Origin of the sequence: Calorimonas adulescens (assembly GCF_008274215.1) — a bacterium.
Classification (GTDB): Bacteria; Bacillota; Thermoanaerobacteria; order Thermoanaerobacterales; family UBA4877; genus Calorimonas; species Calorimonas adulescens.
On sequence record NZ_VTPS01000002.1, the window covers coordinates 57,672 to 115,342 of the forward strand.

Below are 57,671 nucleotides of genomic sequence, written 5' to 3' on the forward strand. Positions count from 1 at the left end.
TTCTTGAAGGTACTGGTTTTTCTGTTTTTCTACTGTATTTATCTGCCCCTTCGTCTCCTTAATCTTTTTGTCCAGTGTCTGCTTTTGTTTCATGTAATCATTTAAGGTATCAGCATTTACTGTACCTGCAAAAAGAGAAAATGCTATCATTGGTATAATCACAAAAGAGACAATTTTTTTAAACCTCATTTGTTTTCCCCCCTATCAAGCCTTCAAAAACCTATGGATTGAAAGAGTGCTGCCCAAAATCCCTATAATCAAACCTATTGAAAACAACATTCCGACGACATTTTTTATGACCATGGACACAGGCAAAAGCCCAAATACAAACAGGCTGCTGGTTAAATACTCCACTGTATAGCCGTAACTCACCCTCAAGATGACAATGGCAATAGCAGTGCCCAAAAAGCCAAGGACTGCCCCTTCAATTATAAACGGCCAGCGTATAAACCAGTCAGTTGCACCCACATACCTCATTATGACTATCTCCCTGCGTCTGGCATACACAGCTATCCTTATGGTGTTGTATATTATCACCACTGCAACAATAATAAGTACCACGATCAGGACAAGACTGACCATACGTATCACATAGGTCACGTTCAATATCTTTTCAACTATGTCCTTGCCGTATCTTACCTGATCAACCCCATCCATACCTTTGACTTTAGCCACCACATCCTCTATCACCTGAGGTGACTCTGTCTTAATGATAAACGAACTCGGCATAGGGTTGTCCCCTTCAAGGCCAGCCAAGAGGTCGCTCCTATCTCCAAGCTGCTTCTTAAAATTCTCAAGTGCCTGCTCCTTTGACTCGTATTTTATATCTTGCACGCCGTCTATGGCTTTTATCTTATCCTCCAAGATTTTTGTATCCTCTTCTTTTAAATCATTCTTGAGGAACACCCTTATCTCCAGCTGTGATTCTATCTGTGAGGCAATACTGTCCACATTCAGGATCATGGCACTGAATATTCCCAGCATGAACAGTGCGGCTATAACTGAGGATATTGAAGCCACAGTCATAACCCTGTTTTTCCACAGATTTGAAAAGCCCTCTTTTATATAATATCCCAAATTATTTAGCGACATCGCCGTAAACACCCCTTGTCTGGTCTCTGACTATGTTGCCCATATTGAGAGAGATAACCCTTTTTTTCATGTTTGTAACTATCTCTTTAGCATGGGTAGCGACAAGGACGGTGGTCCCTCTCCTGTTTATTTCGTTTATAAGTTCCATAATTCCCCATGCCGTGTCCGGGTCAAGGTTACCTGTAGGCTCATCAGCTATGAGGATAGTTGGGTTATTGACAAGGGCTCTGGCAATAGCAGCCCTTTGCTGCTCACCGCCGGACAGCTCTCTGGGATATCTGTAAGCCTTATCTGAAAGGCCCACAAGGGACAGTACCATGGGTACCTGTTTTCTTATAAGGCTCCACGGAGTGCCGGTGACTATCATTGCAAAAGCAACGTTGTCATATATTGTCTTGTCAGGTAAGAGCTTATAGTCCTGAAAGACAACCCCCAGTTTTCTCCTGTAGTAAGGAATATCCTTTGGTTTCATACGGGTAACGTTGTACCCGTTTACTAAAATCTCGCCACTGGAAGGCTCTTCCTCTTTTAATATAAGCTTCAGTATGGTCGATTTTCCGGCACCACTGGGGCCAACCAGAAAAACAAACTCTCCCTTGTCTATAAAAAAATTTATATCACTCAAGGCAATGACATTGCCGGCATATCTTTTGGATACACTATTAAATTCAATCATCAGCAGACCTCCAGAAACTCATAGTTACACGTATATACTTATTTCTTCTTTTTTTATCAAATTCCTGCTAAAATTAATAAAAAAAATGGAGGGAAATGTTGGAAGTAAATCTGTGGATAAATTTGTGTAAATTGTTAATAACTGTAATTAAATAGTAAGTGCCTATTTAACAGAATAAAATAATGATACACTGTTGGAAACCGGGATGCTACATTTTTCTTCTCTATTGCTTTCAAATCCATTATTGTAATAATGGTAGATTTTTATCAAAAATTATTGTACAACATGTCAATATACATTTTTATTATTACCGCTTATAATCATTTGTAGGAAAATCAATTAAATTCTTTATAAGGAGTGAATCTAATGGCTGACGTGGTATTCAAAAATATAAGCAAGGTGTATCCGGGTGGAGTCAAGGCCGTAGACAACTTCAACCTTGAGATTAAGGATAAGGAATTTGTCGTCCTTGTGGGCCCATCTGGATGTGGTAAATCTACAACTCTCCGTATGGTGGCTGGATTAGAGGAAATAAGTTCCGGCGAACTGTATATAGATGGAAAGCTGGTTAATGATGTACCCCCAAAGGACAGGGATATTGCCATGGTCTTTCAAAACTATGCCCTGTATCCTCACATGAATGTCTATGAAAACATGGCATTTGGGCTTAAACTTAGAAAGACTCCCAGGGATGAAATAGACAGGAGGGTTAAAGAGGCTGCAAAAATACTTGATATAGAAGGGTTGCTTAACAGAAAGCCAAAGGCCCTTTCAGGCGGCCAGAGGCAGAGGGTGGCACTGGGCAGGGCTATAGTGAGAAATCCAAAGGTATTCCTTATGGATGAGCCTCTATCCAATTTAGATGCAAAACTCAGGGTCCAGATGCGCACGGAGTTATCCAAGCTGCATGACAGACTTCAGACTACATTCATTTATGTAACCCATGACCAGACTGAGGCTATGACCATGGGCAACAGGATAGTCGTCATGAAGGACGGGGTAATACAGCAGGTGGCTTCACCTCAGGAGATATACAACAGGCCGCAGAACATTTTTGTGGCAGGATTCATTGGCAGCCCTGAAATGAACTTCATAGACGGACGCATAAGCGCCCAGGGTGGTAAATACTTCTTAAACTTTAAGGATATTAGTTTGAGTCTGCCTGATGGCATCGCAAAAAGTATCAATCCCAATTATATTGGCAGAGATGTGGTTATAGGGATAAGACCTGAAGATATCCATGATGAGGAGATGTTCTTGGATACATTCCCCGAGTATACCTTTGAAGCCACAGTAGACGTTGTGGAGCTTCTGGGGTCAGAGACATACCTCTATCTGCAATATAATGGAATGTCCCTAACTGCCAGGGTTGACCCAAGAACATCTATAAGAAACGGAGACAAAATAAAGATTGGCTTTGACATGAACAAGGTACACCTTTTTGATAAGGAAAGTACAAGGCGCATAATGGATTAGCAAATAAAGATCAGGAAAGTGGTATACTATATATGGTGATGAGTAATGAACAGCCAGTTAAGCAACTTTTTCCAGGAGGTTTCCCTAAACCTGTTAGACCGTAAAATAAGATATGATGACCGTCCATTTGAGGGTTCCACCGAGATCCGCTTGGGATTTGACAGATGTTTTGTGGATTCTGGTACCGATTCTCCTTCTGGTATAGAGGCTTTAGCCCTGTTAAAGGGACTGTATGAAGAAAGGTTAAAGGAAGGAATCGAGAGGTTCATCGCTGGACTGGAAAGCGACATAGAATTCCCACTTCCCCTGTCAGTTATTTCAATACAGAGCAGTAATTATAAAGATATACAGGACCTGCTGTATACCCTCTTTGAATCTGTTTTTAGCTATCCCATGAACGGCATACTGAATGTATTCCTTCCCATAAATGACATGGAGAGCCTTGAGGAGTCTGTCCTCGCCCTCCATGACAGTATAGCAGAAGAACTGTATCTTAAGGCAAGCATGGGTACAGGTATACTTTGTACATCTCGTGAGGAACTAAGGCGCAGTTATCAAACATCACGCATTGCAATGAAGTTATGCGATGTGTTAAAAAAGGATGTGATATTTTACCACAGGCAATGGCTTGATAGACTTGTTTTATACATGCCTGTTGATGATAAAAAAGAGTTCATTAGGGAAAACATTAAAGGTATAGATATATTAAAAGACGAAGAGACACTAAAGACGATAAATGCTTTTTTAAGCTGCAACCTCAGCCTGTCAGAAGCTTCAAGGTTGCTTTATATACACAGAAACACCCTTTCATATCGTCTGGATAAAATACAGTATGAGACTGGGCTGGACATAAGAAACTTTGAGGACGCTATAAAAATGAAACTGTGCCTGACTATGCTAAGAAGCATGTTATAAAAGTAGCTTTTATACAATAGGCGCACTTATTGGCATGTCAACAACATCCTGCACCCTATACCTGTCTGAGATGCCATTATATTTACAAAATTAAATAGGGATATCCTCCTGGACAGAGTGATGCACTGAGAAAGAGGCGTATCCCTTGATGTTATATGGTATACCGGTTAACGATAATACCAAGGGCCAAATCGGTCTACCCGTTATAATGTGCCATTATATTATTTTACATTTACTACCATATCCTTATTCTTTTCAAAAATAAGCCTTAACCCCTCCATGGTAAGGAGACTGTTTACCTCATCTATTTCCTCAGATTCATCAGATATCAGCCTGGCCAGGCCGCCCGTGGCTACCACAAAGGCATCCTTACCCAACTCCTTCTTCATCCTTTTTACCATATAGTCCACGAGGCCCACGTACCCATAAATGATACCAGCCTGCATACCTGCTACTGTATTTCTTGCAATAACACGGTCCGGCTTCTCAAGCTCTATCTTTGGCAGTTTGGCAGTCCTCTGGAAGAGGGCATCGGCAGATATAACAACACCTGGTGCTATAGCACCACCCAGGTATTCGGCACTCTCCGATACAGCACAGAACGTGGTTGCTGTCCCGAAATCAATGATTATTACAGGGCCACCATAAATTTCATATGCAGCAACAGCATTTACTATCCTGTCTGCGCCAACCTCCTTAGGGTTATCATATTTAATATTAAGTCCTGTCTTTATGCCAGGACCTATAAATATGGGCTGAACCCTGATATATTTTATGCACATACTGAACAGGGCATGATTAACCGGTGGCACCACAGAAGATATAATTACAGAATCTATTTGATTAATGGCTATATTAGACCAGCCCAGCATCTCCCTTGCCAAAAGACCATATTCATCAGAAGACTTATCCCTATCGGTTGAAAACCTCCAGGAATGAAGCAATTTATCTTTGTCAAAGACACCCATTACAATGTTCGTATTGCCTACGTCAAAGGCCAGAAGCATAAAATCATCCTTTCTTAGTGAGCTCATTGTATGATGGTAGCCCTACTATGCTATCAGCAGATTTGACTGCATTGATAATGGCCTTTTCTACAACCTCTGCTGCAGCTTCACAAAGGGTCATAATGTCATACTCTATATTACCAGTAGACATGGCAAAAATGCAATCCCCATCATAAATTGTATGTACTGGTTTTATAACCCTTGAATAACCATCATGGGCTACCTGAGCCATTTTGTTTGCCTGCTCCTTGGTAAGTCTTGCATTGGTAGCTACTACTGATAAGGTAGTATTTTTGCCCCATGGCTTTTCCTCAGGCACATTTTTCTTGAGATACTCGTAAGTATTCAAAAAACCTCCATTTTCATCTCTGCACCCTGCAATAATACTGCCGTTCTCATATATATCTCCCAAAGCATTTACAACGCTTATTGCGCCTATAATAACCCCATTAGCAAGTTCTATGGAGTAACTTCCAATGCCGCTCTTCGTGGCCCAATTTATTCCACGGATCTTACCAACACTGGCACCTGTCCCGGCACCCACAGAACCCTGTTCAACCTTGCAGTCCGCCGAATTTCTGGCAGCCATATACCCCATCTTTTTATCTGGCCTTACTCCAGGATCACCGACATCAAGGTCATATATCACAGCTGCCGGTACAATGGGTACCTTAGCAGTACCTGTATTAAAACCAATGCCCTTTTCCTCAAGATACTGCATAACGCCACCCGCCGCATCAAGCCCAAACGCACTACCTCCTGTAAGAAGTACAGCATGTATCCTGTCCACCAGGTTGGTTGGATGAAGGAGGTCTGTCTCACGGGTACCTGGTGATGAACCCCTTACATCTACCCCACCTATTGCGCCGTTTTCTGCTATAACTACCGTACATCCTGTAAACGCTTTATAATCACTGTAATGCCCTACTTTAATCCCCGGAACATCTGTTATTGTACCATTCATTATCTTATCCCCTCCCCAAAAAACTAATAATATTATACCACATATTAACATTCAGGGTATCTTTTTTATAATTCAGTGCTTCTGCAAGGCCTATTTAGATTATACTGAATGTCAAAATGATATCAAAACTGTTTATACGATACGTTTAATTAATAATTAATATGCTTGCACAGTGAAAACCTCCACATTCAGGTAGGAAAAAACTATAAATATCTACTTCACAAAATCCCTCTTAAATAGTAATATTTAAGATATAAAACTATATGGGGGAGATCTGATGATAAAGGTAAATGCAAAGGGGCACCTTGAAATAGGCGGCATTGACGCTGTGGACCTTGCAGAGGAATTTGGTACCCCTCTTTACTGCATAGATGAGGATATATTGAGAAAAAACATAGAGGAATATAAGGATGGATTTAAACAGATTGATATTGACATAGCCTATGCCGGCAAGGCATTCCTTACACTGGCTATGTGTCAGATCATAATGGAAGAAGGACTCAGTCTGGACGTGGTGTCCGGTGGAGAACTTTATACAGCCATCAAAGCCGGGTTCAACCTTAAAAAGGTATATTTCCACGGAAATAATAAGAGCGTATCCGAGCTCACGATGGCCGTGGAAAATGGTGTTGGAAGAATAGTAGTTGATAACTTCCATGAGCTTGGTCTGCTCGAAGATATACTTGAAAAACACAACACAAAACAGGACATATTATTAAGGCTCTCACCAGGAATAGAGGCTCATACCCATTCATACATAAGTACTGGCCAGCTTGACTCAAAATTCGGATTTGGCATCAATGACGGAAGTGCTATAAAGGCCATTAAAACTGCGCTGATGTCTAAAAGACTGAATTTGACCGGCATACACGCCCATATAGGCTCACAGATATTTGCATTGGAGTCATACAGTGAAGAGGTCAATGTGTTATGTAGTTTTCTTAGGATGGTAAAAGCTGAAACCGGTTGGAGTGCCAAGGAATTGGACATAGGCGGAGGACTTGGCATTAAATACAACGGTCAGGATGAGCCGCCTGCCATCAGTGAATATGCCCAGGTCATTATTGACAGCTTTAAAAGATCAGTGGATGAATTCCAGATAAAAATACCAAGGCTTATCATTGAACCGGGACGTTCAATAATAGGAAACGCAGGATATACACTTTATACGGTCGGTTCCATAAAGGATATCCCTGGAATAAGAAAATATGTATCTGTGGATGGCGGGATGGCAGACAATCCCAGGACCGCTCTGTATGGCGCTAAATACCACGCAGTGCTGGCAAACAAGGCTGATAGAGAAGCTGTTGAAATGGTATCTATAGCTGGTAAGTGTTGCGAATCAGGTGATATGCTTATCTGGGATATCAACCTGCCTGAGATAGAACCTGGAGATATACTGGCTGTGTTTTCTACAGGTGCATACAACTATTCCATGTCCAGTAACTATAACAGGCTGCCCAGGCCTGCTGTAGTTCTGGTGAGGGATGGTAATGCCAAGATAATTGTGAAGCGGGAGACATATGAGGACATAATAAGGAATGACATAATGATATAGAAGGAGGCATTGCGCCTCCTTCTATATCATTCCTTTATATCAAGCTTAAGGTCCTCAGGGTTTGTGCTCTTGCCTACAAACCGCACAACGAGATATGTTACAACTGCGCCCAATAGCAATGCAATCCAGACATTTAACCCAAGTCCGACTGGTATATAGCCAAACACGGCCGATATAAGAGCTACCGAAACAGCATATGGCATTTGCGTAGTCACATGGTCCATATGGTCACAGGCAGAAGCCATGGAAGAGAGTATGGTGGTGTCAGATATTGGCGAGCAATGATCACCAAATACCGCACCTGCCATAACCGATCCTAGAGTTGGGAGAAGTGGTGCCCCAAGGCCATGAGCCAAAGGTAGAGCAAGAGGCATGGATATAGCCATTGTGCCCCACGAGGTACCGGTTGAAAATGATATCAGGCATGAGATAAGAAAGACCAGGAATGGAACAAGCCCAGGCGACAGGTTCCCTGATAGCGCACTGATAAGATAATCAGCCGTCTTAATATCCTTGGTAACAGCACCTAAAGACCATGCCAGAGTCAAAATAATTGCTGTAATCAAGAGGGACTTTGCACCTTCAACGAAGGTATCAAAGGCTTCTCCAATTGTAAATATCCCTTGAAATAAGCCCATAATTATAGCTATACCCGTAGCCGACACAGCTGCCCATAGAAGAGCAATGCTGGCATCAGCATTTCCCAATGCCTCTCTTATTCCCTCGGCTGTCAACGGTAATCCTGCACCACCACCGCTGTACCAAAGACCCCAAAACCCAACAACAACCAATGTCAGAATAGGAATAACCGCATTATATATACGTGGCTTCACCTTAAAGTCACCGGTCTCTTCCACATTCATCATCGGTTTGGCATTTTCAGAAATAACCCTGCCGGTGGTCCTTGCCCTGACTTCTGCTCTATACATAGGCCCAAAATCCCTCATTAGATATGCTACTAAAAATACAAATAAGAGCATGAAAAGTCCATAAAATCTATACGGGATGCTGGACAAAAATGTGAGATAGGCATTAGCTTTAATTCCTAAAGAATTGAAGCTATCATTAATGAGGCCCACCTCATAACCTATCCATGTGGAAATAAAGGCAACATCTGAAACCGGAGCTGCTGTAGCATCTACCAAAAAAGCAAGTTTTTCCCTTGAAACCCGCATCTTATCATTTAACGGCCTCATCGTTGGCCCAACAACAAGAGAATTGGCATAATCATCAAAGAAGACCAGGATACCCACCAATTCTGTTACTATTTGAGAACCTCTTGCATTTCCAGCCAGTTTGCTCAGGGCATCAGCTACCGCCTTCATTCCTCCCATTTTTTCTATGATGGCCACCATACCACCTATGGTTAATGTGAATACAAGTATCCCCGCATGCCACGGGTCTGCCACCGCCTTTATTATATATGTATCCAGCGAGTGAAGGAAACCTTGAAACGGGTTCCAGCCATTTAACATAGTAACCCCTACAAACAGGCCGAGGAACAGGGATACTATTACCTGCCTTGTGATAAATGCAAGTATGATGGCAAGCAGTGGTGGCAAAAGAGATAGTATGCCAAAATTAACCTCTGCTGCTTCTTCTCCTTGAGCAAAAACTGGTGTAGCAACCGTAACAAAAATCAGAATTGTAGGCAACAAGAATATTTTTTTCTCCAAAAACTTTCCCTCCTTAATTATCTAAATAAAAAATATACATTAAAATAAATTCTACAAGAAATACAAAATCCCTGCCTGTTGAAGTAAATTTTAATATTTTTAAAAACCCTCCACCATCTGATGGAGGGTTTGACTTATCCTACCATGCTTTATTCTTCTGTAGCTTCATTCTCTACCGGTACTTCTGAAGCCTTGGTATAAATTACACTTAATACAACACCGTCAGGGTCGTCTTTTACCTCTATACCATCCGGCAGCTTTATGTCCTTAACAAACACTGTATCTCCTATATTCATATTCGATACGTCTATATTGATTTCAGATGGAAGATCCTGAGGAAGGCCAACCAATTCAAGCTCCCTTAACTGATGTTGTATAATGCCTCCCTTGCTTTCTACTAAACCCTCTCCTGTAACTACTATTGGCACCTTCTTTTCTATTTCTTCATTCAAAGATACCTGTTGAAAGTCAATATGCAACACCTTTCCAGTTACCGGGTCTTCCTGTATCTCTTTGATTATAGTAGAAAATGTTGAACCGTCAACTGTTACATTATATATTGCCCCCTTACCGTGACGCTTTAGAAGGTTTGTTATATCCTTTTCATTCACACTTATGGGTGTATTGCTCACATTCTTGCCATAGAGTACCGCTGGTATTTTACCTTCTTTTTTGAGTTTTTGATTTTGATTTTTCCCGGGTTTTCTTACATATACGTTGATATCAACCGCCATATACATCCTCCTCCCTGTGTTTTTTATATAATTATAACACTTTATGCAGGATTTCTACAAATTTAGTGTTGAATAATCTGCTGGGTGTCATACGCAAATTAAAATTTTTTAATAAAAAATTTCTAATTTCTTAAGAAGGATTTTTATAGACTTTATCGAATAAGTATAGAACAAAATAAAAATATCGTTTATATGTTTACGTGGAAGGATATCTAGGGTTCCGGCATAAAATGCGACTGTGACCAAGCGATATCATAATACACCGAAGGTATAAAAGACCATCGGAAGGTTCCGCCCTAAGTGGGGCTTGTTTTTTTATACTTAAAGGGGGTGATTGCCAAAATCGACATTAACATTATCAAAAGGAGTTTATTTATGAATATTACAAAACAAAATGGAGGTATGTGTATGAGTAAAAGGTTTTATTTGATGCTTACAATGGTTTTGGTTGTCACCCTTTTCGTTAGTGCCTGCGGAAACAGTCAGACGCAAAACTCACAGCCGGCACAGCAGAGCAGCAGTCAAGGAACTGGAAGCAAAGAATCTTTAAAGCTTGGTATGGTTGGTCCATTAACAGGGAATACAGCAACTTATGGCACCAGTGTAAAAAATGGCGTAGAGATAGCAGTGGATGAGTTTAATAACAATGGCGGATATAACGGACAGAATGTAGAGCTGGTTGCAGAAGACAGCCGTGGAGACCAGACGGAAGCCAGCAATGCTACCAGGAAACTCATAGAGCAGGATAAGGTATTTGCCATAGTGGGTGCAGTCTTAAGCAGCGAGACATTGACAGCCGCACCGATAGCCAATGATGCCGGCATACCAATGATAAGTCCATCAGCCACAGCACCCGGTGTACCTGAGGTGGGACCATATATTTTTAGAAACTGTATAGCTGACAACGTGCAGGCAGTACAGATGGCTGAATATGCGGCAAAAGAGCTCGGATTGAAGAGGTTTGCGGTAATGTATACAAACAATGATTACGGCCTGGCCCTCAAGAATGCCTTCACAGATACAGCCAAAACCCTGGGCGAGGTGGTTGGAGTAGAGGCCTATATGGATGGAGACAATGATTTTAGAGCACAGCTCTCCAAACTAAAACAACAAAACCCGGATGCCCTCTATATAGGCGGTTATTATACAGAAGCTGCCAAGATAGCCCAGCAGGCCAAACAGCAGGGACTAGACAATGTTGTGTTACTTGGCGGTGACGGTTTTTATTCACCACAGCTTGTTGAACTGGGTGGAGATGCAGTAGAGGGTGCAGTGTTTACCGCTGGTTTCTTCTCTGGAGACCCTGCAGAGCCTGTGCAGAAATTTGTATCAGCATATAAGGCCAAGTTTAACGCCGAACCTGATATGTTTGCTGCCCAAGCATATGATGCGGCTAATATTGTGTTAAATGCCTTGAAAAAGGCTGGCCCAGATTCAAAAGCTATTAGAGAAGAAATGGCTGCTACAAAAGATTTCCCAGGCATTACCGGTGTCACATCCTTTGATGAACAGGGCGACGCCGTAAAACAGGTCCTGATATTGAAGGTCGTGGATGGCAAATTTACGAAGTTAAGATAAACTTGTAATTATATTATATGGACAGGGATATCTATCTCTGTCCATAAAATCATTTTTTATTCTACTATATAAAGTCTGTATGAACATGATAGAGGCATCCATGTGACTAAAAAATACCATATACTCTCTCCAGGGTCACGTTTGATGCTGCATATCATGTTCAAACTGGTTTTTGTACTATAATTATTTTTAAGAGGTGGTTAAATGTTTTTCGACCAGTTGATAAATAGCCTTACATTGGGCAGTACTTACGCATTAATAGCCCTTGGATATACCATGGTATATGGAATACTCCAGTTAATAAATTTTGCCCATGGCGAGATCTACATGATAGGCGCATTTATTGGACTAATTATGGTTAGTTATTTTCACCTTCCATTTTATGTGGCATTAATCATAGCCATGGCCGGTTCTGCCATCCTGGGTGTCTGTGTAGAAAAGATAGCCTATAAACCGCTCAGGGAGTCTCCCAGGCTTGCACTCCTGATAAGTGCTATAGGAATGTCCATATTTCTTCAAAACTCGGCACTTATTATAGCCGGGCCTGCGGCCAGGCCATTCTCTCAAAATATAAACTACGGCAGCTTTACTATAGGTGGTATGCATATATCAACACTTCAAATCACTATAATAGCTGTTTCCGTCATTATGATGATTGGTCTTCATTTCTTCATAATGAAGACCAAGATGGGAAAAGCCATGAGAGCAACATCATATGACCAGGCTGCAGCAAGGCTTATGGGAATAGACATAGATAATGTAATCTCAGCCACCTTTGCACTCGGGTCTGCTCTTGGAGCAGCTGCTGGTGTACTGATTGGACTGTACTTTAATTCTGTTGACCCAACGATGGGAGCAATGCCAGGTCTCAAAGGGTTTATTGCGGCTGTTGTCGGTGGCATAGGCAACATACCCGGAGCAATGCTTGGTGGGTTGCTTCTTGGTGCGGCAGAGGTGTTTGGCACTATATATATATCATCATACAAGGATGCCATTGCATTTACTTTACTAATTGCAATACTTCTTTTGAAACCTTCTGGCCTTATGGGCAGTACATTGAGAGAAAAGGTATAAAGGAGGCTAATGATGAGCGGTTATTATTCTCAGATTTTCATTATAATGGGCATAAACATACTCCTGGCCATGGGTTTGAACCTTATAACAGGTTATACAGGCCAGCTCTCGCTTGGTCACGCTACATTTATGGGGATAGGCGCCTATACCTCTGCACTGCTTACAAAGGCTGGTGCACCATTTTATGCCTCTCTCCTGGCTGGAATCCTTATGGCTTCATTTTTTGGCCTGGCCATAGGCATACCGACCCTGAGACTGCGCGGAGATTATCTTGCTATTGCAACACTTGGATTTGGAGAAATAGTAAGGACATTTTTAAACAACCTGAGTATAACGGGTGGCCCTAACGGCATAAGGGCAATACCGTTGAAAACCAACCTGACAATGGTCATCATCCTTACAGTTCTGTGTTTCTATCTGCTATACAGGCTACAGTCCTCAAGGCTTGGGAAGGTCATGAGAGCGGTGGGTCAGGATGAGATTGCCTCTGAGGCTACAGGTATAAACTCCTCATACTATAAAATCATGGCATTTGTCATAGGGGCTGGCTTGGCAGGCCTGGCGGGCGGACTTTATGCCAATTATTTCAGGTATATAAACCCGGCAAACTTCACATTCAATAAATCCATCGAGATACTGTGCATGGTCGTGCTGGGAGGTCTTGGCAACCCGTTCGGTCCCATTGTGGGCGGTGTAATCATCAGCGCTTTACCTGAGATCTTAAGAAACATTTCTCCTGTGGTCTCTCAGTACAGGATGGTGCTTTATGGGTTGACACTGATTGTGATGATGATAATAAGACCGCAGGGCATACTGGGTGGAAGCGGATTGTTTAGCAGTCCAAGGCGTGAGGGACACTTTAAACTCTTCAGGTTAGCCAAGGAGGTTATAAGAAATGCGGATTCTTAAGGGCAGCAAACTTACCATGAGGTTTGGAGGGCTCAAGGCTGTAAACAATGTTGACTTTAACCTCACTAATGGTGAAATTTTAAGCCTTATAGGGCCCAACGGTGCTGGAAAGACCACACTTTTTAATCTTTTGACCGGCATCTATACCCCAACCGAGGGAAGCATATACATGGATGAAAAAAACATAACCGGTTTAAAACCCTATGATATCGCCTCAATCGGTATAACCAGGACATTTCAGAACATCAGGCTATTCGCCGATATGAGCGTGGAGGACAACATCATGATGGGTCTTCATACAAAAGTTGGTGCCCCACTTATAGGAAGCATCATACCAACGCCCTCATCCATAAGGGCCAACAAATTTGCAAAAGAGAGGCTGGACTGGGTTTTAAACTATTTGGGACTATACAGTCTGCGGAAGGAAAAGGCAAAAAACCTTCCCTATGGTCTTCAGAGGAAACTGGAGATAGGCCGTGCTATAGCCCCTGAACCAGAGGTACTCCTTTTAGACGAACCTGCTGCAGGAATGAATCCTCAGGAAACCAACGAACTTATGGGATTGATTTATGATCTCAGGGATAAAGGGATTACAATCCTGTTGATAGAACACGATATGAAGCTGGTCATGGGCATATCTGACAGGGTAATGGTATTAAATTATGGTGAGAAAATAGCCGACGGTAAACCTGAGGAGGTAAAACAAAACCCTGATGTCATAAAGGCTTACCTGGGCTAAAATTAATAGGGTACGCCTCCATTCGGCGTCACAAGCCTTAAGGTCGGCTCACCTGGCGTTTTGCCAAATGCCCCTGGTCCACTTGTTGCAAATCCAATAGTATCATGAACCCTTCTAAGGCCATATTTGATGCTGCATGTCGCACTCTAAGGTCTAAATTTGTTAAAAACATATTCATCTCGTAATATATTTTAGTTGTTCTAAGAAGGGTTTTATCTTTTTTTGTCAAAATATATAACGAGGTGAATTTCATGATAAAGGTTGGAATAATAACCATAAGCGACAAGGGGTCAAAGGGAGAAAGGGTTGATGAGAGTGGTCCTGCTATAATGGAAATGATTTCATCTATTAACGGTGAGGTCTCAGACTATACAATAGTACCGGATGATGTAGATAAGATACAGGCTGAGATTATACGTATGGTGGATGAGAAACATCTGGACCTGGTACTTACAACCGGAGGAACTGGTTTATCTCCAAGGGATGTCACACCGGAGGCCACAAGGGGTGTAATAGAAAAAGAGATACCCGGCCTTACCGAGGCTATGAGGATGAAGACCATGGAGAAGACACCCGCTGCAATATTGTCAAGGGCTGTGGCTGGCACAAGAAAAGGGTCTATTATTGTAAACCTGCCTGGAAGTGTAAGGGCTGTAAGAGAAAATCTTGAAATTATATTGCCTGTGCTCCCTCACGGTTTAGAGATACTGCAGGGCAGGATGGGGGATCATATGAAATGAGTACAGAGATCTTCTCTCTTGATATAGGTACCAGGACCGTCAAGGCTGTTGTTGCTGAAATAGATAATAAAAAACTATGCGTCAAGGCATCTGCAGTAAGGGAACACAGGAGCAGAAGCATGTTTGATGGCCAGGTGCATGATATAGAAATGGTATCTGAAGTGGTAAAAGAGGTAAAACATGACCTTGAAAAGTCCATCGGCTATGAGCTGAGTAGTGCAGCCATAGCTGCTGCCGGGCGTTCCCTCATAACCATCAAGACACGCATAGACATGGACATAGATGATGATACGGAAATTGATAAGGAGTTTGTAAATACTCTGGAACTGAACTGCATCAAAAAAGCAGAGAATGAGGTTAAACATGCCACTGGAAATCAGGATTTGTACTGTGTTGGCTACAGCACAATTGCTTACTACCTGAATGACAGCTTTATCACCAATCTTGCAGGGCACAGGGGTAAAAAGGCAGGTGTAGAGGTTATAGCCACATTTTTACCCAAGATGGTGGTGGACAGTCTATTTACTGTAGTGGAAAAATCAGGCCTTGGAGTAAGCTTTATCACCTTAGAGCCAATAGCAGCCATTAATATGGCCATACCATCTGAGCTCAGGCTTTTAAACCTGGGCCTTGTAGACATTGGAGCAGGGACATCGGACATTGCGATAACTAAGGATGGCAGTGTATTTGCATATGGAATGGTCCCCATGGCAGGAGATGAGGTCACAGAGGCTATTGAAAAACACTATCTTATTGATTTTAATACTGCTGAAAATATTAAACTCAGCCTGGGCAGCAGGAAGTCTGTAAGTTTTAAGGATATCCTTGGCAATAAAATAAAGGTAAGCAGAGATGAAGTATATGAGGTAATAAAGCCTGTAATCAGTAACCTTGCACACGAGATTGCCAAGGTAATAATTGAGTACAACAAGAAGGCACCCTCTGCCCTGTTCTTGGTTGGTGGAAGCAGCCAGCTGCCGTTTATAAAAGAACTGCTGGCAGATGAGCTCAAGATGCCTTCCCAGAGAATAACCGTCAAAAAGAGGACTGACCTTTCCAATGTCATATTTGATGGAAAAATACTGTCCGGACCTGATGCCATAACTCCTCTTGGTATAGCCATAACAGCGGCAACAGGTCTAAGACATAATTTCCTGAGGATTACAGTGAATGACAGAGATATTAAATTGCTAAATACAAAGATTTTTAAGGTGAAGGATGCTGTAATAGAGGCAGGTATAGGGCCTGAAGAGCTCTTTGGTGCACGCCCTAAGGGACTACAATTTTATTTCAATGATGAGCTTATTATTTTGCGTGGTGAGCCGGCCAGGCCAGGCCAGATAATACTTAACGGAAATCCCGCCTCACTGGAAAGTGTAATAGGCGACGGTGATGAAATAAATATAATACCGGCCAGGCCAGGCAAAGAACCTGTGATTACCGTAGGTGAATTTGCCAACATGAAAAATCTCCCCAGAGATGGGAAGATTTTAATTAACGGTGCTGAAGTCCCTCTTGATAGAATTATACGGGAGGGTGACCGCATCATATACAAACCTAAAGAAGAAGATAGCATAAAAGTAATCATAAACGGTCAAACCGTAAAGATCCCGGGAGATAAAGGACTGATATTTGTCGATATATTCAAGTACTATCCTTTTGACCTGAACAACCCTAAGGGCAATAAAATTGTACTGAAGCTTAACAGGATGGATGCAAGCTACACCGACGCCATAAGGGATGGAGATAATATTGAAATATACTGGGAATGAATTTATGCCTTCGATCTATCATGCTTGAATTCATCATAGACTCAGCATTTTCTCCTCCAAAGCATCTGCATCTATTGTCATCCCTGCCACTCCAGAATCCATTGCAGCTTTAGCCACGCTGGCTGCCACATGGGCACCTACCCTCTTATCAAAAGCCTTTGGAAGGATATTTTCGCTGCTCAAATTTTCGCCTACCAGTTCTGCTATAGCATTGGCCGCTGCGATCTTCATCTCCTCATTTATCTCCCTTGCCTTCACCTCAAGGGCACCCCTGAATATGCCCGGAAACGCCAGGACATTATTCACCTGATTTGGAAAGTCAGACCTTCCTGTGCCGACGACTTTTGCACCTCCTGCTTTTGCCTCATCAGGCCATATCTCCGGTACAGGATTTGCCATGGCAAGTACTATAGCATCCCTGTTCATTGTGGCTACCATGTCTCTCGTAGCAATCTCAGGACCTGAGACACCTATAAACACATCAGCGCCTTTCATAGCATCAGCTAAGCTTCCTTTTATTCCAGCCTTATTTGTAAGAGCTGCTATCTCTTTCTTACTCCAGTCGTTCCCTTCTCTGCCCTGGTATATTGTACCTTTCCTATCACATATTATTACATCCCTTACTCCAGAGTTCAAAAGAAGTCTGGCGGTAGCAACACCAGCAGCTCCGGCACCGCTTATGACCACAGTGACATCCTTCATCTCTTTGCCAACCACTTTTAGTGCGTTCATCATTGCAGCTAAGATTACCACAGCAGTGCCATGCTGGTCATCATGAAATACAGGTATACTAAGCTCCTGTTTTAATCTCCTTTCTACCTCAAAACACCTGGGGGCAGATATATCCTCTAAGTTTATGCCGCCAAAGGTAGGTGATATGTTCTTTACAGTAGCCACAATCTCATCTACATCCTGTGTGGCTAAGCATATGGGAAATGCATCTACCCCACCGAAGGTCTTAAAAAGTACGCATTTCCCCTCCATTACAGGCATGCCGGCCAGGCCGCCAATATTTCCAAGCCCTAAGACAGCAGAACCATCTGTTACTACAGCCACCATATGCCCCTTTGCTGTATATTCATATGCAAGATCGGGGTCTTTATGTATATCCTTGCATGGTTCAGCTACACCGGGAGTGTAGGTCAGGCTTAAATCCTTAGAGTTCTCTACCGGCACCTTGCTGATAACCTCAATTTTCCCCCTGTTTTCTTTATGTAGTTTTAATGCCTCTTCTCTCAAATCCATTTTTAATCCCCCTTTTATTCTTAATAACAAACGCAACAGATATAGAAAGGCACAAAATAATAATGAGAAAGGTGAGAAGCATTATTCTGTTTTGCAGGCTGAGTCTTTTCATACATTCACATGCCCCACCATCTATACAAAATCTCTCAAGAGTTTTTCTGCATCCTTGGGATTCAGTTCTCTGTCCACCAGCGGCGGCCCGTTCTTTATAAAGTCAAACCTATCCTCATAGGGTTCTTTCTCAACCTTGTAGAGGATTCCTATTGGTATTTTATCTCCAAACTCCATAGCCTTTTTCATGGCTTCCTTTCTATTGGTATAGTCATAGTCGTCAGGCAAGTGATAAACCCTCTGTTTGTACCATGCAAAGGTATTGACCTTGTTCCATACAACACATGGCTGGAATATATCCACCAGGGCATAGCCTTTATACATGATGGCCTCTTTCATAAGGTTTACCAAATGGGGTATGTCGCCTGAAAATCCCCTTGCCACAAATCCAGCACCCATGGTAAGAGCCAATGCTACAGGATTTAAGGGTTCTGCCTTGACACCGTCAAACTGCAGGGTGGTATGCTGACCCATGGCAGTAGTCGGAGAGGCCTGGCCCTTTGTAAGGCCGTATATCTGGTTGTCATGAACAAAATGGGCTATATCAATATTATACCTTATGGTATGGATGAAGTGGTTTCCACCCTCTCCATATGAGTCGCCATCACCAGACTCTACTATAACCTTGAGGTCCTTATTGGCCAGCTTTATGCCAATCGCAGGAGGCAAAGCTCTTCCGTGAAGGCCGTTAAAACCGTTCACCTTGATATAGTGAGGCATTTTGGCGGCCTGGCCTATACCGGAGGAGATCACCACCTGATGAGGTTCCAAACCAAGCTCTTCCAGAGCCTGCTTCAAAGCAGTCCTTATCATATAGTTACCGCATCCCGGACACCATGCAGGTTTATCATACAGCTTATATTCATACTTTGTCATAGCACTTCCTCCTTTAACCTGTTATAAATCTCGACCCCACTGAAGGCACGGCCGTCATACTTCAAAATTTTGTGGCTGCACCTTATGAGGGCTTTCTCCTTTATAAGGCTGTCCAGCTGACCTGTAGCATTCTGTTCAATATCTATCAACTTCTGCACCTTTGGATAGAGTTCCATCAGTCTCTTTGTAGGCAAAGGCCATATATCACCATAAACCAATGCCCCAATTGATACACCTTCACCATTCAGTCTCTCTACAGCTTCTCTCACCGCACCATAGGTTGAACCCCAGCATACAATAAGGTTCTCTGGGTTTTCCTTGCCTATAAACCATGGTTCTTCTATCTCCTGCCTTAATCCCTCCAGTTTTCTCATCCTCTTATCTACCATGGCCACCCTCATCTCGGCGCTCTCTGTTATATGCCCCCATTCGTCATGCTCATCACTGTCTACCAAGACTACCTGCCCCTCTACCTTCCCAGGCAGTATTCTTGGAGATACACCGCTCTCAGTTATCTTAAACCGTTTATACTCCTCTCCTTCCACAGCTTCTGGACCTGATATATATCTTTCAATCTTTACCTTACCAAAATCATAAGGCTTGATAGTAACCGTATAATCAGAAAGATATTCATCACTCATTAATAAAACAGGTATTTGATACTTTTCGGCAATATTAAAGGCTCTCGCTGTCTGATAAAATGCATCCTCAGGGTCTCTTAATGCAATGACCATCCTTGGAAACTCACCATGGCCTGCGTGAATCAAAAATCTCAGGTCAGCCTGTTCTGTCCTTGTAGGAAAGCCTGTAGCAGGAGCCGGCCTTTGAACATCTATAACCACCACCGGAGTTTCTATCATCCCGGCCAAGCTGAGTGCCTCAACCATTAGAGCAAACCCACCGCCAGATGACCCGGTCATTGCCCTCACACCGGCATATGAGGCACCAAGTGCCATATTTAATGCAGCCACCTCATCCTCCACCTGCTGGACCATTATGCCCATCTCATCTGACTTTGAAGCCATAAACGTCAGCACCCCTGAGGATGGGGTCATAGGATAACCGCAATAAAATTTGCACCCCGCAGCAATTGCACCCATGGCTACTGCCTGGTTTCCATTAATTATGATATTTTTATCCTCCCTTGTTTCCAGTTTATGTCTTACCCCTATCATTTCGTATCCTGCTCTTACTGCCTGAATGTTGGTTTCTGCAATCTTCCCTGAAAACTCATCCCTAATTACTCCTTCGGCAATATCAAGCGGCAACCCAAATATCTTAAGAATAGCTCCCAGACCAGCCGTTGTATAGACGCGCATGTCCTGAACCTTCTTCGATGTTTCTACTAAAGGAAGATGCATAACTTCTTTTACCTTTGCTATGTCGTTGTCGCATATTATGATACCATCCTGCTTTAATCTCGAATTATGCAGGTTGATAGTCTCCTCATTTAAAGCAAATATGATATCCAGATCTGGACTATGCGTATATAAAGGCTTATCTGAAAATCTTACTTGATTAAAGTTGTGTCCACCCCTTATCCTGGACATATAGTCCTTATATGTAAATACATAAAAGCCGCACCGCTTTAACGTCTTCTCCAGGAGGTTACCTATGGTATCCATGCCCTGGCCGGCTTCACCACCTATAAGGATATTGTATTCCATTGTCATGCCTCCTCGCAAAATATTTTCCTTTGAAAGTAATTCTTCATTTATTATATCATATAAGGCAAAGTTTATGAAAGATTCACATGGTAAAGCTATCCATACCTCTCTTTAAATAAAGGTCTTGCCTACCACCCATTTTTTCAAAGGATTCTATCAGCTGAAGACAGAGGTTGTTAACCTCAACCAAGTCAATGCTGCAGGTCGCAACCACACCGTCTATTCTCTGTCTACTCAGTATACGGTAGAGTGGAATTAGCATAAGGTAAAACCAGTACCTTAGCATTTTCTCCATACTCTGCCAGTGCTCTGTCCAATGCTTCCTGTGCTGATCTGGCAGGTATAAAGAATATGTCTTTTACCAGTTTGTCATCCATAGATGATATAAGGTATACCTTTACCCTCTCCAGCACCATACATATCACGGCGGCCTTGTGCGCGCCAAGCCTAAATTCTTTCTGTATCCATTCCACAGGTTCATGGGGTGTCTTAGCCTTTAACATCCATTCAGCAAATGTATTTTCTCCCAAACCCTCTCTGCACTCCGCAATCAGGATTACACTTCCACCATCTTTTACAGCATAGCTGGCATTCTCCAGTCCCTTTTGCGCCTGATAGAGGTTTATATCTTTGGGATAACCACCACAGGATGCTATGATTATATCTACTTTTTCTTCTATTTCTCTCTTGTACATCCTGTCAATGTATTTTGTCCCTTCTCTATGGGCCTTTACGGGATCACCAGCTACTACCTTTACAATCTCTTTATGACTGTTTAAAACAGCATTTACTATAAAAGATACACCTGCTATTTTACCCGCCTCTTCTATATCCTCCCTCATGGGATTGCCATCTGCTCTACCTGGCATTGTACCTGGCTTTATCATCATGACATGGTTGGTCTCTATTGTTTTCTTGCTGCACACACCGGGGAGTAGTGATTTATTTCCTCCGCTGTATCCTGCCTTATAGTGAAACTCCAGATTGGCTGTACCTATTATAAGGTCAGCCTCAGCTACGGGTCTAAATACCTCCACGGGGGTCCCCCTGGATGTTGTACCCATATAAACGCAGTCATTTATATCATGGTCTATGCATCTGACCCGGTTATGTACCTCTTCTCCAACAAGCCTTTTCTTTTCATCCTCAGTGTGCTTCCTATGATATCCAAGTCCAAATACTATGGTTATCTTCTCATCACTCACACCTGCCTCATTCAGCTCATCCAGCACAGGTGGTATCAGTATATGGGATGGGGACGGCCTTGTGATGTCACTGGCAAGTATTACTACATTCTTCGTGCCTCTTGCAAGTTCTTTTAAGGGCACCGAGCCAATAGGATTATCAAGGGCATTTCTCACCTCTCTCAGTGGGTCTCTAACCCCTTCCATGTCCTCAGGATTTAAAATGCCAACCAGATTTTTATCCGGTATGTTTAACTCAGTGAGACCATCACTATATTTCAGGTTTATGACAGTCACAACATATCACCTCGCCATATTGGTTACTGCCATTATCACACCAGGCATATACGTCATTATTATAAAATCTAAAATATGGATTGCTATAAACGGTAAGCAAAAACCATGTCACACGAATAAAATCATATCTCCCCTTAGTATAAAGGACATCCATAAAATTATACATGGATGCCCTTTATTGTTAAATAAACGTCCAATGAACGTTTATTTAACAATCTGTAGTATCGTTTTCTTTTAGTATTTTCCACAAAGCTGCTCTGCTAATAGCTAATTTTCAAATTCGCCTTTTAAAATACAGCCACTCTTGATGAGTCCATTTTCTACAGTCTCATGTATCCTTTCGGGCAGTTTATCTTCTTCTATCATTTTTAATATTCCTGCCGTCATATGGTATGGGCATATATTCTACAGAGGGCCTCCTCTGGGGAGGCTATGGGTAGAGTTCCATAAGTTGATAAACCTCTAAAGGCATGTTGTGATTTACGTTTAAACCCATGTTCTTTAAATCTTTACAGGTTATCGGATAGTCGTGGGGCCATCTGCCCTCAGTCAATATCTTTGCAATTTCCAATGCTCTATCTTCTTCCATATTGTTAGCTCTGAGTATCTCATAGACACAATCCATCACCTGTGCTTTCGCCTTGTTGGCCATATCTGCCAATATGAGAGTTTCATCGTCAATATACCTTTTATCTTTTAGCTCCAGTACCTTCAATATCGATGCCGCAGGATAATTGCCAATCTGCGGGTCTACAGGCCCCAGCACTGCATTTTCGTCCATAATTATCTCATCTGCTGCAGGGGCAATAAGTGTACCTCATCACTCTGCTTAAAGACCGGGATAAGGGTATAGATAAAAATTAGAAGCCATATCAAATCCCAGAAATACAAGATACACACTCCCTTCATTTTCATATCCATTCATTCTCAAAATATCGACTTTTATGTTACCTTAATGAGATTATACCATATTCTATCATATATTATTGATTTTGTAACCAACTCCATACTTTATCTGTCTCATGTTATTATAATATTAATCGGAAATAAGTAATCTGGAGTTTTAAAAAGACTAAACAAAGAGGGGAACCTGGAATATTCTCACAAGCAATGGAAATACCAAAAAGTGTAAATGTACTTCTCACTTAAAAAGCGGTAGATTACCTAAAGAAATCTTTTTTGGAACTTTTACCCTGAACATATAAGAAGTTATAGGTCTGAGACAGCAACAATTAACAATTTACCTTTTTGGATAACTAAAGCAGTGTTACAGGATCTGAAAAGAAATGGTCTGAAGTTTAAAAGAACATATATACCTTATTAGAAATCAATTAAAAAATGACGTTATTTGCATATAAATGTAGACTTTTTCTATTATAATAATATATAATTTATTTATATGATTCATTATGGAGGTCCAATATGAGGCGTAGATTTTACCGTATTATACATCTTTTTTTATATATCATATGGAAACTGCAACTGGCTCAATGGAAAGGATGGTTTAAAGACAATGCCTACAGTGACAACCTCTTGGCCTTGTTGAAGAATCTATCCAAAAGATATAAGGATACCGCTATTGATATGGGTGGCCTGTTGATAAAGTTGGGCCAATTTTTCAGTGCACGTATAGATATACTGCCTGATGAGGTCATACAGGAACTGGCACAGCTTCAAGACAGGGTTCCACCAGTTGATTATAAATCCATAAAGACGATTATAGAAAATGAGTTTGAGAAGCCAATAGATGAGGTTTATATATATTTTTCCAAAGAAACCATAGGCTCTGCATCACTGGCGCAGGTACACATGGCAAAACTATCTGATGGAAAAGATGTAGCGGTAAAGGTATTGCGTCCCGGCATAGAAGATATTATAAGTACCGACCTCAAAGCTTTGCGCAGGGTTATTGATATAATGAAGCATATAAAATGGATATCCAGAGATATAGACTTAGACGGGCTCTACATGGAGTTTTATCAGACCTTGAAGAATGAGATGGACTATAAGGCAGAATTAAGCAATGCTGAGACAATCAAGAATAACCTCAAGGGATTTACAGATTTCTATATACCAAGATATTATCATGAATACTGCACCAGACGTGTCTTAACAATGGAATTTATTGATGGTATAAAGATTACTGATGAGGAAGGTCTGGCACATATAGGTGCTGACAAGAAAAAAATAACCAGAATTCTCATAGATTCATTTTTTCACCAAATTATAGAGGATGGTTTTTTTCATGCCGACCCACATCCTGGAAATATATTCGCTTTAAAGGATGGAAGGGTTGCACTCATAGATTTCGGCATGGTTGGCAGTATAACACCAAAAAACATGAGGAATATACGCAGAATGGTCCTGTCCATCGTGTTCCGTGAGGTTGAGCAGCTCGTCGATGCCTTGGATGAAATGGGCTTCATAAAGCCCAATGCAGATGAAAAGAGGCTTACAGCTTCACTGGAATACATGATTGACAAGTTCTGGTCCAGGACCACCCTCTCAGATTTGGATGAGGAATTTCTCCGTGGCATGGCTCAGGAGAGCCAGCAACTTATCTTTGAGCAGCCGATACAGTTGCCATCAGACTTTGCATTCCTTGGAAAGACATTCATAACCCTGTTTGGCATATGTGCAGCTCTCGACAAGGACTTAGATTATGGCAAGCTTACCAAAGAGTTTGCCCAAAGGATAATAAAGAGCGAGGTCACACGCCTGCCTAGTGAATTGATCCGCATAAGCAGGAAATTTATTACAGACATTATAGAACTGCCAAACATCGTAGATAGCGGTCTCGCCATGATAAAAGATGGGAATTTCCGTGTAATTTCAAAGATACCCGATATGGAAAGACTCATAGAGTTAGAAAAAGATAGGTCAACCAGACTCATGTTTTCCATATACACCTGTGGTATGGGCATACTGTCAACCTATCTTTTCCTCTCTGATTATAAGGCAATAGGTATTTTAGGATTTGTCACTACTGTGATATTATTTATTCGGTCATTAACATAAGGTCCCAGACTATATCGCCGGGACCTTAAGAATCTCATATAAATCTTTTTCATCCATCAGTACCTTTCTTACCCGACCTATATCCTCAGGCAATATTAAACCTATTTTCCCTCCCACATTTTTTTTATCATGGGACATTAATGATACCAGTTCTTTATCGAGATGGTATTGTGCCTTTAGCCCGCATCTGTCTATGAGTTCTATTATGCAGTGTAGTTTTTTGCTTTGTAATATGCCAAGCCTGTATGAGACTAAAGACTCATAGTAGATGCCAGCTGCCACCGCAGTGCCATGGCTTATATCATAGTGTGTCTCTAAGGCATGTCCTATAGTATGGCCCAGGTTTAAATGTGTCCTGATCCCTCTATCAGTCTTGTCCTGATTCACTATATCAACCTTTATTTTGATGCACTTTTCTATCATGTCCTTTATAACCTCATAATCCATTGACAGCACGTCATTGAGATTATTGTCCAACCACTCATAAAGACTACGGCTCAGTACTGCATACTTGATAACCTCTCCCATGGATGATTTTATCTCACTGGTTGGCAATGTTTTTAAAAATTCTGTGTCCATGTATACAATAAATGGGTCATAAAATGTCCCTACCTGGTTTTTTATCCCTTTATAGTCTATTGCTGTCTTACCACCTATTGAGCTGTCAATCATTGCCAGCAGTGTTGTAGGTATATTTATAAAACCTATACCCCTTTTGAATGTAGAGGCAGCAAACCCTGCAGCATCTCCGGTGGAACCGCCCCCAACAGCAATAATGAAGTCTCCTCTATCCAGTTCTTTTTCAATACATGCATCATATATCCGGAGTATGGTAGACATGTCTTTGGCCTTCTCCCCCGGCCCTACAATCACTTTTTCTCCTGAAATGTATCTACTGTAAAGAGCATCGACCATTTCGTCTATTACATACAAATATTTTTTTCTTTTATCCAGCAGCAGGCATACATTAAAACTATTGTCAATGTATACGTCATACCCTGCCCTCAAGTCCAATTTTTTCATCAATACACTCTCCTAATCTACCCATCGCTTCTAAAAATTTTAAAACCTCTTTGTGTTCACCAACCGTGACCCTTATCCATGTACCATATCCATCCACTGTTATTGGTTTTATGATTACCCCATTTTTCGCTAGGACTTCGAAGGCTTCGTAACTTTCCAGTCTGGCATTTACAAGAACAAAGTTGGTCTCGCTCGGTACATATTCAAATCCAAGCACATCCAATCCCTCGTACATCAATTTTTTATTGCTTCGGTTTTCTTTTATAACCATTTCTCTAAATTCTTCATCATCCAGAGCTGCACAAGCTGCAACATATGCCAGACAGTTTTCATTAAAAATGAGTTTATACTTCTCTAAAGTTTGTATCATCTCTGGAGAAGCAATGGCATACCCTGCACGAAGTCCGGCCAGGCCATAAACCTTGGAAAAAGTACGTACAACAATTACATTATTGCCTTCTTTTAAATATTTAAGTCCGCTAACATAGTTACTATCGTCCACAAAATCAATGTACGCCTCATCAAAAATGACACATATGTCATTGTCAATTTTATCAAAAAAATAATCAAGTTCATCTCTTTTTATTACGGTCCCGGTGGGGTTGTTGGGGTTACATATATAGATAGCCTTTGTCTTTTCAGTCACAGACCTTAGGATGGCATCTATATCAAACCTGTGTTCCTTTAGTATGGGTTTTATCACCTTAGCTCCAACATTTTCCGATGAAGCGATAAATGTCTCAAAGGTGGGCACTTCCGTTATAACCTCATCGCCACATCTTAATACAGACCTTGCTATAAGGTCTAAAATCTCATCGGCCCCATTCCCCAGAATTATATCTTCGCAATCTATTTCATTTAAGACAGAAAGCTTTTCCTTCAACTCCCTGCCTATTGGGTCAGGATAGAGGTTGCAATTATATGCAGCTCTGGTTATTGCATCTATTGCTTTAGGTGATGGCCCGAAGGGATTTTCGTTGAAAGACAGCTTGACAACACTGTCCAAGCCGTATAACCTCTTCAGTTCTTCTTTCGTAAGTTCAAACTTCTGCAAATGATCTCACCCCTTATAAAAAGCTTTCGATAATTATACACCAAAAATGCATATTATCGCAAGCTGTGAAAAGCCGGGCATTACCCGGCACACAAAATTAAAATTCAATAGTCTTCAATATATTTCCTCTGCTGTCCAGGAATCTAATTTCTTTGACTTCCCCGGCAGGTTTTATAACCTTTATATCGTAAGGATAGGTTATAACCTGAGTAACCATATCTCCAGCCTTTGGAGAGCGTTCCGTAACAAATACGCTTATGCTTCCATCTTCCGCGCTCCTGGCACCATAGATGCTAATACTATAACCTCCTGTAGGTTTTTCACCTGCAGCAGCCAGCAGATAATATGTGTCTCCATCTTTAAATGCTTTATACCCACCTTCTTCTTTAATGTCTTCCAGTTCATTTATTACACCATCCGGCACATCCTCCAAATCAACCGCCTCCAATTTTAATTCTCCATATGAGGTCGTATCTTCATTCGCGGCTGCAAAAATTATCTGCGATTTAAATACAACCAGCGATACATATTCCCCAATTTTTATATCCTTTATATCATTGTATTCCTCACCATCGAAAAATTGTGCATCCGTCCGATAGCTTAATCTTATCTCACGCATGTTTTTTGATGCAATTGAATCAGGTAGTTCTTGGTTTTCAACATCTATGATAAGGGTATTATTATTTTTATCGATACCTGTAACCCTGCCAGAAATATAAACACATTTGTCTGTTACTGATGGTCTTTTAGCCGGCAATGGTATGACATCACCCAACCTGCTGAATAACCTATCCAGTATAACGCTCATTTCTGCCCTTGTTAGCGGCTTTTCAGGTACAAACTTTCCATCAATTCCATTTATAATATTTTCAATATATGCAATGTAGATATATGGGATATCATCAGCATTGATTTCGTTAATATCTGAAAATATGTCCCTCAAGTCATACTCATCATCCACATAACCTTCAAGGCCCAGTGCTCTCACAACCAGTTTGGCGGCATCAACACGTTTTACGGGAGCGTTCAGGCTAACACCCTGAACTTCTTCTAAAGTGAGCAACCCATTTTCATAAGCAACAGCTACATACCCTAACAGGTCCTTGTCTATCTTGATCCCCTTTAGTTCTGATGGTATCTCATAGTCATTTAAGGCCTCATCCTCCAGTCCCAGGGCCCTTACAAACATTATAAGCGCCTCTCCCCACGTCACCGGCTTTTGTGGGTTAAAAAAACCATTTCCGGTACCTTTCAATATACCCTTATCACTCATCCTGCTTACAGCTTCCTCCGCCCACTCGTAGCCTTTCATATCCTTAAACGGCTCTCCTTTCGGGGCAGCATAGGCCGGCATTATCAACGTGGTAATCAGCATAAAGGCAGACAATAATAATGGAAGTGCCCTCTTCATTTTTTACCCTCCCTTATATCATTTTATGCCATTGTACTTTAGAAAGTTTACAGTAAGATTACAACAACATTACAGAAAAGTTAAAATTTACTTTTGACGTACACATGTATGTCATTAACACCCTGAGGCAACCTTAAAAACAGGCACAATAAGGTAAGGCAGGCCTGTCAAAAATAGCTGCCTGCCGGCAGCTATTTTTGACTTTAATCCTGTTTATTTAGCACTTTTTCAGCAATTCTTTCAGCAAACTCATCTATTTTATCAAGGTCTGCTTGAGAGGGTGCGAAATTTATTTTTACTCCCGGCTCTACCACATCCATTTTACGGGATTTTAACATATCCTCCATTATCTTTAACGCCTCACCACTCCACCCATAAGAGCCAAAAGCTGCACTAACTTTTCCCTTGGCTTTTATTGGATTCATGTTAACCAGGACATTCCATATAGGTTCTACAACATCGGCAGCAATCGTTGGCGACCCAACCACAATACCTGCTGACTCCTGTAAAATCTTATCTATATCATCCTTTGACGCATGTGTTGCATCAATGGTATGGGCACTTAAGCCTTTTTCTCTCAGCTTACAGGCTAATCTTTCGGCCGCCTTTTTTGTGTTGCCGTAAGCGGAGACATAATATACAGTCACCTTTTTACTGTCATATGTAGGTTCTTTCGCCCATTTTTCGTACAAAGCAACAACTGCAAAGGGGTCTTTCCTTAATATGGGGCCGTGTCCGGGGCAGATCACGTTAAAATCAATGTTAAGTTTTCTTAACTTGTCAATAGCCTCTAAAACCTTTGACTTGAAGGGACTTATTATGGAGTTAAAATAGACCCAAACAGCTTCTGTAAAATCTCCTATCTCGTCATCGAATATGCTGTCCCCTTCCGGACAATAATGGCACCCAAAAGCATCACATGTAAATAAGATCTTATCATATTCATCATAGGTCATCATGGTGTCGGGCCAGTGCAGAAAAGGTGTATATATAAACTTAAGCTTCCTATCGCCAAGATCCAGCTCGCTTCCATCCATTGCCGCTATAGATGGAAAGTCTTTGTTCAAAACAGCTTTCATGTTCGTCAGTGCTGCCCTGGTTGCTACTACCTTGGCATTAGGTGCAATTTCCAGCAGTTTGCCCACGGCCCATGAATGGTCTGGTTCAGAGTGGTCAAGAACAATATACTCAATCTTCGCTGGATCAATTAATGACTTAAGGTTCGTTAGGAACTCCTCTTGGAATCCCTCTTTAGACGCCTCTACTATTGTTGGTTTTTCAGCCATAATCAAATAGGAATTATACGTTGTACCCCATGGTGTGTCAAACACTATATCAAACTTTCTGAGGTTTGGATCTTTGACCCCTATGGAATAAACTCCTTCTTTCACCTTTCGCACAGCCATTTATATTTTCCTCCTTTTTCATCTTTAAATACTACAAACTGTTTTTAATGAGGTCATATACCATTCGGTTGTACTTTTTTAAATTTACAGGTATGGAGCCATTGGTAACCGCTAGTAAAGTGTAACCTTCTGCCAGCTTTTCATTTTCTTCATCTCTGTATATGGCATAATCAAACCTAATCCTTACACCTGTAAATTCTGTCACTATTGTCTTTACTGTTATAACATCGTCATAAAAAATGGAATGATAATACCTGCAATGCGACTCCACAACAGGAAGAAATATCCCCATCTCCTCCAGTTTCTTATACGATATGCCCAGATTTCTAAACCAATCTGTCCTGCCCACTTCAAAATACCTATAGTAGTTAGAATAATAGACAACACCCATCTGGTCAGTCTCCTCATATCTGACCCTTATTTTACTTTCACTTATAAGCAAAATATCATCCCCTGCACATCATAATGATAACTAATTATTCGTAGAAAATCAATATCCTCTCCGGCTGTTAAATTACCAATAAACATAGCAGAAAAGCTGTAACCTGCCTATGAGCTTTTCTTTTCAAACAATTCTTTCAACCTGACCATGCTGTCTTTTTGTGTATTCGCTGCTGTTATATTTTCATTCTTTACCTCCAGAAGCTCCGAACGTACTATCTCTATATTCCTGGGGGCTAAAATGCCTATACTGACCTTATCTTCCTCCACTTCCATTATAGTAACCTCGATATTATCCCCTATCTTTATGCTCTGTCCCTTCTTCCTTGTTAGCACCAGCATATCACCTTATCTCCTTTACTATCTCTATACCGTTCATGCTGAGATGATATAAAAACATAGGGTTTATAAGGTCAGCATAATGGTCTATACTATCAAATGTATCCACACAGTTATACGGTATTATTATATCTACAGGTGTATCACTGCTGTTTAAGAACATCTTTAGAGTCATAGCAGTCTGATACACACAAAGGTCCGTGCAGTTGCCAACTATTATAAAGCACTTAGTCCCCCTTTTAATTAATTCATGGACATATGTGTTGAAGTCTGGATTAGTAAAGGCATTGAGGGAATTCTTAGCAAAAATCCTGGCGTTTTGTGAGAAACCCTTAAGGCTGTCCACTATCATTGATTCCTGAGTACCTGCCATGGCATGGGGAGGAAATGCATTGAACTCCATAGAGCCCTCATGATGGGAATCGTTTAGAAATGCCACATCTTTTACTCCCTCTGCTACAAGCCTCTTTGTAAGTGTAAAAATCGGCATTTCAAGATTATGTATACGCGGGCTGGAAAGCGGCCCTATCCTTGAAAATCCGTTTATCATATCCACTATCAACAGAGAGATGTTCGATGTCGCAGGATATCTCTTTTTTAACTCATTGAATTCAATTGGTTTTAACCCATACACAAACCTGTATAGTGAGCGTATAGAGTTCTCACAGCTCCTATAATACTCTTCTTCCATGCTGTAACCCCTAAGGTCTTCTTTTAAATAATATCTTATAGGATAGTCACCCTCGTCTAGAATGATTTGAGCTGCTATCTTTTTATCCCTGTTGACTACTATGGGAGCCTTCAGATTGCATGATATCTCCTCAATATTTTCAGGTATTACCACTATATTATATATCTGCATAGATGAAATATCATCTATTGACAGTTTCCTCATCTCTTCCACAGGTATCTGCGGTTTGTACCATGACACAACATCTGTACCGTCAACCATCACAAATGCCAGGCCAGGGTTTTCCACCGATTGAAGCCATATGAAAGGCTCGCTGCCATCTTTCCCAACAAGTATGTATTTCTTTAACCCGTCAAAACCCAAAATTTCATTTTGAAAGTATATTATTTCATTTTCGTCATACTCTATTGGACCAAAATTGCTTGTTTCTAAAAGCATAAAAGTTCCTCCTTAAAAAATACAACATCTATTGTTATTTTATCATCATATGCAGGAATTGTGAACATATAAAAATAAAGGACATCATTTGATGTCCTTAGATTAATCCAAAAAGTCCACTAAAGATGGTTGAATAATCCTGGCCCCTACATTAAGCGAGGCTGTATATACATTTTCTGCATTGGTAAGGTCCATAATAACCTTCGCTATATCCGCATCCTCCGCTTTTGACAAAAGGTTAGTAAAGTTAGTCTGGTCGTCGGACAGCCTGTTTTTTGTAAGTTCCACCCTGTTCATTCTTGCTCCAATATCGGCCCTTATGGAGAGTATATTATTGATATAGTTGTCAATGTCCTCAATATATGAGGAAACTGCATTGGTATCGCCAGCATTTAACTTAGTTACTATGTCATCAATTAATTTAAAAATATTATCTGGTGTGGTCGTATCTCCAAATATCTGTTTGCCTGTTATATTAATGGGTATCCGATCATTGGCACCTACATTGAACTCTATTTTCCACGGGTCACCAGTAATTGTCCCATTATCCGAACCATTATAATCAACTCCGCCATTAGGGTTTGAGGAATTTAAGGTATATACCTCAGAGGTTGTATTCATACCCCCAAATATGAACCTGTCAGAGTATCTCGTGTTACCTATGTTGACAAGCTGTTCTTTTAATTGTACCAACTCGCTGGCTATGGCCTGTGTATCTGAGGGGCTGTTTGTACCGTTAGACCCCTGTACGGCAAGTTCCCTGATCCTGTTTAAAATATCGGTAATATTGCTAAGTGAGGTATCTGTAAGCTCAAGCCATGAATTGGCATCATCTACATTTTTTTGATACTGGTCAATGGAGGACACGTCTTTTTTTAGCTTCATGACTGTTACAGTACCTACAGGATCATCGGAGGGATACTGAATGAGTTTACCAGAGGCAAGAATGCGTTGAAACCTGTCCATTCTCTCAGTATTCTTATTTAAATTTATGAGGAAATTGTTTATCATCATGTTATTTGTTACACGCATTCAGCCTACCTCCCTACTATACCCATCTTATTGACTATGGTATCTATCATCTCATCTATAGCCGTTATCATCCTTGCGGCTGCATTGTATATGTGCTGGTATTTCACCATGTCGGCCATCTCTTCATCCAGTGATACACCTGATATGGACTGTCTGTTGTTGTCTATCTGCTGTATCAAGACACTTTGATTTTCAGACATCATCTCAGCCTGCTGGGTGTCCACACCAAGGTTTGAGACAAGAGAACGTGTGAAGTCTTCAAAACTGCCTTCACTAAATATGCTGGTATCTGACCTGAGGGCAATCATCTCCAATGCCTTAGAGTTATCCCCCGGCAGATCAGACACTGAGGCTGCAGCTATATTGTTAAGGTCATTTTTTATATCGTCAGAAATGTCTATATCCATAGCCCCATTACCTTTAAAAAAGAGGTAACCAGTCCCTGCACTACCTAAACCATATCCTGTCTCATGTATAGCATTTACCTCAGAAATAAACTTACTGGCAAATTCATTCCACTCGGTAATATAGTATTTCACACCTTTATATTCAGGGTCACCACTCCCATCCCTTGCATCTAACATACCCTTCAGCATTCCAGACTTTATATTCACTGCAGTACCTGTGTCCTTCCACACGGGATAGACCATGTTCATATCCGATGGGTCAGCCTGAGCCTCAATCTCATAATAGCTGGTGTGGTCCACAAGTGCCTGGCCACCTATATCCACCCTCATTCTGCCCTGGCTGTCCTCATAACTGGTAATATTTACAAGGTTTGAAAGCTTGTCCAGTAAAAGATTCCTTTCGTCCCTGAGGTCGTTGGCCTTATCGCCATTCAATTCAAACTTGTATATCTGGTCATTGAGCTCTGCTATTCTCTTCGCATAGGAATTTATCTCCTCTATACGTGTGGTTATATTCAGATTTATCTCATCCCTTTTATCAAGTAGCTTGGTATATGTTGTTCTTATAGTTTGGACTACAGCCACTCCCTTTTCTCTCACCACTGCCCTGGTAGACAGGCTTTCCGGATTTTTGGACAGTTCTTCCCACGCATCAAAAAACTCACCAATTACAGTAGCTATGCCAGAGTCCGACGGTTCATTAAATATGGCTTCAAGACTATCCAGCACCTGTGTCTTAGCATCCCATTCACCATAAAGTGAGTTCTCAATTCTGTACTGAACATCTAAAAAAATATCCCTTATTTGATTTATACCTGTCACATCAACACCTGCACCTATCCTCCCTTGTCCATACATGTCATTCATTCCCAGGGACGTAGGTGGTGCCTTGGCAGAGAGTTCCACCCTCTGACGGGTATATCCCGGTGTATCTGCATTGGCCACATTATGGGATATCACATCAAGGGCTTTCTGCGCCGCGAATAGACCTGATTTAGCTATCTCAAAGCCATAAAAAATTGATGACATTATGAGCACCTCACTGCTTAGATTTTCTCATCGAACAATGCTGAAGACTTTTTATTTGTCCCTTTACTGCCATATGTTACGCTGTCCGAGGAAATAGCATCTCCGATCAGGTTTATGGAAAATTCTATATATTCTAAGGCCTGCTCAATAAGTGCCTGATTGTGTTCATTTACCTCAGCAACATCCTGGAGAAGTTTTTTAAACCTTTCCTGAAATTCTTTGAACTTTATTTTATCTTCCTCATTGCTATTCTCAATAAGATTATTGAAGTCCTCTATGTTGTTGCCTTTTGTATTTGCCTTAAGCCATCTTTCTCTTGCATCCTCCAGTTTAGATATTGTGGCAATACATGCCTGTTCAGCGTTTACTATCCCATCCAATTCATTTACCATTCCTTTTATCAGTACATCCTTCTTTTTATGTCCAAGTTCGTTCAGGTCATTATATACCTCATACTCTTGCTCCAGGATATCTAATAATTCATTTAGATTCACAGGGCCCCACCCCTTTTTACCCTGATGGAAAGCATAATGTTATCCACCATTTTCTTTGCAACTTCTTCTGAAGAAACGTTGTATGTGCCTTCCTTTATACTGGTTTTTACTTTATCAATCTTCGGGTCAGGCTGTAACTTAACATTTTTGGCCTTTTCAATAGCTTTATAAAAATCACCTATTTCTAATTTATCCTTTGGATCGTTTAAAGGTCTATCCCGTCCCTGCTTTACAGCATTGTATGTATTCAGTACCTCTCTAATGTTTACTCCATCAACCTTCATCACTTACACCCCACCCTTGATATTTCATAAATATTATATCGACAGATTTATTTTTTTCTTGAGTCCTTATTTATCCTGTCAGAAATATGAAATTTACCTTGTTCTGATCTGCTGCTTTCTTCCAGGGATATACCTTCAAACTGGCTCCTTATCTTCTTAAGGCATTCGTCGCAGAATCTTCCAGACCTTATCGGTTTGCCGCACCTCTCACATGACAGTAATATACTGGTATTTTCCTGTGAAATCTCAAGCTTACCCTGTTTTAAAAAATCCCATATCTTATCAGGCTCAACCCCTGTTGCCTCAGACACCTCCATGATTGAGGCGCCCGGATACTTGTACAAAAAGTCTTTCACCTTTTTGTAGTCTTCTTCATCTTCCCGTATACAGTCAGAGCAAAGGTCAATTCCATTGTAGACAAACAGCTTACCGCACCTCTTACAATTTTTTAATTTCATACAGACACCCCTTTATCTGCCGGTGGCAAGTGTAGCGGTATACACCTTTTTCACACCGTTATCTAATAGAACCCTTGCACATTCATCCAGCGTTGATCCTGTAGTTAATATATCGTCAATTAGCAAAATTATTTTAGAGTGAACAATAATTCTATTTTTAACGGAAAAGGCCCCACATACATTTTCTTTCCGTCGCTCCTTTTTAAGCATTGTCTGGCTCTCAGTATACATATCCCTTATCAGGACATCGTCAAGTACTTTTATTCCTAATGTTTTCCCAATATATTTGGCTAAAAGATAGGACTGGTTGTAACCCCTTTCCTCTTCTTTTTCATGGTGCAACGGTACCGGTATGATGTAGTCCACTGGAAAATCCATTTCCTTTATCTTTATACTCATCTGCTCTGCAAATGGCCTGGCCAGATACCTATGGCCATGATATTTAAATTTATGGACTATACTGGAAAATTCTCTGGTGTATTTAAATACACTTATGTTTCTATAGAAATAGTGCCCTGTCTCTGCGCACTCTTCACACATGTCGAACCCATCAGGTAATTCACATCCACATATAAAGCAGGTATTGCCGTTGATAAAGGGAAGTTTATCATAACACTCCTCACAAAAATAGCCATCCTCCAGTGGTCTCCCACACATGGCACAGTGATGCGGAAAAACTAAAGAACCGATGTTTTTTACAACATAGCTTAAATAAGATAGTCCTGCAGTATTTTGAGTCTCCATTTTAACCCTGAATACCTCTCTTCAATTCTATTATTTTTTATCATCATACCCATTCGCTGCTCATCACCCACCAGTACCACCCGTTTTTTAGCCCTGGTGATTGCAGTATATAAAAGATTTCTTGTCATAATCATTGGCACGCCGTAGCTTATCGCCATCACCACTGTATCAAATTCAGAGCCCTGACTTTTATGCACGGTAATGGCATAAGCCAGAGTCAATTCCTCCAGGTCGGATATCTCATATACGGTCTTTTTCCCATCAAAATCCACAACAAGCGTGCTGTCATCCCTGTCTATCTTCTCTATAAACCCTATATCGCCATTATATACACCCATACCGGATTCGTCACAGCTTTCCCATCGTTTATTATAGTCATTTCTTATTTGCATCACCTTATCCCCTTCTCTAAATATCCTATCCTTGAGCTTTATTTCTTCTTTGTCAGGAGAATAGGGGTTGAGAAGTTCCTGAAGTACTGCATTGAGGTTATACGTGCCCAGTATACCCTTCTTCATTGGTAAAAGCACCTGTATATCCAACGGATTCAAGTTATAGGCCTCAGGCAGCCTGTTTATAACCAGATCTTTTATGATGTTCAATATGTTACTCTGGTTCTTTTCCCTTATGAAAAAGAAGTCATTGGACGAATTATCCAATAAGGGGTATAGACCCTGGTTTATCCTGTGGGCATTTACAATAATGTTACTCATGCTCGCCTGTCTAAATATCTGGTTCAGTCTTACCACATTAAACATACCACTGTCTATTATATCCCTGAGGACATTTCCTGCGCCCACAGAGGGTAGCTGGTCTACATCTCCTACAATTATGAGTCTTGTCCCGGGACTGATGGCTTTCAGGAGATTGTTCATCAATATTATATCAATCATTGATGCCTCGTCAATAATTATGGCATCGCACCCCAGTTTTTCCTCTTCATTCTTTTTAAATTCAATCCCATTGTATTCTAACAGCCTGTGAATGGTCTTTGCTTCCATACCTGTAGTTTCACTCATCCTTTTTGCTGCCCTGCCGGTTGGCGCTGCAAGATATGTTCTTATTTTATTCTTCCTGAACATGGATATTATTCCTTTTAATGTAGTCGTCTTGCCTGTGCCGGGTCCACCGGTTATTATCAATATCCCCTTCTCCAGTGCCGCTCTAATGGCCCTTTTTTGTTCCTCGGCAAATGTTATCCCCATATCCCTTTGAATTTCATCAAGGTCTTTATCAATCAGGGTATTTAGTTCTTTAAACTCAACTGACGACAGCTCAAAGAGCCTCTTTACCACATTGTTCTCCGCTGTATAAAAAGGTTTTAAGTATATAACCCTCTCACCATCTATTGTATCGATCGCAATGTTATTGTTGACTGCCAGCGAAGTGATTGCTTCTTTTATCCTACCCTCTCCTGTGTTTAGAAGTTTCATGGCTGCTTCGAGGAGTACCTCTTCAGGCAGGTATGTATCTCCATTATTTGCTGCCTTTTGAAGGCAGTAGTATGTTCCAGCCTCAATCCTTTCTGCAGATTCAGCAGTAAACCCCATGTTCTGTGCTATCCTGTCGGCTGTCATAAAACCTATGCCATATACCCTGTATGTCATATCATAGGGGTTGCTCTTTACCATATTTACAGTCTCCGCACCATATGTTTTAAATATCCTCATGGCCTGGCCGGGTGTAACCCCAAGTCCCTGGAGAAAAATCATTATCTCCCTCATACCCTTTTGAGATTCATACGAGTCTATAATCATACGCAGTTTTGTCTCACCTATACCCTCTATCTCCAAAAGCCTTTCGGGGTCGTTGTCCAGTATATTCAAAGTCTCCTCGCCAAAAAGCTCGACAATCCTGTGTGCCGTAACCTCCCCAATGCCCTTTATCATGCCTGATGCAAGGTATTTTTCAATGGCATCCAATGTGGATGGTCTTTCTATCTCACACCATTCAATATCAAATTGTTCCCCGTATACCGGGTGTATCCTCCACCTCCCCCTGAGCCTGACATTATCTCCTACAGAAATATAAGATAGGGCGCCAGTACATGTCACCAGTACCTCACCGGCATCTATGTCAAATACAGTAAAACCGCTTTCTTCGCTCTTATACCTTATATCCTCCACAATGCCTTTCAATTCTTCCATTTGATTCACCATCCTGACCATAGTATACATAAAAAATATATTTATAGCAATAAAAAGCCTGCATCAGAAATTTTTATTTATATCATTACCAATTCTGTATTTCAGGCTTTTTGACTTCGTATATTGATTGACCAGCATTATTTTTTATTGGAAAAAGCCGGTCATCACCCCTGCCAGGATAAGAACAGTGAATCAGCCAGCAGACCGTAAAGACCTAACCATCTTCGCATATACAACCCTATGAATTTCAACAACCTGTTCTTTAACTACATAGAACACCAAATAATTTTTTAGAAGTCTTTACTTGCCAAAGGCAGGTATTTAATTTCATACATTATCAGATTCCGCCTTATCAGCAAGCCTTGTCCTTAAATCATTAAATACTTCTTCATGTGAAAAGCGTTTATCAGTGGACTTTGCTTGAAGCTCTGCTTCCTTAAGCTTAAAGTAGATTTCACTTTCAAACAGTTTGCGTTCATATGCTTCCATGCTCATTACTACCATATCACCATAACCATTCTTGGTCAAAAATACTGGTTCTTCAGTTTCATGGACAATCCTCGATATTTCAGCAAAATTATTCCTTAAATCTGAAACAGGTCTAATATGTGACATACAATCATCACTCCTTTATTAATTTAGCATAATTTTGTCATAATTATGCTAAATTATCAATAAGGTTATAAAAGTTATTTTTCGTCATTAAGCCGCTCAATAGATTTTATATCAAATGGATTGGTCAGAATCATAATATAAAACCAATCCCCTGAACCCTTTAAAATCAAGGGTTAGGGGATTTTTATCAATTATTCCCACTCAATTGTTAAAGTTTTATTCGTCGTTATTTCTATTGTTTTCTGCTATTTCTATTATTCATATTATCAAAATTATTGGCATTTTTATAGTTTTAAAAATTTCTTGCTGCCATTTTGCTACCACGATTTATGTCTGGTTACGGTTTAAATTATGAATTCCCTCTGGTACCATTGGTGGAGGTCCTCTGTGGTGTTTAGCTTGGCCGCCAGCGCCTGGCCGCCTTCGACCAGCTTATAATACTTGCGCTTGAACTCTTCGATTGTTAATACCTTGAACTGCCATTCCCCCGGCATGTATCCTTCAGATATGAAAGTAAATCCCTTCTCGGTCTCCTCTTTAAGCTTTCCTGGGATCTCATGGCCTCTATTGGTATCAAAATAACGGAGGTTGCCTTTGTGCATGTGTACGTCCAGAGCTATGCCGGTGAAACTTTCCTCATCCGGAAGCTTGTACATATAAACGGCTTGTCTGTCCATGATCTTTGTTCCTCCTCTTATCTGAAAATAAGCACTTTGCACCGTACTGGCACTGTGCTATTACTGTGCTTTTCCGGTGCATCTCTGGTGCTCTTTTAGTGCTCTGTATTCTGCTATTATACTACATCAGACATCTGATTAAAATACCTATTGAAACTCTGGCGCTGGTATTTTACTACACCTTCTGTAAAGCTGCGGATTCCTGTATTTACTAAAGTTATTTACCTGAATGTAATTGCTTCCATTCGTACTGTATCGCACGATAAAGCGTCTATCGTGCAGGCTCTGCAGCATTTCATCAACCTGGCCGGCGCTCACGTCGTCAAATCCCATTATAACCTTCTTAATCTTCCTGGGATTGTCCTCCATGCGTCCCTTATCATCTACCATGATCCAGAGGCCTGCAAATAATAATCTGGTTAATGGCGGGAGCTCTCCCATGGCATCGTTGTCAAAAATGAGGTTCTTTATATTGCTCATTTGCTCCATCTGCCTTTGAAAAACTGGTGTTATACATGCTTTACTCATACCGTTAACCTCCTTCTCAAATTTTAAGCCGTTATTTTGATGGTATCGGCGTCTCCAGTAATTAGTCTTATCAGCTGTGCGCCCGCTCTGATTCCATCGATATAGCCCTGGTCATATACAGAAGTTGTAAGGTTGTTGAGTTTGTCTTCTGCCGCTATTTTGCCTACTTTCTCAGCCAGTAATGACAAGATTTCCTCTTTGGCTACCTCGATATCCTCCTGAAGATCAGCTGTAGATATGGCATTGGTATTCTCCTCGGTCTGCAAAAAACATGCTAATTGATAAATGTTCTTTTTCATCCTTCATTCCTCCTCGTTTATTATTCGTTCCGGAGCGGGCACCATGTCGGGCTGGTCCGTGCATACCTTCCTGGTATATGTTTGCCTACCTTCATGCAATCGTGCCGGCTCCCTCGCTTCCCTTCCGGGGTTATTTTGCAGTACTCACACTTCTTGCAGTGTGGGATTGGTTTCTCCTCCGGCCGTATCAGTTCTGCAGGGAACTCCTGTACTAAATCCCCGCCCCAGACTTTCTCCAGCTCTTTGCTGCTATTCATAAAGACCGGGATTTCGGCGGTTCTGGCTGTAGTGACGATTGTCTCTATCCATTCCCGCTTTGGCTTTACTTTGTCCCGCCTATTTCCGGTCTCGGCTCCGATGATGATCCAGTCCATGAAGTCTATGTCGCTTATGTCTATCTCCTCCAGGAGCGGCTCTATATTGATGAATTGGTTATGCTGCTTCCTGGGGAGGAATACTATCTGATCAAGGTCAGCGCTCCTGGTGACGGTCGTCCCGTACCAGAAATTCCTGGAGCGGGGGAGTAGCCCTATGGAGCTCATTTGTTCGTATCTTTGCGGGTACCTTGTCATGAAAAGGTAATTGTGCCATGGTGCTGCTTCACAGGCCCTGAATACTTCCCCTATCCAGGTATCCGGGATCCAAGGTCCGAACAGATCCCCCAAGCTGCAAACGAAAATGTTCGCTGGTTTCTTCTTTTGTGCCGGCATTGGCAGGCGGTACCTGTGCATTATAGGTTCAAATCCCACCGGGTCCGGTATAACCTTGCCTACCTGGTTTTTAAATGGGTTATCCAGGATATAAAGTCCGTTTTCATCCTTCCGGAGCTGGCTGGATCCTTTGTTGATCCTCACGTCTCCGGAGAAGCGCTTTGCTTGTTTCGCTGCGTAGCAGTATGGGCAGCCATGCCGGCAGCCGGTGACCGGGTTCCAGGTGAAGTTACGCCACTCGATCTGTGATATGTTCATCATCTGTTTATTCCTCCCTTCCTGGTATTAGTCGGTGATAGGTAAAAGGTAATAGGTAATAGGTAATAGGTTAAAGGTAATAGGCCCGGCTTGTACTGTGCTTTTCTCATACTTGTATGAGACTAATCTGGTGCTTTTTGGAGGTCCTTGATTTTGTTTGGTTTTCAATAGGCGTCGGTATTCTGTCCTTATGTTGCTGCTTTGCGATAGCTGCAGCTTCTTTTCTTATTGTCTCAGCTTCCTCCGGTGTCCTGGCTGTGATCAGGATGGTGATTACTCCAGGCTTTAGTTCTCGTGCTACATGGATCGGCGTTTCGTCCTCGTCAATCGTGATTATGTACCTTACCTTTGGCTGCTTTGTGATAGCTGATTGAAAGCTTACTACTTTAGTCATGTCTTTTACCCCCTATATCAATTTATGTGGTTGGGTCGTCCTCTTAAGGTATGTTTGCCTGCTCCTGGTTGATTATCCACCCGCGCCGCGTGGAGGCGGCAGGCTCTGCGGGCATGGCACCTGGCGGTGCCATTTGTGGTTGGGTTGTCTGTTGATCCGGTTTTCTTTTTCCTGCTGGCTTCCGGTACTGACTTTAAGTTAGTTATAAATTGAACTATGGGAGCGGATCTGGTACTGTGTCGCCTTAAATGCTGCTGTATCAAAGCGGCTGCTTTTTACAGCCTTCCAACGGATCTTGAAAACATCAACAACCATTTCATCAACTCCTCTGGCGCTCATCTCAGCTTTAATCGCATCCTGAATACTATTTATCTCCGCCTGAAGCTCTTCCGCCATTGCCTGAAGTTCTTTAAGTTCTCTAACTTTGCTTACTAATTCGATTGTACTCATGTGATCACTCCCTTTAATTATTTCTGTTTATAATATAAACGATATTGTTTATAGTGTCAATGACTAATTTAACGATTCTCAATAAAATAGAAATATTATCGTTGATTTATTAAATAAATTCGTTTATAATGAGAATATTGAAAGGAGTGGTTGTATGTCAGTGTCTGAACAGCTGAAAATTCTATGTGTAAAGCTTGGAATAAGTGTCTCCGAACTTGGAAGGATATCCGGGAAAAGTCCACAAGCTTTCAGCCAGAAGATGAAGCGGGAAAGTTTCACTGTAGACGAATTAAAGAAAATTGCCGAAGCAGCCGGATGTAAATACGAGGGCTCTTTTATACTGCCATCTGGCGAGAAGGTAACATACTAAAAAAAAGGAGGTTGCCAAAATGTCCAATAATGAGATATACAAGTGCATAGCCTGTGGCAAACACTTCTCCGTGACTATATCAAATGCAGGATATCCCGGCGGGAAAGAACGAGAAAGCATAAATTGTCCCTGGTGTGGTGCTGAAAACGGCAGCGAGGTAACAAGCGGCATTATTACCACCCAGAAAGTAATTTCGGAGGACGGTGATAATCAATGACTTTATATGAAAAAATCGACCGCTACAAACTGGCCATTGATGAAAAGCGTCCTTTTGAAGGTCATTTGCTTCATGAAATTAAAAACTACTACCGGATAGGCCTTACATGGTCCAGCAACGCTCTTGAAGGGAACACTCTCACTTTAAGTGAAACGAAGATCCTTCTGGAAGACGGACTGACTGTTGGAGGGAAGCCTCTTCGGGATACATTCGAAGCTCTGGGGCATGCAAAGGCTTATGACTTCATGTTTACATTGCTTAATAGTTACCAAATAACCGAAGAAGACGCCCTTACAATGCACCGGATGTTCTATACAGGTATCGATGTCGAGGCAGCGGGGAAATACCGCGATCGCCCGGTCTTTATAACCGGATCAAAATATGAAGTATGCCCAGTAGAACGGATAGAAGAGGAAATGAAAAAGCTGTTCCAGTGGGCATGCTCCGCGCGTAACAAATACCATCCGATCCAATTTGCCGCCCAGCTGCATAAGCGGTTTGTATTTATTCATCCTTTCATAGATGGAAATGGGAGAGTTGCTCGGTTGCTAATGAATACGGCGCTTATTCAAGACGGTTATATGCTGGCCATAATTCCGCCAGTCTTGCGACATGAGTATATTAGCTTACTGGAGCGGGCTCATGAAGATGATCAACCTTTTATGGACTTTATTGCCGAACGCGTTCTTGAGTCTGAAAAGGAAATCATGAGGTTATTGAATATTCCTTTTCCTCATCTGTCCTAAAATAAGAGCGGTATCCGTCCATTAAGATTCCGCTCAAAATATACCCTGTGGTAATACTTAAGCCATTCCGCGTTTATATGAAAAAGAGAGCCTCTACCGGGATAAAGTCCTGGAGGCTCTCTTTGTGTTTCTGGTGTAGCTTTGATGTCATTGTCCTATTGTATGACATGGAAGAGCTATGGCCGCTAATATTCACTTGGGAAGAGGATTGTTGTCGCAGATCTATCCCATTCGGTAATAATCCAGATCTTTCCCTTGCTGGTCTCATATGCGGCCAGTATCCGCTCGCCTGTCCTGGCTGCCATATCATTCAGATCTTTATCCTCTTGACAAAGGTCTCCCCAGTCATATTTCCGGTACCGGTTAAAGGCTGCTATGACTTCTTGAGCAAATGCCGGGTTTTCCTTCATTTCATCAGCTACACCTTTTATTGCGAGTATCGTTCCATATTCCATGGGGTTTCTCCGCTTGCTTTAGTTTGTATTCATGTTAATACGATCAGCTCACCTGGTTAAGGCATACCAGGTGGGTAAATTCAGGACCAGCTCCAAATACGTTGGCGTATTTAATAACGTTCAGCGGATGAGGAGGTGGTTATCCTGATCATTGCTATTAATTACACCGTGGAATACGACGAGGCCCGCAAGGTTTATAAGATCCGGAATAAAGATGCTCCATTTTGCCCGGACTGCGGCCAGCTGCTCTCCGGATATGATACAAGAGCTCGCCATGTCGTTGATAGTTCGGGCCAGATCTGCTGGTACCGACTGCGCCGGTTAAAGTGTCTATGTTGCGATAAACTGCATCTTGAGCTTCCGGATTTTATGGCTCCTAAAAAGCATTATGAAGCCAGGCTTATAGAAGATGTTATGGCTGGCCGATCGGATTCTTGCCCGGCTGATGATTCGACAATCCGAAGATGGAAAAAAGGAAAATACCCACCCAGTTTGCCTTAATAACCCGGAGCTTCTGTAGTATTTTTGTAGACAAGCCAGTTGAAAGGAGTGATAAACCATTGGAAACAGAATTTTTAAAAAAATAGTTGTCTCATTCGGTATAGCTTTAGCTTTGTTTGTAGCCGCAGCAATCGGTTACAATTTTAACGATGCGAGCTTGTCCTTACCTGGAGACTCTGTGAAGACATTCTCCGATGTAGATGTATCATCGAATAACAGTGGCGCCCCTGGTATGATCACAATCCCAGGTTACAAGCATATCACTATGAAAGCAGGCCAGAAGGTTCAGAAGGTAGAGCTCGGTAATCCAAAACAAAATAACTGTTATATGTCAATTGCTATTAAGCTCCCAGATGGGACGCAGCTTTATGAGTCAGGTTTGCTTGAACCCGGACAGGTCCTTACCTCTATTGAAATCTCCCGAGAGCTAAAATCCGGGATTTATGAAGGGGCAATCCTGAGCTATTCATGCTATGACATGGAGGAAATAAAAGAGCTAAATGGTGCTGTAACTATTTTTGATTTGGAGGTTATGCCATGAATAAAAGAGTTTTGCCTGTATTAATAGCCATCATCCTGGTGTGCAGTGTTATGCCAATAGAAGCACTTGCAAGCCAGACATCTGGAAGTATGACCGTTTCCTATACCTATACTTTCACACCTGATTATACAATAAATATCCCCGCTTCAATCTCTATCAATGATAGCGAAGTTATTACATTCACGGCTGAAAAAATGGATATTGGATCTGATAAGGAAGTCCATATTAAAATCGACGGTGAAGCTACATATGAAAACGGCGGAAATTTTTATCTTTATAAAGATAAAGGGACAGAAAACGAGTCAAAAATACCTTGCTCTATTTTGCGCTCAAATCCATCTGGAAGTATTGGATGGACTAAAATTAACGGCTTGAGCAACGAGGATGTAGCTTGGTTTAGAGATGGTGATACAAATGTGAGAGGTTACGGAGCTCTTAAATTTATACCAAATGTCCCCAGCGGCTCTCCCTATGGAACATATACAGGAACGGTCTATTTTAAGATTGAGCTCATTGATAAAAGCTAATTAATTCATAAAAGCATGTTAGTAGTAGAACCCTGGAAAAACCAGGGTTTTTGTTTTCTTGCTTACTCTATAAAATATATTTTAGGCGCGTATTTCCCCTTTATTTTGAATTTTAACTCCAACATGGGTATTTCTTACCTACTTTAAATTCGCTCCGTACAAGTCAAATCTGGCCGTTTCTCGCCTGCATTTTTGATATGGACATGTCCGTCCAAACAAGTAAAGCAAAAGAGCGGATTTTATTCCGCCCTTTTGCTTTTTAAGGCTAAGCCTAATACGGCTCTTTGAAGATTTGACTAATACGAGGCATTGCTTTCTCGATGATAGGATCCTCAAATGGTCTTGGAGCCATTCTATCGGTTCCCTCTTCGAGATATGGAGCATACTTTACTTCAGTAGTAATTGCCGGTTTTATTGTTACGGTCTTGCCTATTCGCTCGGATGCAGATTGCGGTCTCCAACTTAAGCGCAGGTTTCCACTGCGATTTGCAGGCGGTTCACCTGGTGCTGAAGCTCTGTATAATTGCCCACCTCGCAATTTATGGCCATAATCTTTAAGCAAGCTCTTTGTTTGCTTTGTCATCCTGCTGCCATATGTGCCAGGCTTCTTATAAACCTTACCGGAACGCTCTCCTCGAAGGACAGTTAAAGCTGAATTCCGGAGCTCGTTGGCTGCACGAAACGCTCTTGATTTGGCTTGATAAGTTATTTCCTCCACAATCTCATTAACAGCGCCCTCTAAATCAATCTTCAAGCTTCAGCCACTCCTTTCACCGGCATATTTGCAAAAATGCGGGCCAGTCTTTCTGCCAGCTCGTCTCCGATGTCGTCAGTCATTTCGCGGATATAAGCCTTCAGTATGGCCACCACTTTGTTTTCATCGGTGTTGTCTCCGCCGCCTTCAATCGTGAATTTAGGCTCTGCTTTGACTTCCACCTTGATGGTGATATTCTGGTCGGCTCTTCCGGTTGCAGAGGCTACCGGGATCTCGTCGGGTTCATCGCCTACTATTCCGCCGTCTTCATAGGCTCTTACTCCGAGAAGTTCACCGGTCCGCTGCCATAAGTCGAGGCCTCTTTGTCTCTTGCTTGGGCTTAACGGGATAATTCCTTCAGCTCCATCCTCGGCCACTATGCCCATGTGCGGTTTTGTTATAATGCCGCCGTATGCATGCTCAAGGATACTGCCTTTGCCTTTGCTGGTTGTCAGGCCGGTTTCTTTCGATCCTTTTTGGCCCAGGCCTCCGAGCCAGTCTTTGAAGCTCTGCCACTTGTCGCCGATCCACTCGCCGATGCCGCCGAGCTTATCGCCTACCCATTCCCATGCCTTGGTTGCTCCGTTTTTGATGGGTTCCCATACGTTATTTGAGAACCAGTCGGATACTCCGGACCAGGCTTCGCTTATGGCGTTCTTTGCAGCTGTGAACTGATCTCCCAGCCATGCCCCTGCTGTCTGCGCTGCGCTTTTCACCGGCTGCCATACCGTTTCATCAAACCATGTGCTTACGGTTCCCCATGTCTCGCTTACCCAGTTCTTGGCCTCGCTCCATCTTTCGCCTATCCACTGGCCTGCCGCCTGGGCTCCTGTTTTGACCGGGGTCCATATACTCTCTTCAAACCATGTTGAAAAGTCGGACCAGCGCTCGCCTATCCATGTTCTTGCCTCGTTCCAGCGGTCGCTTACCCATTGGCCTGCTGTCTGTGCTGCATTGCTTACCGGGGTCCATATGGATTCATCAAACCATGATGAAAAATCAGACCATCTGTCTCCGATCCATGTCCTGGCCTCATCCCATCTTTGGCCGACCCATTCACCTGCAGCTTGCGCTGCGTCTTTTACTGGGGTCCACACGCTCTCATCAAACCATGCGGAGAAATCGCTCCATTTCTCGCCTACCCAGTCTCTGACTTCACTCCATGCGCCGGCTGCTATGTTTATGGCCGATATTCCGACGTCTTTTACCGGAGTCCATACCGAAGTGTCAAACCAGTTACTGAAGTCGCTCCATTTGTTGCTGATCCAGTCTCCGGCCGCATTCCACTTCTCGGCTACCCAGGATCCAGCGTTTGAAGCTCCGGTCTTGATGGAGTCCCATGTGTTACTTGCCCACTGCTTGGTATTCTCCCAGAACTTTGTTAATGCGCCGTCTTTGTCTGTGGCATCTGATAGGGCCTTACCAGCTTTATCTCCGCTGAAAAGTGCGGCCACTCCACCGATTCCAGCTCCTATAAGCGCTCCTGGTGCCGCTCCCACACCTCCAAATAAAGCGCCGATGCCTGCGCCTATGGCTGCACCTGTTCCGACCATACCTGCTTTGGTTCCTGCGGTTACATATTCATCTTTAGCAGCTTTGCTATTGCCGGCCTTACTTGCTTTTATTCCCTGGTAAACATCAATACCAGCTGATCCAAGTCCAAGAATGCCGCCGATTATTCCAGCAATCGATGCACCTCCGACCGCTGCAGCTCCGCCTATAGTTGCAGCTCCACTACCAAGCGCATAGCCTGTATTTGCAAGTCCTGCTGTTACTGCACTTCCAGTGGTCCCCATTACTACGCTTGCTCCTTTGCCTGCCGGTGCATATACCGTGTATGCTTTTCCTGCAGCGGCAGCGGCTCCTGGTAACGCCAATGTAGGAGTTCCTCCTGGCAATTGCGGGGTTCCACCTCCGCCGGGTAACCTTGGCATGTTTGGTACTGGATTAGGATATACATTTGGCAAATTCCCATTATTAATCGTTGGTCCATTTACATAAACTACGGATGCCGTTACTGTCATGGTGTTGGTTATGAAATGGTCCGGAAACGGTGAAGATGTCGTTGTAGGCATTCCATCTTTGCTGCCTTTACCAAAGAGGTTAATTAATCCTTTGCCGCCTTTACCTAATAGCTTGAAAATTCCGAGTTTTTGAAACGCCAGTGCTATTGCTCCGGCCGACAGCCAGGATGTGCTTGTTGGTTCCTCTCCTCCTGGGAGCAGCGTTCCCGCGTCCTTGAATACGCCCTTTATGGCGTTCAGGATTGCCTCGCCTACCTTCTTGCCATCAAATCCTCGTGTGAAACCTTCAGCGAATGAAGCTCCTATGCTGGTCCCATCCTCTACGGCGCCTTTGGCGTCAATTCCGAGTATGGCCAGCAATCCTGCAGAGAGTGCAGTTCCTATTCCTTCGCCGATTTTTTCGGCTTTGTCTGCAAGCCAGGCCTTACCGGTTGAATTCCACCATTCATAGAACGGCTGCGCTATGATCTTGTCCCAGGCTATCTTCAGCTTTTCTCCGAAGGTTTTCGCGTCTTTCCACTCCTGGGAGTTAACCATGCGCTGTATGCTGTTTCTTAAGTCGTCCACTCTGGCCATTACCCATTTGGAGATGTTTGCTCCGGCTTTCTTCCAGGCCTCTCCCCATTCAGCTATGATGTCCTGGTTCTCGTCTATCCAGGTTGTGAGCTTTTCAAGTCCTGGCTTTACGCCTTCCCACAGACCTTGTCCCCAGGGCCTCAAAAGTGAGTTTTGGAGAGTGTCTTTAAGGGTTGATAACATACCCTTTGCGGTCCTGGATTGGTTGGCCATCATTCCACCGAAGCGCTTTTCCATGCCTCGTAACAATGCATCGATAACTTTTGCCGCTTCTATGCTCTCTTTACCGATGTTCGCTATCTGCTCTCCGGTGAGGCCGAGCTCTTCCTGCAGGATCTGGTTAGCCGGTACGCCGAGTTCCTGGAGCTGTAAAAGCTCCTCTGCTTGTGCTCGCCCTTTGGCCCGCATCTGGCCGAGGGCTCTTGTGATTCTGTCTATTCCTTCAGAACCTGCTCCCAAGCCGCTGGCCGTGTCGCCTATGGTCTTCAGCATATCCAGCACCTTGTCGGCCTCAAATCCGAAGGCCATTAAGAGTTTGCTGCTGTTGATCAGTTCCGGAAATTCGAACGGTGTTTTATTCGCAAACTCTGACGCTTCCTTCAGGAACTGCTGGGCCTTCTCGGCGCTTTTTAGCATGGTTTCAAACGCTATCTGTGTCTGCTCAAAATCCGCGGCTATATCCATCGGCTTGTAAATGCCGGCAAATGCACCGGTCGCGCCGAGTATGGCACCTTGTATGGAGGTTGCGAAGTTCCATAGGCTTCTTAACGGTGCCGTGGCCAGGTCGATTACTTTCATCGTAAAGCTGAACGTCTTACCCGCTATGCTGCGCGCTTTTGATGAAACTTTACCGACAATGCTTGATGCTCTATCCAGCGCATCAAGAACGATCTGGTATTTCGTTTTATTCATCTGCTCCAGCCGCTCCTGGGTCCTTTGACTTGCTTTATCAAAGGCATTCAGCTTATTTTTAGCCTGGGACACTCCGGGATCTGTGTTATCCTTGATGTTTATCGGTATCTCAATTCTATAAACCTCTGCCATTCTATTATCCTCCTTTCTGCAGTTTTTTAATTGATTGATTTTTAGGAGGGAGGAGCTCTTACACAGTAAAGGAAACAGCTGGCTAATGCACTTATAATGCCTTTTTCCCTTAGCTTTCCGCTTTTCACGTTATCCCATCCCTCCTTTCTGCTTATAGCTTCCCGGACTATTCCTCCGAATTGATTTCTGGCCTGCTTTCAGTCAAGCAATAGTCCAAAATATCGCATATCTGCTTTAATGCAGCGGTTATATATTCTTCGTTCATTGGACTGCCTATCTGAATGCTATTAATGAGCTTTATGGTTTCTTTCAGCTTGTCCATGGCCGTCTCATGTGGTGCCTTTTCAGCTGCCTTTCTTGCTGCAGCTATCCTTTCCTCTTGCTGCCGCTGTAGCTCCTGGCGTTGTTTTTGCTTTTCGATGTACTTAGCTCTTTCCTCATTTCTAACTTCTTCAGTAGGGAAAAACATCATCTTCACCTCCTTCCAAACTCTTCAGTTAGCTTTTTTGTTATTGCCTCCTGGAGTTTAGCTTTTATAAAAGCCTGGCTTTCCTCTTCAGGGAGCAACTCAATCCCGCCGATACCATATAAAATTACCGTCAGGTCCTTTACGCCCCTGTCTATGTCCTTATATACGGTCCTTCGGTCAATGTTAAATAATTTCATCAATTGTTTATCTGTCAAAGGACTACTTGAAAAATAGTAATATAACAACACATTGTAAATTCTGGCCTTTTCTTCTCTTATGGCTAAGCTCTTATATCTCTGCATTGCCTCCACAAGGATTTCCCTCTCTTCGGGGCTTGATTTTTTATATTTAAATCGATTCAAAGCTCGCCTGACAGCTTTATAACGATTCTTTATAGCCAGTATTGAACAATCTTCAAGCTCAATGAATTCTTGGACATTAACCTCCATGATCCCCCTCCTTTTTCTTATATAGGCTCAAGCCCGCTATCCCCCAATAGAACTATTAATTTTTCCGGATCAAGGTAGCTTGGCTGTTTATTGTTCCAGTTATAGGCCTTTCGTAATTCTCTTATAGCCTTTGAGCGCCGTAATTGGTTAAAAGCAGCATCTCTCGCTGAAATAACTGATCCGCGTTCCCATCCTAACTCCTGGGCAAGTGTCTCTATTGTCTTTTCATAATAGAAAATGCCATATATCACACACTGTTCCCGGGGAGGAAGCCTTTCTATTTCTTGTCTGACTATTATTTGCATATCATTTAGCTCACAATAGCTGTATGTATCTGCAGTAGGATCCTCAATCGTATCTCCCAAAGTTAACGATTCATCATCTGACAATGGTGTCTCAAGTGAAATAGTTTCTACCTGTTTCTTTCTGAACCCTAACTCCTCAAGACAAACATTTTGCACGCAATATCCCAAATATGAGGTAAATTTTAAGCCTTTTTCAGGTGTAAAATATTTCACCGCTTCTAAAACAACAAAATAGCCGCACTGCAGCAAATCATATGGTTCCACTAAACTTTTTTTGCATAGGGGGAAATAGTGTTGTATTAGCTTGTATAGTAGAGGTCTTACCGCCAAATATAATTTATTCAGGCTTTCTATATCTCCCTGGGCGGCCATGGTTGCCAACTCCTCGTTTGTCACTTGAAAAATCCCCCTCTCCGTGATAGAATATTAAAAAACATGTTAATATTTGGCTAAACGGAGCGGGAGCTGTTCTAAATGCTCTCGTTTTTATTTTTGCTTGTTAGCAACCATAGTTTTATCTCTCCTTATCTTCGGTAGAAGTCGAAATCTTCGGCTCTCTTAAAACCTGCAAGGGCATCTCTCTTACCTTTAATTTCTGGCGGCTTAGCCGCTGGCTGCTGATTATTTCCGTCAAAATTCTTGCTATTGGTTCCATTCACCGAGTCTCTGCAGAAAGAAAGGAAGTCTTCTCCATCATCGTATTTCTTTTCAGCCGGCACATGTTGTTTGGTGACAACCGTTTGTATTTCATCATCCCATCTTCCCTGATTTAACCAGGTAGTTGGGTTTGGTATAAATCTGCCATTTTCCCTTTGCCATTGATCTGTTAATTTTGCTTTGCCGATGGCCGTTAAAATTTTGTTATGAAGCTCTGCATCAGGCTTAATCTTAGTCCAGGCCGCCCATGCTGCTTTCTTGCCTACCTTCTTTGGATAAGCCGCCCAGAACTCGTCAAACCTTTTTTCAATCAGGGTCTTGGAGGGCTGTTCACAGGTTTCTTTTCCTGCTGCCGTTCCGGCCACTTTTACCCCTTCAACCGTTAGGCTCTCGCCTGATTGAATATCATTTGGTTCTGGGCTATAATCAGCGTCAGTCGAAGTAATTACTGTATTCTCTACTTTAGTGTTCTTTACTTTACTTTTCTTTACTTTACTTTGGGGATTAATGTTCACATTATCATTACTTGAATGGTGATTATTGTTGACAATAACTAAGTTTTTGTATGCATTAACTTCCTCATCATCTAAAAGCAAGTACGTTGAGTTAATTTGAACTCTTTGTCTTCTGTCTGCTGCCTTCAAATATCGCCTTTGTATACCGCGTGAAGTCAATACTTTATGCTTTTCATATATGGATTCATCAAAGATGCCCCATTTTAAGCAATCGTTTATGATTTCATTAATTACGTTAATGTCTACATTAACCCGCCTTGCAAATAGTAACTGTTCTTTCTCTGTCCATTCATAAAAGTAACTGTTTTTATAAATTTTCATGAACAGCCTGATCACTACTCCAAAGCCTACTAATCCGTATCTTGCTTCAATAAGGGCTATTTTGTCGTCCTGATCCATATCCACATCGAGAGGGAAGTAATCTAATCCTTCTTTTTGAGGTCGGGCCATACTTGCACCTCCAATCCTGGAGCTATTAATATGCTGTCCATTTCCCTACCTCCCGCTTGGCTGCTCTACAATAGTGAACAGCTCTTCAAATGGCAGGTTAAAGAAATCACATATTGCTTTAGCTGTTCTCGGGCTTGTCCCTTTTGCCTGTTCTACCCGAACAATAACAGAATGATTTACTCCAAGCTTTTTCGCCAGATCGGTTTTGCTCAATCCGCGCTTTACTCGCTCCGTCTTTAATAATTTTGTGTTCGCCACAATCATGACATTTAGACCTCCTTTACTTTAATAATGCCACATTTATAAGCACATATTATCACACTGCTTGTCTTTAGTCAACAGAATTTTGTTGACAAAAGTGTCATGTTGTATTATACTGAACACATTAAGGCACGTTTACACACAGAACGGAGGATGTCAATGATAGATAAAATACTCCTAAAGCTTCGTGAAGAAATGGGAATATCACAAGAAATGGCTGCAAAAAGTTTGAATGTTTCCCGCTCCGCTCTTGGATATTATGAAAGGGGTGAGCGCCAACCTGATGCTTCTTTTATTATCAAAGCTGCAGATTTTTTTGGTGTTACTGCTGACTATCTCCTGGGTAGATCTGACTATCGTTCAGTAGAAAATCAGGCAATAGCAAATAAATTTGAACTTCCCTTATCTGATAAGGCAATCTCTTTTTTGAAGTCTGTTTCGCCTGAGCTTCTGCCTACCCTTGACTTGTTGCTCTCGGATCCAAACTTCGAGAACTTTCTGCTTGAAGTAATGACTTATATATATTCCTTGAAACATGGAGAAAGCTCGGAAAGTGTTGATATTATAAGCTATAAGCTAAACGAGGAAATAAACAAGGCCGGCAGCTCCTATACTCCTTCGGAAATCACAAAAATCATAAGTAGACTGCTTCCACGTCTGCAGCAGGCAAAAGTAATCGAAGCATTGGAGCGGCTTATTAATTCCATGGTAGAGCATGACAAGAGAGACTAATATATAAATCCTAAATAAAAAAGTCCCGGCCTTAAGCAGCTGGGATTTTATGAAAGGAGGAGAAGTTATGGCTTCTATAAATGTTAACTGCGCATGTGGCAATCAATTTGTTACAGAAGAACCTACAGCTGATTCCGGGTTTACTGTCGAATGCCCTACTTGCGGTGCTCGGATCCGAATAAAGCCTCCGGGAATTTCCCACAAACAGTTCAAAGCAGCTACAGCTCCATCTGCAGAGGAACGAATAGCCAACCGCATAAGAAAGTACGAAACAATATCAGGTATCCTTTGGTTGATAATCGGGGCAGTACAGCTGGTCCTTGTGTGGACTGCAGCTGCCGGTGTATGGAATATCATCAATGCGATTATGAGGCTGCGCTCTGTAAAGAGTATATACGCTGGCAACCCTGCGATTGTGCCCTGGTATGACAGCCGGCGCAATTGGTTAATTGCTTTCGCAATCGTAAACCTTGTCCTGGGAGGTGTGATTGGTGTCTTCCTGGTCGCATTCGATTGGTGGATGAGAGACTATGTTTTGAGGAATAGGGCAGTATTTGAAGGGTCCCCCTCTCAATCGGCTTGATTAGAATTGACGTGATGATATGCTACTGACTTTTTCGGAAAGGAGGCGGTTTGTTGCCGGTTTACAAAGATGAAGAGAGAAAAACGTGGTATGTCTGGTTCCGCTACAAAGACTGGGCCGGCGTTGTGCGTCAGCACAAGAAGAGAGGCTTTCAGAAGAGATCTGAAGCTGTCCAGTACGAGCGAGACTTTCTAAAAAAGCAAAGTGGCAGCTGTGATATGAGCTTCGGCTCTATGGTGGAGCTTTACATGGAAGATTGTAAATCGCGGCTCCGCTCCACGACATACGAAAGTAAGAAGTACCTCATTGAGTCAAAAATACTTCCAACTTTTAAAGATTTACCTGTCAATGCTATAACAGCTGCTACGGTGCGCAAATGGCAGAATGAGCTCCTGGATGATGATGCCGAGTATTCTCCAACATATCTTAAAACGATAAATAACCAGCTGTCGGCCATTTTCAATTTTGCCAAGCGCTATTATGGACTGAGTACCAATCCTGCAGCTGTCGCAGGATCCATCGGTAAAAAGAACGCCGAGGCTATGCAGTTCTGGACAAAGGATGAATTCCAGCTTTTTATTGAAGCTGTTTCAGATAAGCCTGCGTCATATGCTATTTTTAACACCTTATTCTGGACCGGTATGCGCTCCGGAGAGCTCCTGGCCCTTACTCTGAATGATATAAATTTCGAAGCTAAAACGATAAGCATAACAAAGAGCTACGCCAGGATCGGAGGAGAAGATGTGATCTCTCCTCCAAAAACTCCAAAGAGCCGCCGGGTAATAACTGTACCGGATTTTCTCCTGGATATCCTAAAGGATTACGCAGGCCGCCTGGTGGACTATGAGCCTTCGGACCGCCTTTTTGAATATACAAAGCACTACCTTCAAAGCGAAATGGACCGCGGGTGTAAGAAATCAGGGGTAAAAAAGATACGTGTTCATGACATCCGCCATTCCCACGCATCCTTATTGATTGAACTGGGTTTTTCCCCGCTGCTTATATCAGAGCGTCTTGGCCATGAGAATGTGGAGACCACTCTGGAAATATACGCCCATTTATACCCTAATAAGCACGGGGAAGTTTCCAGTAAACTAAACGAACTATTTACCCCTAAAATTTGCCAAAAAACAGACAAAAATCCGGGCATTTCAGAATAATGCTTCCAAATTGCTACCACGGACAAAAATTAAGCCTCTGAAACCCTTTATTTTACTGGGTTCAGAGGCGTTTTAACGTCTATTCCCATTCTATAGTGGCCGGTGGCTTGGATGTGATATCATACACCACCCTGTTTACCTCATATACTTCATTTATTATCTGCCTCGATATCCTGTCCAATACATCATAAGGCAGTCTCGCCCAATCTGCAGTCATCCCGTCACTGCTGGTCACTGCCCTCAAGACTATAGTCTCACTATATGTCCTATCATCACCCATGACACCGACAGAATGAATATCCGGTAGCACTGCAAAAGCTTGCCATAAGCTGTTATACAGGCCCGCTTTCTTTATTTCTCTTGTCACTATATAGTCGGCTCGTCTCAATATGTCCAGTCTTTCTTCCGTCACCTCGCCAAGTATGCGTATGGCCAGGCCAGGCCCTGGGAATGGATGCCTCATTAAAATCTCATCCGGTATACCTAGTTCTTTCCCAACCTGCCTCACCTCATCCTTAAACAGATATCTCAGTGGTTCAATAAGCTTAAAATTCATATCCTCTGGAAGCCCGCCAACATTATGATGACTCTTTATAGTGGATGCCATTTCATCTCCACTCTCTATGACATCAGGATAAAGTGTACCCTGCACAAGAAACTCAACCTTATCATACTTTTTTGCTTCTCTATCAAAAACCCTTATAAATGTATTGCCAATTGCCTTTCTCTTTTCTTCAGGATCTGTCACGCCTTTTAAAGCAGATAAAAACGTCTCCTGTTCATCTACCCTCCTTATATCCATTTCAAATTCTTCTTTAAGCAGCTTCTCTACGTCCTCTGCCTCATTGAGCCTCAAGAGCCCATTATCTACAAGGATACAATGCAGCTTATCACCAATGGCCCTGTGTACCAGCACAGCTGCAACAGTTGAATCCACACCGCCGGATATGGCACATATAGCATCACTGTCCCCTACCTCTTTGCGGATATCCTTTATCGTTTGCTCTACCAGTGAATCCATTGTCCAGTCAGCATGAAGCCCTGATATAATAAACAGAAAATTCCTGATTATATCCATTCCCTTTGCTGTATGTTCAACCTCAGGGTGGAACTGCACTGCATAAAGCTTATTCTCAATATCTCCCATTGCTGCTACAGGACAGTTGGGCGTAGATGCAATTACCTTAAACCCATCTGGCAGGCTAGTAATTGAATCTGTATGACTCATCCATGCCGACGTCACCCTGTCTATACCTCGAAAAAGAGGAGAGGTATTGTCAACCGTAAGCTCTGCTCTTCCATATTCTCTTACCTGCGCCATCGATACCTTGCCGCCTAACAATTGAGCCATTAACTGAGCTCCGTAACATATCCCAAGAACTGGAACTCCCAGGGCAAAAATACGCTTATCACATTGTGGTGCATCCTTGGTATACACACTCGCAGGTCCCCCGGACAGCACAATTGCAGACGGATTCATTGCCTTTATCTCCTCTGCAGATTTCTTGGAGCTTATTATCTCACAATATACATTACATTCCCGTATCCTTCGGGCTATAAGCTGGGTATATTGCCCCCCAAAATTCAATATTAATACCTTTTCAGCCTTCATCATGCCTCACTCCATTCCACACTATAGTTTGGCGCTTCCCTTGTTATGATAACATCGTGAGGATGACTCTCCTTAAGCCCTGCCAC

62 protein-coding genes (2 of these 62 cut by a window edge) are annotated in these 57,671 nt (G+C 42.2%); 19 read left to right on the forward strand and 43 right to left on the reverse strand.

Annotation, left to right across the window (positions count from 1 at the left end; all coding sequences use genetic code 11):
- The 3 genes in view from FWJ32_RS01975 to ftsE are tightly spaced (at most 15 nt apart) and all read right to left on the reverse strand, a layout consistent with a single transcriptional unit that may run on beyond the window.
- Positions 1 to 189, reverse strand: partial view of a murein hydrolase activator EnvC family protein gene (locus FWJ32_RS01975; protein WP_149544311.1) — the beginning only. 948 nt of this gene lie to the left of the window's left edge; the window shows 189 of its 1,137 coding nt (coding positions 1–189); it begins with the start codon at positions 187 to 189; its stop codon lies beyond the left edge, outside the window.
- Between the two features lie 15 nt (positions 190 to 204).
- Entirely contained in the window at positions 205 to 1,092 is an 888-nt protein-coding gene (gene ftsX / locus FWJ32_RS01980) for a permease-like cell division protein FtsX (RefSeq protein ID WP_149544312.1), read from the reverse strand.
- Complete coding sequence (gene ftsE / locus FWJ32_RS01985; RefSeq protein ID WP_149544313.1) at positions 1,079 to 1,768, reverse strand: cell division ATP-binding protein FtsE; 690 nt, start codon at positions 1,766 to 1,768, stop codon at positions 1,079 to 1,081. The genes ftsX and ftsE overlap by 14 nt, the downstream gene beginning before the upstream one ends.
- Positions 1,769 to 2,134: 366 nt before the next feature.
- Between ftsE and FWJ32_RS01990 the strand changes: the two genes are divergently transcribed.
- Positions 2,135 to 3,244, forward strand: a complete 1,110-nt coding sequence (locus FWJ32_RS01990; protein WP_149544314.1) for an ABC transporter ATP-binding protein — start codon at positions 2,135 to 2,137, stop codon at positions 3,242 to 3,244.
- Positions 3,245 to 3,289: 45 nt separating this feature from the next.
- Entirely contained in the window at positions 3,290 to 4,159 is an 870-nt protein-coding gene (locus tag FWJ32_RS01995; protein ID WP_149544315.1) for a PucR family transcriptional regulator, read from the forward strand.
- A gap of 221 nt (positions 4,160 to 4,380) precedes the next feature.
- Here FWJ32_RS01995 and FWJ32_RS02000 read toward each other — a convergent pair whose 3' ends face one another.
- Positions 4,381 to 5,166, reverse strand: coding sequence for a type III pantothenate kinase (locus tag FWJ32_RS02000; RefSeq protein WP_149544418.1), 786 nt, complete (start codon positions 5,164 to 5,166; stop codon positions 4,381 to 4,383).
- A gap of 4 nt (positions 5,167 to 5,170) precedes the next feature.
- Complete coding sequence (locus FWJ32_RS02005; protein WP_149544316.1) at positions 5,171 to 6,130, reverse strand: P1 family peptidase; 960 nt, start codon at positions 6,128 to 6,130, stop codon at positions 5,171 to 5,173.
- Between the two features lie 277 nt (positions 6,131 to 6,407).
- On the opposite strand from FWJ32_RS02005, the gene lysA reads away from it, so the two are divergent.
- Positions 6,408 to 7,688 carry a diaminopimelate decarboxylase gene (lysA, locus tag FWJ32_RS02010; protein ID WP_149544317.1) on the forward strand — a complete coding sequence of 427 codons (1,281 nt, stop codon included), beginning with the start codon at positions 6,408 to 6,410 and terminating at the stop codon, positions 7,686 to 7,688.
- Positions 7,689 to 7,714: 26 nt separating this feature from the next.
- On the opposite strand, the gene FWJ32_RS02015 is transcribed toward lysA, so the two are convergent.
- Both FWJ32_RS02015 and FWJ32_RS02020 read right to left on the reverse strand, forming a co-directional pair.
- The gene (locus FWJ32_RS02015; RefSeq protein ID WP_149544318.1) at positions 7,715 to 9,364 is read right to left on the reverse strand and encodes a Na+/H+ antiporter NhaC family protein; all 1,650 of its coding nucleotides are present in this window, start codon (positions 9,362 to 9,364) and stop codon (positions 7,715 to 7,717) included.
- 149 nt (positions 9,365 to 9,513) lie between these two features.
- On the reverse strand, positions 9,514 to 10,098 hold the full coding sequence (locus tag FWJ32_RS02020) for a 50S ribosomal protein L25 (RefSeq protein WP_149544319.1): 585 nt from the start codon (positions 10,096 to 10,098) through the stop codon (positions 9,514 to 9,516).
- Positions 10,099 to 10,506: 408 nt separating this feature from the next.
- Here FWJ32_RS02020 and FWJ32_RS02025 point away from each other — a divergent pair, with 408 nt between their 5' ends.
- The 6 genes from FWJ32_RS02025 to FWJ32_RS02050 all read left to right on the forward strand — a co-directional run bounded on the left by FWJ32_RS02025 (position 10,507) and on the right by FWJ32_RS02050 (position 16,910).
- Positions 10,507 to 11,676 carry an ABC transporter substrate-binding protein gene (locus FWJ32_RS02025; protein WP_203227545.1) on the forward strand — a complete coding sequence of 390 codons (1,170 nt, stop codon included), beginning with the start codon at positions 10,507 to 10,509 and terminating at the stop codon, positions 11,674 to 11,676.
- 204 nt (positions 11,677 to 11,880) lie between these two features.
- The gene (locus FWJ32_RS02030; protein WP_149544320.1) at positions 11,881 to 12,750 is read left to right on the forward strand and encodes a branched-chain amino acid ABC transporter permease; all 870 of its coding nucleotides are present in this window, start codon (positions 11,881 to 11,883) and stop codon (positions 12,748 to 12,750) included.
- A 12-nt stretch (positions 12,751 to 12,762) separates the two neighbouring features.
- The gene (locus tag FWJ32_RS02035) at positions 12,763 to 13,659 is read left to right on the forward strand and encodes a branched-chain amino acid ABC transporter permease (protein WP_203227546.1); all 897 of its coding nucleotides are present in this window, start codon (positions 12,763 to 12,765) and stop codon (positions 13,657 to 13,659) included.
- A complete protein-coding gene (locus tag FWJ32_RS02040; protein ID WP_149544322.1) occupies positions 13,646 to 14,398 on the forward strand; it encodes an ABC transporter ATP-binding protein in 753 nt (250 codons plus the stop codon). Before FWJ32_RS02035 ends, FWJ32_RS02040 begins: the two co-directional genes overlap by 14 nt.
- Before the next feature lie 251 nt (positions 14,399 to 14,649).
- A complete protein-coding gene (locus tag FWJ32_RS02045; protein ID WP_149544323.1) occupies positions 14,650 to 15,138 on the forward strand; it encodes a MogA/MoaB family molybdenum cofactor biosynthesis protein in 489 nt (162 codons plus the stop codon).
- Complete coding sequence (locus FWJ32_RS02050; RefSeq protein ID WP_149544324.1) at positions 15,135 to 16,910, forward strand: cell division protein FtsA; 1,776 nt, start codon at positions 15,135 to 15,137, stop codon at positions 16,908 to 16,910. Before FWJ32_RS02045 ends, FWJ32_RS02050 begins: the two co-directional genes overlap by 4 nt.
- A 33-nt stretch (positions 16,911 to 16,943) precedes the next feature.
- Here the strand turns inward: FWJ32_RS02050 and FWJ32_RS02055 are convergent, their stop codons facing one another.
- From FWJ32_RS02055 to FWJ32_RS02080, 5 genes are all read right to left on the reverse strand, one after another.
- Positions 16,944 to 18,155, reverse strand: a complete 1,212-nt coding sequence (locus FWJ32_RS02055) for an NAD(P)-dependent malic enzyme (RefSeq protein WP_149544325.1) — start codon at positions 18,153 to 18,155, stop codon at positions 16,944 to 16,946.
- A 132-nt stretch (positions 18,156 to 18,287) separates the two neighbouring features.
- Complete coding sequence (locus FWJ32_RS02060) at positions 18,288 to 19,142, reverse strand: 2-oxoacid:ferredoxin oxidoreductase subunit beta (protein ID WP_149544326.1); 855 nt, start codon at positions 19,140 to 19,142, stop codon at positions 18,288 to 18,290.
- Positions 19,139 to 20,809, reverse strand: a complete 1,671-nt coding sequence (locus FWJ32_RS02065) for a 2-oxoacid:acceptor oxidoreductase subunit alpha (RefSeq protein WP_149544327.1) — start codon at positions 20,807 to 20,809, stop codon at positions 19,139 to 19,141. Before FWJ32_RS02065 ends, FWJ32_RS02060 begins: the two co-directional genes overlap by 4 nt.
- A gap of 230 nt (positions 20,810 to 21,039) precedes the next feature.
- Positions 21,040 to 22,290 carry a nickel-dependent malate racemase, LarAH6 family gene (gene larAH6 / locus FWJ32_RS02075; RefSeq protein ID WP_149544329.1) on the reverse strand — a complete coding sequence of 417 codons (1,251 nt, stop codon included), beginning with the start codon at positions 22,288 to 22,290 and terminating at the stop codon, positions 21,040 to 21,042.
- A gap of 430 nt (positions 22,291 to 22,720) precedes the next feature.
- Positions 22,721 to 23,098 (reverse strand): SDH family Clp fold serine proteinase, encoded by a 378-nt coding sequence (locus tag FWJ32_RS02080; RefSeq protein ID WP_275266206.1) that lies wholly within the window; start codon positions 23,096 to 23,098, stop codon positions 22,721 to 22,723.
- A 614-nt stretch (positions 23,099 to 23,712) separates the two neighbouring features.
- Between FWJ32_RS02080 and FWJ32_RS02085 the strand changes: the two genes are divergently transcribed.
- Entirely contained in the window at positions 23,713 to 25,308 is a 1,596-nt protein-coding gene (locus FWJ32_RS02085) for an ABC1 kinase family protein (RefSeq protein WP_149544331.1), read from the forward strand.
- 9 nt (positions 25,309 to 25,317) lie between these two features.
- On the opposite strand, the gene aroB is transcribed toward FWJ32_RS02085, so the two are convergent.
- From aroB to FWJ32_RS02190, 21 genes are all read right to left on the reverse strand, one after another.
- Positions 25,318 to 26,331 carry a 3-dehydroquinate synthase gene (aroB, locus tag FWJ32_RS02090; protein ID WP_149544332.1) on the reverse strand — a complete coding sequence of 338 codons (1,014 nt, stop codon included), beginning with the start codon at positions 26,329 to 26,331 and terminating at the stop codon, positions 25,318 to 25,320.
- Positions 26,300 to 27,385: a histidinol-phosphate transaminase gene (gene hisC / locus FWJ32_RS02095; protein ID WP_149544333.1), complete on the reverse strand. Its 1,086-nt coding sequence runs from the start codon at positions 27,383 to 27,385 to the stop codon at positions 26,300 to 26,302. Before hisC ends, aroB begins: the two co-directional genes overlap by 32 nt.
- A 97-nt stretch (positions 27,386 to 27,482) precedes the next feature.
- The gene (locus FWJ32_RS02100) at positions 27,483 to 28,796 is read right to left on the reverse strand and encodes a protease complex subunit PrcB family protein (protein WP_149544334.1); all 1,314 of its coding nucleotides are present in this window, start codon (positions 28,794 to 28,796) and stop codon (positions 27,483 to 27,485) included.
- 203 nt (positions 28,797 to 28,999) lie between these two features.
- Complete coding sequence (locus FWJ32_RS02105) at positions 29,000 to 30,202, reverse strand: FprA family A-type flavoprotein (RefSeq protein ID WP_149544335.1); 1,203 nt, start codon at positions 30,200 to 30,202, stop codon at positions 29,000 to 29,002.
- Positions 30,203 to 30,233: 31 nt separating this feature from the next.
- Entirely contained in the window at positions 30,234 to 30,644 is a 411-nt protein-coding gene (locus FWJ32_RS02110) for an acyl-CoA thioesterase (RefSeq protein WP_149544336.1), read from the reverse strand.
- 107 nt (positions 30,645 to 30,751) lie between these two features.
- The gene (locus tag FWJ32_RS02115; RefSeq protein WP_149544337.1) at positions 30,752 to 30,985 is read right to left on the reverse strand and encodes a carbon storage regulator; all 234 of its coding nucleotides are present in this window, start codon (positions 30,983 to 30,985) and stop codon (positions 30,752 to 30,754) included.
- A 1-nt stretch (position 30,986) separates the two neighbouring features.
- Positions 30,987 to 32,111 (reverse strand): isochorismatase family protein, encoded by a 1,125-nt coding sequence (locus FWJ32_RS02120; protein WP_149544338.1) that lies wholly within the window; start codon positions 32,109 to 32,111, stop codon positions 30,987 to 30,989.
- A gap of 102 nt (positions 32,112 to 32,213) precedes the next feature.
- On the reverse strand, positions 32,214 to 33,143 hold the full coding sequence (gene flgL, locus FWJ32_RS02125) for a flagellar hook-associated protein FlgL (protein WP_149544339.1): 930 nt from the start codon (positions 33,141 to 33,143) through the stop codon (positions 32,214 to 32,216).
- A gap of 5 nt (positions 33,144 to 33,148) precedes the next feature.
- A complete protein-coding gene (flgK, locus tag FWJ32_RS02130) occupies positions 33,149 to 34,579 on the reverse strand; it encodes a flagellar hook-associated protein FlgK (protein WP_149544340.1) in 1,431 nt (476 codons plus the stop codon).
- Positions 34,580 to 34,596: 17 nt separating this feature from the next.
- Positions 34,597 to 35,073 (reverse strand): flagellar protein FlgN, encoded by a 477-nt coding sequence (locus tag FWJ32_RS02135; protein ID WP_149544341.1) that lies wholly within the window; start codon positions 35,071 to 35,073, stop codon positions 34,597 to 34,599.
- The gene (locus FWJ32_RS02140; protein ID WP_238988765.1) at positions 35,070 to 35,357 is read right to left on the reverse strand and encodes a flagellar biosynthesis anti-sigma factor FlgM; all 288 of its coding nucleotides are present in this window, start codon (positions 35,355 to 35,357) and stop codon (positions 35,070 to 35,072) included. The genes FWJ32_RS02135 and FWJ32_RS02140 overlap by 4 nt, the downstream gene beginning before the upstream one ends.
- Before the next feature lie 47 nt (positions 35,358 to 35,404).
- Positions 35,405 to 35,815 carry a TIGR03826 family flagellar region protein gene (locus FWJ32_RS02145; protein ID WP_149544343.1) on the reverse strand — a complete coding sequence of 137 codons (411 nt, stop codon included), beginning with the start codon at positions 35,813 to 35,815 and terminating at the stop codon, positions 35,405 to 35,407.
- 12 nt (positions 35,816 to 35,827) lie between these two features.
- Positions 35,828 to 36,559, reverse strand: a complete 732-nt coding sequence (locus FWJ32_RS02150; protein ID WP_149544344.1) for a ComF family protein — start codon at positions 36,557 to 36,559, stop codon at positions 35,828 to 35,830.
- A complete protein-coding gene (gene recD2 / locus FWJ32_RS02155; protein WP_149544345.1) occupies positions 36,523 to 38,706 on the reverse strand; it encodes an SF1B family DNA helicase RecD2 in 2,184 nt (727 codons plus the stop codon). Before recD2 ends, FWJ32_RS02150 begins: the two co-directional genes overlap by 37 nt.
- Positions 38,707 to 39,033: 327 nt before the next feature.
- Positions 39,034 to 39,321: a type II toxin-antitoxin system Phd/YefM family antitoxin gene (locus tag FWJ32_RS02160; protein ID WP_149544346.1), complete on the reverse strand. Its 288-nt coding sequence runs from the start codon at positions 39,319 to 39,321 to the stop codon at positions 39,034 to 39,036.
- Positions 39,322 to 39,665: 344 nt separating this feature from the next.
- Positions 39,666 to 39,998: a hypothetical protein gene (locus FWJ32_RS02165; RefSeq protein WP_065820779.1), complete on the reverse strand. Its 333-nt coding sequence runs from the start codon at positions 39,996 to 39,998 to the stop codon at positions 39,666 to 39,668.
- 147 nt (positions 39,999 to 40,145) lie between these two features.
- Positions 40,146 to 40,526, reverse strand: a complete 381-nt coding sequence (locus FWJ32_RS02170) for a hypothetical protein (protein WP_149544347.1) — start codon at positions 40,524 to 40,526, stop codon at positions 40,146 to 40,148.
- Between the two features lie 23 nt (positions 40,527 to 40,549).
- A complete protein-coding gene (locus tag FWJ32_RS02175) occupies positions 40,550 to 40,825 on the reverse strand; it encodes a hypothetical protein (protein WP_059032505.1) in 276 nt (91 codons plus the stop codon).
- Positions 40,826 to 40,845: 20 nt separating this feature from the next.
- Entirely contained in the window at positions 40,846 to 41,796 is a 951-nt protein-coding gene (locus FWJ32_RS02180) for a DUF5131 family protein (RefSeq protein WP_203227547.1), read from the reverse strand.
- Positions 41,797 to 41,899: 103 nt separating this feature from the next.
- Positions 41,900 to 42,187: a hypothetical protein gene (locus tag FWJ32_RS02185; protein WP_065820782.1), complete on the reverse strand. Its 288-nt coding sequence runs from the start codon at positions 42,185 to 42,187 to the stop codon at positions 41,900 to 41,902.
- A 198-nt stretch (positions 42,188 to 42,385) separates the two neighbouring features.
- Positions 42,386 to 42,637: a hypothetical protein gene (locus FWJ32_RS02190; RefSeq protein WP_149544348.1), complete on the reverse strand. Its 252-nt coding sequence runs from the start codon at positions 42,635 to 42,637 to the stop codon at positions 42,386 to 42,388.
- Between the two features lie 154 nt (positions 42,638 to 42,791).
- Here FWJ32_RS02190 and FWJ32_RS02195 point away from each other — a divergent pair, with 154 nt between their 5' ends.
- From FWJ32_RS02195 to FWJ32_RS02205, 3 genes are read left to right on the forward strand one after another with little or no spacing between them, the layout of a single operon-like run.
- The gene (locus FWJ32_RS02195; RefSeq protein WP_029688724.1) at positions 42,792 to 43,007 is read left to right on the forward strand and encodes a helix-turn-helix domain-containing protein; all 216 of its coding nucleotides are present in this window, start codon (positions 42,792 to 42,794) and stop codon (positions 43,005 to 43,007) included.
- A gap of 19 nt (positions 43,008 to 43,026) precedes the next feature.
- Positions 43,027 to 43,224, forward strand: coding sequence for a hypothetical protein (locus tag FWJ32_RS02200; RefSeq protein ID WP_149544349.1), 198 nt, complete (start codon positions 43,027 to 43,029; stop codon positions 43,222 to 43,224).
- Complete coding sequence (locus FWJ32_RS02205) at positions 43,221 to 43,970, forward strand: Fic family protein (protein WP_149544350.1); 750 nt, start codon at positions 43,221 to 43,223, stop codon at positions 43,968 to 43,970. The genes FWJ32_RS02200 and FWJ32_RS02205 overlap by 4 nt, the downstream gene beginning before the upstream one ends.
- Before the next feature lie 185 nt (positions 43,971 to 44,155).
- On the opposite strand, the gene FWJ32_RS02210 is transcribed toward FWJ32_RS02205, so the two are convergent.
- On the reverse strand, positions 44,156 to 44,425 hold the full coding sequence (locus tag FWJ32_RS02210) for a hypothetical protein (RefSeq protein WP_059032508.1): 270 nt from the start codon (positions 44,423 to 44,425) through the stop codon (positions 44,156 to 44,158).
- 168 nt (positions 44,426 to 44,593) lie between these two features.
- On the opposite strand from FWJ32_RS02210, the gene FWJ32_RS13795 reads away from it, so the two are divergent.
- From FWJ32_RS13795 to FWJ32_RS02220, 3 genes are all read left to right on the forward strand, one after another.
- Positions 44,594 to 44,926: a DUF6431 domain-containing protein gene (locus FWJ32_RS13795; protein ID WP_059032509.1), complete on the forward strand. Its 333-nt coding sequence runs from the start codon at positions 44,594 to 44,596 to the stop codon at positions 44,924 to 44,926.
- A 178-nt stretch (positions 44,927 to 45,104) separates the two neighbouring features.
- Entirely contained in the window at positions 45,105 to 45,467 is a 363-nt protein-coding gene (locus tag FWJ32_RS02215; RefSeq protein WP_059032510.1) for a hypothetical protein, read from the forward strand.
- Entirely contained in the window at positions 45,464 to 45,994 is a 531-nt protein-coding gene (locus FWJ32_RS02220; protein ID WP_149544352.1) for a hypothetical protein, read from the forward strand. The genes FWJ32_RS02215 and FWJ32_RS02220 overlap by 4 nt, the downstream gene beginning before the upstream one ends.
- A 271-nt stretch (positions 45,995 to 46,265) precedes the next feature.
- Here FWJ32_RS02220 and FWJ32_RS02225 read toward each other — a convergent pair whose 3' ends face one another.
- The 7 genes from FWJ32_RS02225 to FWJ32_RS02255 all read right to left on the reverse strand — a co-directional run bounded on the left by FWJ32_RS02225 (position 46,266) and on the right by FWJ32_RS02255 (position 53,501).
- Positions 46,266 to 46,748, reverse strand: a complete 483-nt coding sequence (locus tag FWJ32_RS02225; RefSeq protein WP_059032511.1) for a hypothetical protein — start codon at positions 46,746 to 46,748, stop codon at positions 46,266 to 46,268.
- A complete protein-coding gene (locus FWJ32_RS02230; protein WP_149544353.1) occupies positions 46,745 to 50,392 on the reverse strand; it encodes a tape measure protein in 3,648 nt (1,215 codons plus the stop codon). Before FWJ32_RS02230 ends, FWJ32_RS02225 begins: the two co-directional genes overlap by 4 nt.
- A 166-nt stretch (positions 50,393 to 50,558) precedes the next feature.
- Positions 50,559 to 50,864: a hypothetical protein gene (locus tag FWJ32_RS02235; protein WP_149544354.1), complete on the reverse strand. Its 306-nt coding sequence runs from the start codon at positions 50,862 to 50,864 to the stop codon at positions 50,559 to 50,561.
- A gap of 2 nt (positions 50,865 to 50,866) precedes the next feature.
- Positions 50,867 to 51,310, reverse strand: coding sequence for a hypothetical protein (locus FWJ32_RS02240; protein ID WP_149544355.1), 444 nt, complete (start codon positions 51,308 to 51,310; stop codon positions 50,867 to 50,869).
- Positions 51,311 to 51,327: 17 nt separating this feature from the next.
- The gene (locus FWJ32_RS02245; RefSeq protein WP_149544356.1) at positions 51,328 to 52,011 is read right to left on the reverse strand and encodes an RNA polymerase sigma factor; all 684 of its coding nucleotides are present in this window, start codon (positions 52,009 to 52,011) and stop codon (positions 51,328 to 51,330) included.
- Positions 52,012 to 52,139: 128 nt separating this feature from the next.
- Entirely contained in the window at positions 52,140 to 53,237 is a 1,098-nt protein-coding gene (locus FWJ32_RS13410) for a DUF4373 domain-containing protein (RefSeq protein ID WP_203227548.1), read from the reverse strand.
- A gap of 45 nt (positions 53,238 to 53,282) precedes the next feature.
- Entirely contained in the window at positions 53,283 to 53,501 is a 219-nt protein-coding gene (locus FWJ32_RS02255) for a helix-turn-helix transcriptional regulator (RefSeq protein WP_023062281.1), read from the reverse strand.
- Between the two features lie 156 nt (positions 53,502 to 53,657).
- Here FWJ32_RS02255 and FWJ32_RS02260 point away from each other — a divergent pair, with 156 nt between their 5' ends.
- The 3 genes from FWJ32_RS02260 (at position 53,658) to FWJ32_RS02270 (ending at position 55,973) form a co-directional block, all read left to right on the forward strand.
- Entirely contained in the window at positions 53,658 to 54,230 is a 573-nt protein-coding gene (locus tag FWJ32_RS02260; RefSeq protein ID WP_023062280.1) for a helix-turn-helix domain-containing protein, read from the forward strand.
- A gap of 67 nt (positions 54,231 to 54,297) precedes the next feature.
- Positions 54,298 to 54,813 (forward strand): TFIIB-type zinc ribbon-containing protein, encoded by a 516-nt coding sequence (locus FWJ32_RS02265; protein ID WP_149544357.1) that lies wholly within the window; start codon positions 54,298 to 54,300, stop codon positions 54,811 to 54,813.
- A 53-nt stretch (positions 54,814 to 54,866) separates the two neighbouring features.
- Positions 54,867 to 55,973: a site-specific integrase gene (locus tag FWJ32_RS02270; protein ID WP_149544358.1), complete on the forward strand. Its 1,107-nt coding sequence runs from the start codon at positions 54,867 to 54,869 to the stop codon at positions 55,971 to 55,973.
- Positions 55,974 to 56,052: 79 nt separating this feature from the next.
- On the opposite strand, the gene guaA is transcribed toward FWJ32_RS02270, so the two are convergent.
- Together guaA and guaB are read right to left on the reverse strand one after the other, a co-directional pair.
- Complete coding sequence (gene guaA / locus FWJ32_RS02275) at positions 56,053 to 57,588, reverse strand: glutamine-hydrolyzing GMP synthase (protein WP_149544359.1); 1,536 nt, start codon at positions 57,586 to 57,588, stop codon at positions 56,053 to 56,055.
- Positions 57,585 to 57,671, reverse strand: the end of a protein-coding gene (gene guaB / locus FWJ32_RS02280) for an IMP dehydrogenase (protein WP_149544360.1). It continues 1,380 nt past the right edge of the window; the window shows 87 of its 1,467 coding nt (coding positions 1,381–1,467); its start codon lies off the right edge, out of view; it ends in the stop codon at positions 57,585 to 57,587. Before guaB ends, guaA begins: the two co-directional genes overlap by 4 nt.

Coding starts and splice junctions, on each gene's coding strand:
- FWJ32_RS02200 (WP_149544349.1), top strand. CDS start 43,027: ATGTCCAATAATGAGATATACAAGTGCATAGCCTGTGGCAAACACTTC.
- lysA (WP_149544317.1), top strand. CDS start 6,408: ATGATAAAGGTAAATGCAAAGGGGCACCTTGAAATAGGCGGCATTGAC.
- FWJ32_RS02180 (WP_203227547.1), bottom strand. CDS start 41,796: ATGATGAACATATCACAGATCGAGTGGCGTAACTTCACCTGGAACCCG.
- FWJ32_RS02230 (WP_149544353.1), bottom strand. CDS start 50,392: ATGGCAGAGGTTTATAGAATTGAGATACCGATAAACATCAAGGATAAC.
- FWJ32_RS02220 (WP_149544352.1), top strand. CDS start 45,464: ATGAATAAAAGAGTTTTGCCTGTATTAATAGCCATCATCCTGGTGTGC.
- FWJ32_RS02140 (WP_238988765.1), bottom strand. CDS start 35,357: ATGAAGGTTGATGGAGTAAACATTAGAGAGGTACTGAATACATACAAT.
- FWJ32_RS02045 (WP_149544323.1), top strand. CDS start 14,650: ATGATAAAGGTTGGAATAATAACCATAAGCGACAAGGGGTCAAAGGGA.
- FWJ32_RS13410 (WP_203227548.1), bottom strand. CDS start 53,237: ATGGCCCGACCTCAAAAAGAAGGATTAGATTACTTCCCTCTCGATGTG.
- FWJ32_RS02035 (WP_203227546.1), top strand. CDS start 12,763: ATGAGCGGTTATTATTCTCAGATTTTCATTATAATGGGCATAAACATA.
- FWJ32_RS02195 (WP_029688724.1), top strand. CDS start 42,792: ATGTCAGTGTCTGAACAGCTGAAAATTCTATGTGTAAAGCTTGGAATA.
- FWJ32_RS02205 (WP_149544350.1), top strand. CDS start 43,221: ATGACTTTATATGAAAAAATCGACCGCTACAAACTGGCCATTGATGAA.
- FWJ32_RS02265 (WP_149544357.1), top strand. CDS start 54,298: ATGGCTTCTATAAATGTTAACTGCGCATGTGGCAATCAATTTGTTACA.
- FWJ32_RS02055 (WP_149544325.1), bottom strand. CDS start 18,155: ATGGATTTGAGAGAAGAGGCATTAAAACTACATAAAGAAAACAGGGGG.
- FWJ32_RS02165 (WP_065820779.1), bottom strand. CDS start 39,998: ATGGACAGACAAGCCGTTTATATGTACAAGCTTCCGGATGAGGAAAGT.
- FWJ32_RS02100 (WP_149544334.1), bottom strand. CDS start 28,796: ATGAAGAGGGCACTTCCATTATTATTGTCTGCCTTTATGCTGATTACC.
- FWJ32_RS02105 (WP_149544335.1), bottom strand. CDS start 30,202: ATGGCTGTGCGAAAGGTGAAAGAAGGAGTTTATTCCATAGGGGTCAAA.
- FWJ32_RS02255 (WP_023062281.1), bottom strand. CDS start 53,501: ATGATTGTGGCGAACACAAAATTATTAAAGACGGAGCGAGTAAAGCGC.
- FWJ32_RS02000 (WP_149544418.1), bottom strand. CDS start 5,166: ATGCTTCTGGCCTTTGACGTAGGCAATACGAACATTGTAATGGGTGTC.
- aroB (WP_149544332.1), bottom strand. CDS start 26,331: ATGAAAAAATTGGACTTGAGGGCAGGGTATGACGTATACATTGACAAT.
- FWJ32_RS02040 (WP_149544322.1), top strand. CDS start 13,646: ATGCGGATTCTTAAGGGCAGCAAACTTACCATGAGGTTTGGAGGGCTC.
- FWJ32_RS01990 (WP_149544314.1), top strand. CDS start 2,135: ATGGCTGACGTGGTATTCAAAAATATAAGCAAGGTGTATCCGGGTGGA.
- FWJ32_RS02190 (WP_149544348.1), bottom strand. CDS start 42,637: ATGAGTACAATCGAATTAGTAAGCAAAGTTAGAGAACTTAAAGAACTT.
- FWJ32_RS02050 (WP_149544324.1), top strand. CDS start 15,135: ATGAGTACAGAGATCTTCTCTCTTGATATAGGTACCAGGACCGTCAAG.
- FWJ32_RS02145 (WP_149544343.1), bottom strand. CDS start 35,815: ATGAAATTAAAAAATTGTAAGAGGTGCGGTAAGCTGTTTGTCTACAAT.
- FWJ32_RS02060 (WP_149544326.1), bottom strand. CDS start 19,142: ATGACAAAGTATGAATATAAGCTGTATGATAAACCTGCATGGTGTCCG.
- ftsX (WP_149544312.1), bottom strand. CDS start 1,092: ATGTCGCTAAATAATTTGGGATATTATATAAAAGAGGGCTTTTCAAAT.
- FWJ32_RS02240 (WP_149544355.1), bottom strand. CDS start 51,310: ATGGAGGTTAATGTCCAAGAATTCATTGAGCTTGAAGATTGTTCAATA.
- ftsE (WP_149544313.1), bottom strand. CDS start 1,768: ATGATTGAATTTAATAGTGTATCCAAAAGATATGCCGGCAATGTCATT.
- FWJ32_RS02210 (WP_059032508.1), bottom strand. CDS start 44,425: ATGGAATATGGAACGATACTCGCAATAAAAGGTGTAGCTGATGAAATG.
- FWJ32_RS02260 (WP_023062280.1), top strand. CDS start 53,658: ATGATAGATAAAATACTCCTAAAGCTTCGTGAAGAAATGGGAATATCA.
- FWJ32_RS02020 (WP_149544319.1), bottom strand. CDS start 10,098: ATGGCGGTTGATATCAACGTATATGTAAGAAAACCCGGGAAAAATCAA.
- FWJ32_RS02065 (WP_149544327.1), bottom strand. CDS start 20,809: ATGGAATACAATATCCTTATAGGTGGTGAAGCCGGCCAGGGCATGGAT.
- flgK (WP_149544340.1), bottom strand. CDS start 34,579: ATGTCATCAATTTTTTATGGCTTTGAGATAGCTAAATCAGGTCTATTC.
- FWJ32_RS02235 (WP_149544354.1), bottom strand. CDS start 50,864: ATGATGTTTTTCCCTACTGAAGAAGTTAGAAATGAGGAAAGAGCTAAG.
- FWJ32_RS02030 (WP_149544320.1), top strand. CDS start 11,881: ATGTTTTTCGACCAGTTGATAAATAGCCTTACATTGGGCAGTACTTAC.
- FWJ32_RS02170 (WP_149544347.1), bottom strand. CDS start 40,526: ATGAGTAAAGCATGTATAACACCAGTTTTTCAAAGGCAGATGGAGCAA.
- FWJ32_RS02120 (WP_149544338.1), bottom strand. CDS start 32,111: ATGCTTTTAGAAACAAGCAATTTTGGTCCAATAGAGTATGACGAAAAT.
- FWJ32_RS02185 (WP_065820782.1), bottom strand. CDS start 42,187: ATGACTAAAGTAGTAAGCTTTCAATCAGCTATCACAAAGCAGCCAAAG.
- FWJ32_RS02005 (WP_149544316.1), bottom strand. CDS start 6,130: ATGAATGGTACAATAACAGATGTTCCGGGGATTAAAGTAGGGCATTAC.
- flgL (WP_149544339.1), bottom strand. CDS start 33,143: ATGCGTGTAACAAATAACATGATGATAAACAATTTCCTCATAAATTTA.
- FWJ32_RS02150 (WP_149544344.1), bottom strand. CDS start 36,559: ATGGAGACTCAAAATACTGCAGGACTATCTTATTTAAGCTATGTTGTA.
- FWJ32_RS02085 (WP_149544331.1), top strand. CDS start 23,713: ATGAGGCGTAGATTTTACCGTATTATACATCTTTTTTTATATATCATA.
- FWJ32_RS02160 (WP_149544346.1), bottom strand. CDS start 39,321: ATGTCACATATTAGACCTGTTTCAGATTTAAGGAATAATTTTGCTGAA.
- FWJ32_RS01995 (WP_149544315.1), top strand. CDS start 3,290: ATGAACAGCCAGTTAAGCAACTTTTTCCAGGAGGTTTCCCTAAACCTG.
- FWJ32_RS02025 (WP_203227545.1), top strand. CDS start 10,507: ATGAGTAAAAGGTTTTATTTGATGCTTACAATGGTTTTGGTTGTCACC.
- FWJ32_RS02175 (WP_059032505.1), bottom strand. CDS start 40,825: ATGAAAAAGAACATTTATCAATTAGCATGTTTTTTGCAGACCGAGGAG.
- recD2 (WP_149544345.1), bottom strand. CDS start 38,706: ATGGAAGAATTGAAAGGCATTGTGGAGGATATAAGGTATAAGAGCGAA.
- FWJ32_RS02115 (WP_149544337.1), bottom strand. CDS start 30,985: ATGCTGGTGCTAACAAGGAAGAAGGGACAGAGCATAAAGATAGGGGAT.
- guaA (WP_149544359.1), bottom strand. CDS start 57,588: ATGATGAAGGCTGAAAAGGTATTAATATTGAATTTTGGGGGGCAATAT.